Raw genomic sequence first — 52,791 nt, 5'->3', positions numbered from 1 at the left:
GGTCGGCCGCAGGTCAACCTGTCTCAGAGGTTCTTAGGTACTCACTTGGTCGCACCCAAGAAACCGGACGTCCGCTCTGCGGCCGACTGCTGGCCGATCATTTTTTGTTTGCTGTCCTTCGGAGTTTACGAGCCGGGGCCCGCTCCATTTCATTGCGTCAGCAAACAAAAAATCTGGGGGAGATAACCACGCCGGGATGGCACCACGACCCCAGGAGCGAGGACAGAACCATGGACAAGATCACCGCCACCAGCATCGCCGACAGCGTCGCCGTGGCCATCCACTCACTCGGCTTCACCCCCCCACCGCCTCGATGGTGCTAGTGCTGATGGAGGACCACACATTGGCCGCCTCCCTGCGCATCGACGCACGCCCCGAAACCCCGGCCGGGTTCTGGGTAACGGAAATCACGAACTACGTCCACCGCCTCTCGGAAAGCAGCGTTGGTGACTAGTCTCCCTTGATCTAGTGGCAATTTTGTTCTTGCAATATGTCGATTTTGTTGCGTTCGGGTTTTTCGTCATTGTTTCCGGCTATTGCCTATCGACAAGGATTTCACGGCGTGTCGGCCCTTGGTACCAAGCGCCCACAGTCGATGTGTTTCCAACACTCGGAATAAATTACTGACACGAGCATTGGTCCTCGACCTTACTGGGAGGCACCCGCTGACACATTCCATCCAGCAACTCGCTATGCGGCAGTTTCCGTTCGCTAAAATGAACTAAGAATTACCCCCCGTCTGGCCGGTGAATGGCTGTGGGCCGAGCCCTCCGTCGCAGAGCGGCACGGATGCCCCGTAGAATGGGAATCATGCTTAGATCCGGTCCCGAGTCCATGATCCTGCTAGGCATCGGGCTTCCGATTGCACTAATTTTCGCCTATCTCATCGGTCAAATCACCCGCTGGCTGGTCCGTCGTCGTGTGTCTGTGAGCACCTCCAGCACCGTCGTCCTTGCCGTTATTGGTCTTTCCCTGGGGCTGGTGCTCAGCAGCCTCATCTTTCGCAATTCCGAACCGTGGAGCCTTGAAGTCTTGCTGCTCTCAATCGTGTGCACTGCCGTTTTGCTTACGCTGTTCGCACTCGTGGCACGGCGCTTCCAACCACCCCAGCCACGAATTTCGATTATGGATGTCGCGCGTCGAGGTGAGTCGCAACTCGTCGAGTTCAAGTCTTCAGCCCGTTGGAACATACACACCCAGCAACGCGACGAGCGAATGGAACTCGTCATTGCCAAATCGGTCGCGGCCTTTCTCAACGCCGACGGAGGGACTCTCCTGATAGGCGTTGCCGACGACGGGCGAATCATTGGGTTGGAACCGGACTTCAGCCTCGTCAAACGACCCGACCCCGATCGCTACGAGTTGTGGCTGCGAGACCTGCTATCTTCCACACTTGGGCAGAACGCGGCAGCCTTGCCAATCATTGACTTTGCCCCCGTCGAGGTTAACGGCACCCCATCATTCGTCTGCAGGCTTTCGTGCCCAAATTCTCCCCGCCCGGTCTTCCTTGAGCCGGGGCGAAACGAACGCTCCGAGTTCTGGGTGCGCAGCGGCAACTCCACGCGTCAACTGACTCTCGAGAACGCCACTGACTACATCATGGTCCAGTGGCCGCTTGGTGTTGGCCGAACCATGGCGGCACAACTTCGCTCATCCGTCCGGGGATCTCACGCGGGCTAAACGGCCACAATCGGCTGAAACGCCCGCACGTCAAAACGCCCGCTGCGACGTTTACAGGCATTGTGAATGCTTCAGGGTTTTCACTTTTCCACAAGTCACCACACCTATGAGGAAAAGGATGCCGACGGTAAAAATGCTCACATCGTAGAGCACATCGCCCAAGAAATCGTGCTGGAATGCACTGGCGCGGTTTCCTGGCTGCCATTCCGCTGCTGTTAGGGCGCGCCGTCGACGATTTACCCACGCTGGCCGTTTATGAAGGTCAGCTTTACCTTGACGCGTACACGGCAAGCATTGCAAAATTTTCTGCGTGGTTCCGCGCTTCCGGCTGTCATTTTCTCTAATGATACTGGCCGGCCCGGGGCTGGCTGGCAGACTGGTGCCACGCGGCCCGGGCGTGACTCGCTCGTTTTCTGACCTGCCACGACAGTGTCCTGCTTCTGACATATCCGCCCGGTTGGGGCTGCACCTTTCTGGACCACTCCGATGGCTTGGCCCTTTTATGTTCTGCGTCAAGCCACCAGCTGTTGAAGTTTCCGGAAAATGGAACGCGCCAGGTAGCGTTTCAACGAGCGTTTGATCTCCTTGTAGTTGCGGCCTTCAGCGGTGCGGCGTTCCAGATAGTCCTTGGATTCGGTGTGGCAACGGAGCCGTGTTTTGACGATGATGTCCAGCGCCATGTTCAGCTGGCGGTCTCCATGGCGGTTGAGCCGGTGACGTGTGGTGTTACCGGACGAGGCCTGCAGCGGCGCCGCGCCTGCGAGGGCTGCGAAGGAGGCCTCGGAGCGGATTCGTCCACGATGGGAGTACGCGGCCAAAATGATGCCCACCGTCACGGGACCGAAGCCGGGCAGGTCCTGCATGCCCGGAGCCAGTTCCTCTCCCAGTGGAGTCAGCTCGTCGCGGATGGCCTTTAGCCGCCGCTGGCCAGCAAGGACCGCGGTGGCCAGTTCGACGGCCTCGTCCCGCGCGTAACGCTGTTCAACCGTATCGCTTGGCCGTTTGTGCCAACTGCTGATCTCGGTGACTTGCCTGTCGGTCAATGCCTTCCGGGTATCCAGGCCCAGGTCGATCTGACGCACCAGGGCGTTGAGCGCATTCCGGTTGGCGGTGCTTTGCTGCTCGACCCGGCGGCGGGCACTGAGCAGGACGTTGATGGCCGCACGGATCCCGTCGCTCCGGGGTTCGATCAAGGCCTCGGCGCCATGTCCCAGAACACTCATCGCAGCCGCCGTTGCGTCGATTTCATCGGTCTTCCCGACTCCTGCACGGGCCTGCTTGCGTGGGGGTTTGACTTCAACGACCCGGGTGCCGGCCGGCCCCAGGGCTCGGCGAATCGAGGAACCATAGGAGCTGGTTCCCTCCACTGCAGCCAGTACCCGGCCATCGGTGTTGCGGTTGATCCAAGCAATGGCCCGGCGCATCCCCGGCTGCGTGACAGGGAAGGCCTCGCAGCCTATGCGAGCTCCCGTTCTGGTGTTGATGATCGCATAGGTGTGGGTGCACGCACCATGCCGCACACCCTGCGCACCATTGAGGTCCCGGAGGCACAGGTGGCGGAGCTGGCCATGCTCTGCGGTTTCGACGACGACCTGGCCAAGACGGCCACCGCAACGTCCAACCGGATCCGCGGGCTACTCACCCAGGTCCACCCGGCCCTGGAACAGGTCATCGGCAAGCACCTGGACCACGTGGCCATGGCCGAGCTGATGGCCAAATACCCCACGCCGGCCGCCCTGCGCCGGGCCGGGGAAGCCCGGATCGGCGCCCTGCTGCGCAGGCACGCACCCCGGGCGTGGAAGGGCTGGGCCAGGGACATCACCGCGGCGCTGGCAGCCCAAAGCGTTGTCGTTTCAGGCACCGACGCGGCAGGAATCGTCCTTCCCGAACTCGCCCGCATGCTCGCCCAAACCCGGGCGGCCCGCGCCGCGGTCCTGGGTCGGGTGGAGGAAATCGTCCGGGCCCACCCGCTGCACGTGATGCTGGATTCCATGCCCGGGGTCGGGATCCGCACCCAAGCCAGGATCCCCACCGAGGTCGTCGGCAAGGACTTCGCCACCGCAGGGCACCTGGCCTCCTACGCCGGACTGGCGCCGGTGACCTGGAGATCCGGGACCTCCATCCGAGGGGACCATTCCTCCCGCAAGGGCAACAAGACCCTCAAGCGCGCGTTGTTCCTCTCCGCGTTCGCCTCCCTGAAATGCAAGGACCACGTCTCCCGGGCCTACTACGACAGGAAGCGTGCCTAGGGAAAGAAGCACAACCAGGCCGTGATTGCCCTGGCCCGCCGCCGGTGCAACGTCCTGTTCGCGATGCTGCGTGACGGCACCGTCTATGAGGTGCCGGAGGCCACCGTCGTCTAAGCACCAAACCCCGCAACAGGGAACGCGGTCCGATTCACGCCGGCTGAACCGGACCGCGAAGCCTGCCCGAAAGCCTCGCCCAAGGATTTTCGGCAAAGCTCCTGGAAGGGGCTTGCGAAAAAGATAGGGCCCCCCGATTCCTCGTCTCGCTAAGCGCTCCACGTGGTGTTCTATGCCACCGTGATACCGCTCAAAACTAATCCTTGGACCCGGGAATGCTCGCGAGGCCAATATCAAGGAGCAACTCGTCCACGGGTCATTTGTCGAGGTCTAAACTTCGACGTGTCTTAAAATAGTTGATTAGAGCTATTTGGCTGATAAACCCTAGAAACAACTGATTAGGGGCGATGCAAGACAAGTGAACAATTCACGACATGCAGGTTAAAAAATTATTATGTTCATCAATCGCATGAATTATTGTGTAGGATTCCTGAGAGGCCGCTACACGCGAACCTCATGGGCGCTGGGTCGTCGTCGTCGTCGAGAAAATTGCACGATCAATTTGGCCTAATTTAGGCCTAGTCTAAGGAGACTGAAATGAATTCAATCAACAAGAACGCTCTGCTCGCCCTCGAAGAACTCACCGACAATGAGCTTGACCAGGTTCTTGGCGCCGCGGGAGGTGGCGTTGTTCCGACCGTAAGCCGAGATTGCCACATGAACTCATGGCAGTGGCTTTTCACCTGCTGCCTTACTCTCTAGTAGTCAGCGCTGAAGTCAGCGCCAAAAAGCCGTAAGTAACGACGACGACGACTCATCTCTGCGAGGAGTCACGCAAATATTGTGTGCGTCTCAGAACACCAAGGATCACGAATGACTATCGAACCAGCCAACTTGCTACAAGACCACAGCGCGGGATCAGAGCCGGTTCCCGGACCCCCATTTGTGGGGATCACTACCTGGATACGCGACAGCTGGGCGCCTATTGGATCACCCGGCCGACTAGTTTCCTCGGAGGCGTACACCGAAATCGTACTGCGCTCGATAGGGCATTGCCTGATCTATCTCATAAACGAAAAGAGAATCGAAGGTCAACTCTTAGGTAGTTCACCAGAAGAAAGATATAGCAACTTCGATACGATCGATCCCGGCCTTGTTGTCACTGAGCTGAAACAAAGATTTCCAATCCTGTGGGATCGGCTGAACCGCACGCTGACGTCCTTAAACTCTCTTTGCCACAGAATTGTTCAAGATCTTGGATTGGACCGGATAAAGCTTTCCGATGAAGGACTTCTCCCTACTGATGGAGGACCAGTCGTGATGATTACCCCAAAGGGTGATCTCCACTCCGGCGAAGCGGTCTGCCTTGTTCAGACAGAGCAGTCATCCCTCTATTACAAGCCGCGAGGCGTTGCCAACGAAGTGGTTCTCCAGGAATGCATTTCGGCCATCACGGAACTTGCCGGCCAGGATGTTTTATATGGAAACGACAGCCATACTAGCCTCCATATTGGGCCGCATGGTTGGAGCGCGTCAGTCGATGGTACGCCCCTAGAAAATCGAAGCGATGCCGATCTTTACTATGAAAAAATGGGGCGATTGCTCTTCGTCGCCTATCTACTTAACACAACCGATCTCCACTTCGAGAACATAGTTGCATCGGCAGAGGGCCCTCGGATTGTCGATGCTGAAACAATATTTTCAACACCTCTGCGTACCGCTATCTTTCCGGACGAAGCCACCCAACAGGCCAACGACGCGATTTTCCGCTCTGTAGCCGCTACCGGACTGCTACCGATGGGCACAGGATTCTCCGTCTATGGCGGCGACATCAGCGGCATCGCCGGAGGCGAATTTCGATCCGAACGCCGTGTTCTCACTAACCCTCTCAGGGACGACCTTCGCTACGTAAAAGCCACAATTTCCACAGTTGAGGATCAGCACCTTCCGTTCGTTCTTGAGGACGGGGAACGAATTACAATCCCTCCACACTCTTTTGTCGAGCAAATCACCAAGGGATTCACCGCGAGCTACCTCGCGGCGTGCGACAACATACCGGAATTGGGAGCGTTTATCGCTCAAAAGTCACCAGAAGTACGCTCCCGTCTGCTTGCGCGCAAAACGAATGACTATGGCACCCTGCTCAGTGCCATAAATTCAATATCAAACCTAGACCGACGTACTGATTTGCTTAGTAGACTACGAATTTTTTCTGCGGGGATTCCCGAATCGCTCGTCGAGTCCGAAATTCGTCAAGTTAGCGACGGAGACATACCGCTCTTCTCGTGTGAGGCACATAAGGTGATTGTCGAGGATCCCGCTGGCCAGCATGTAGCAACACTTCCTGCAAGTCCCTTGGAAGAGGTCACTAAGACACTGGACAAGTTGAGTGAAGCGGACCTTGACCTACAGCAACGAATAATTCGGTTTGCACTGCGTGGTCAAGAGCTTCTCCGTGCCAACAGTGATACTCGCCTAGTCTACAAGCGCACTTCCGAGGAATCCGAGGTTCCGGTGCTTGAGGTGGCAATGCGAAAAATATATGAGGAAATTGAAAAAGATCAGTATGTCTCGCGGGAAGACTCCTCCGTAAATTGGTTGAGTCTCGGAGTCGACGGTTCCGATCAACTTCAGCTCAACCCCATGGATGAGTACTTGTACACGGGTATTCCTGGTGTTGGTATGGCTCTCATAAGCTATATTGAGGCGACAAATTCGGAGCAACCAAGAGAGCTTCTCGCAACGATCGAACAGACGGTTCTTAGGTCATACGAACGTTCACAAGCGGAATCGCACGGAGCGCTTTCGTACTATAACGGTGGTCTTGGTCAGCTCGCGTTCCTAACACGCCTTTCCTCCAGTGGGTTGGCAAAATTCCCGGTTAATGCTCAACTGGAAATCGATATCTTTGCGCGCCGTGCCTCGGAGTTGGCGAGCTCAGATACCAGTTTCGACGTCGTCGATGGTGCCGCCGGTAGCATCCTAGCGCTGTGGCGGACTTCTCCGAGCCAAGAACGTACGGCAGCGATTCAAGCATTGGCGCAGCACCTGATTTCGAATGCAAGGGAAGACTCTGACGTTATCTATTGGGACATCGATGGCCGCGGTGGTGAGCAAAATGCGAGTTTTGGCCATGGAAACAGCGGGATTGCTACTGCACTACTTGTTGCGGCCACCGAGTTTCCTGATGGTCCTTACCGAGAAGCATGGAAGCGAAGCTGGAAGTTTGACGAAAAGCTCAAAATTGCACAGGGTTGGAGAGACACACGTCGTCCAGATGGCGGGATGAGCGCAAACTGGTGCCACGGTACAACCGGAATCTTGATAAGCCGGATGCTGTGGAAAGAGTTGGATAAAGTTCACGGAATCTTGACCTCCCGTGAACGGGATGAAGTGTCGCAAGAACTGGAAACCGCGATGAATGCAACCTTGCAAATCGGTCTGGACATAAACAATTTCTGTCTTTGCCACGGTGTTACCGGGAACCTACTGGCCCTGGACGCCGTTTCAAACCATCCACTTAGCACTCAAGTCAGAAACGAATACTTGAGTGTCGCCCGCTTTGGGATTGATCATGCATGGTTGTGTGGGCTTGGTAGCCAATTCAATTCATATGGACTGATGACGGGGATGAGCGGCATACTTCACGCATTGGCTACGCATAAATCCGGGATCAAGAATGTCGACCTGCTGGTGCCCAGGCTCTGGGGGAAGTGATGGGAAAGTTGAAGGTAAGGCTTCAACAAGCACAGCAAGACTGTCTGTTGGCCTGCTACTCCATGCTGTTATCTTCGTACGGGACAGATGTCGCGGTCCACGAACTCTACGATGAGCAGATGCTTCCCGCCGACGGACTCAGCGCGTCATACCTGAGAACTCTCGACGCACGATTTCAAACGAATACGCACGTTTATCGAACGCCGGGGTTCTCGGCAAAACAAATCTTGTCGGCGGCTGGGCGCCCTGTGATTCTTCACTGGCGCGGCAACCACTTTGTGGTGCTCACCCATGCGAGTCGAAAGTGGGTCACTATCATTGACCCTGCCTATGGCTTGACGAAGATTACTCACGAGGTTTTCGCACAGCTCTATTCCGAAGTCTTCATGATGATGGAATCCGAACCTGTTGATATTTCGGAAAAGCATGAGAGGCCTTCCAGCCGAACCCGCCTGGCCAAGATTTTCTTGTCTCGCCACCTCGGCTTCCTTGTTCTGGCTCTGGTGCTGGGGCAAGGGGTATCGCTCCTGCTTGCCTCGGGGATAAGGCAGATCTTGGCTGGGGAGAATCTGATTCCGGTTAGCCTAGCTGTCCTTGTAAGTGTCGCCGTCGGCCAGGTATTAGTGCACCTCATTCGTTTTCGTGCCCAGGTTCGCATCAACGGCCATTTCGAGGACACATATTCTGAGAATGTATTTCGGGGGCTGCTCGCTCAACCGTTCCTGTATTTCAAGGGCCATACTCCAGGATCACTTTTGGAAAGGTTGAACTTACGTTCGGTTTTGCGGGATACGGTTCTCACCGGTGCCATACCCTCTCTTATCAATTTCCTTTCTGTGTTAGTGCTCGTGATGTACCTCGGATGGATCTCGCTTCCTCTCACGACGGTTGCGGTTGTGCTTTCTGCCATCTTCGGACTTGCTGGTGCTCTGAACACTCGTAGTCAGAGCATTGCGAACATGAATTACGTCCAAGAACAGGTGGCTTTTTCATCTTCTACGCAGGAAGACATTTCGACCATTGATGAAACCAAGGCTCTCCGTACTGAAGCCGAAGTTGCTGATCGATGGATTGTTGGCAATCACCGATTGCGAAGTGGATTTAATCGGTTGCTTCGCGTAAATGCCTTGACATCACTTATTCAGCAATCGTACTCGGCAATATCGTTGGTAACCGTTGCTGCCGTGGGAATCTGGCTCTATTCTCGGGGCAGCATTGGTCTTCCTGATGTTGTTGTCTTCCAAGCGGGTGTCGGCATGCTCGTTGCAGCGACCAGCGACTTACAGAATTTCGTGATCAGTCTTGCGAAGGCCCGTGTTTACGAGGAACGTCAGCGTGACCTCGTTCGGGAGCGTCCTCATTCGACCACCGATCAAGTCGTATCGGACGGCCACAACATGATTCAAGCAACAAATCTGAGCTACACCTACCCAGGCGGTCGACAGGTCTTTTCTGATCTGAGCTTTGATATTGGGCGAGGAGAAAAGGTGGCGATCATGGGCGATTCGGGCACAGGAAAGTCCACTTTGATGCACGTCCTTCTTGGACTCATTGAGTCGAAGGGTAACGTTTCTTACGGGTCGGCTCAATTCCGCGAACGGCTCGGTGTGGTTCTCCCTGGCATGTCTCTGCACAATGGAACGGCCATTGATAATTTAGTCGGCCCCAACACTAGCCCAGAACGAATACAGAAAATCTGGACGATCTTGTCTGACCTGAACCTGGATGAACCCATCCGCAGCCTGCCAAAGGGTCTCGACTCGGCGCTCCTACAAGGCGGGAAAAACCTCTCAACGGGCCAGGCGCAACGTATGCTGCTGGCACGATCCTTGATTCGAGGAAGTGAACTTGTTTTCTGGGATGAGGCCTTTAGTAGTCTCGATGTTCGCAACCGCGACCAAATCTATAATCAAGTGTTCCACGGGGAAAACTACGCAGACGTTACGTTTGTTCTCATTAGCCACCAGCTGGATGTCCTGGAGCACGTCAACAAAGTAGTTTTTCTGGCAAGCGACAATTCCGGTGCTCACATCGGCTCGCATAATGAACTGCTTACTTCATGTCCGGAATATCGTGAGTTTCTATCCACGAGCGAACTTCTGATTTCAGATGAAAGTATAGTTCGCCGATAAACCACGGTATGTGCACGAATACTGCGGCGAAACCTTTACGGGCAATCTAGCCGTTTTGAACCGTCTGAAAGTGTTGTGGCGACTGTCCCGGGGCTAGCCACCACCAACACTTTCAGACGGTTCTTTTGTTCACTCGGTGTGCGAGGCAAAGTTCGTCGGGCTGGTTGGGAACCGCTCCATGTATCGCCGTTCCCATGCGGCCAGTTTGAATGCGGACCATACGACGTGGAAATTCAGTGCGGTTATCCTTGCGCAACGACTCCGGCACCGCATGATCATCGAGATTGAACAGTGTCGACGCAGCATCATCTGCGCTATTCCGTGGGCTGCGGGCCCTACTTATTTGATGACGCCACACCTAAAGTCCGAGAGCCGCTTGGTTACTCGCGACACTTCCTGCCGAAGGATTCATAGCAAGACCTTCCTCGCTGGCTTCAAGTCCCCTCCCGCGATAGATGCTTCGTCACGGATTTAGCGGTCGGTAGTGATTCCGCTGTTGTAAGCGAGGATGACGAGTTCGACGCGGTCTCGCGCGTCGAGTTTCGTAAGTAGCCTCCCGACGTAAGTTTTCACCGTGGTCACGGCGAGGGTGTAACGGTCCGCGATCTCGCCGTTGGTGAGGCCTTCTGCGATGGCAGTGAGTATTTCGAGTTCACGCTCAGTGAGGCCCTCGACCCGAGTTTTGTCGGGATGCTCCACGATCGTTGTTTGCACGGTTGCCGGAGGCGCGAGTTCGAGCATCCTGCGGGTAATGCGCGGGGTGACGACGGCGTCGCCGTCGTGCACGGCGTAGATTGCTGATACGAGTTGGGCGGGGGTCACATCTTTGAGCAGAAACCCGCTTGCTCCGGCTTGGAGTCCGTCGAAGGCATACTCGTCGAGGTCGAAGGTGGTCAGGATCAAGACCCGGCTTGTCGGGTGAGCTGCGGTGATCGCTCGGGTAGCTTCGATGCCATCGAGACCGGGCATCCGGATGTCCATGAGAATCACATCGGGATGGTGTTGGGCTGTCATTTCGAGAGCTTCGGCGCCGTTGGCAGCTTCTGCGACGATGCTGATGTCCGGTTGCGGGGTCAGCATCATGGTGAAGCCCATGCGGGTGAGCTCGTGATCATCAACGAGGAGAACGCGAATACTCATGAATGCTCTGCCATCGGAATACGCAGGACTGCGGTGACGTGCCAGCCTCCGCCGGGTGCAGGCCCCGCCGTGGATGTTCCCCCGGAGAGGACAGCCCGTTCGTGGATCCCAGTGAGGCCTTGCCCGTGGGAATGTTCTTCGATGTTCTGTCCGATTGTGTCCTGCGGTTCGCCGTCGTCGTGAATTTGTACGGTGATGCTGTCGACGGCGTAGCTGATGGTCACGTCTATGCGGGTGGCATTCTTACCGTGGCGCATGGTGTTGGTGATCGCTTCTTGCACGATCCGATAGAGGCTTAATTGAGTGCTTCGGTCGCCGATGCTCTGGCCATCGATGACCAGCGTGGTCTGGTATCCGGTCGCTTCTGCCGTATCGAGCAGTTCAGGGATACGTGAGGCGTCCGGTTGGGGTGTTCGGGGTGCCGCGCCATCAATACCCCGAAGAGCGCCCACGACGGTGCGGGTTTCTCCGAGCGCCGTACGGGCGATCTCGTTGATTCGTCGGAGCCCTTCTCGGGCAAGACCCGGATCGGTGTCGAAAGATGTTTCCGCACCGTCGGACAGGTTGATGATCGCGGTGAGCGTGTGCCCAACTACATCGTGCATCTCTCGCGAAAGCGAGGATCTTTCGGTGATCCGACCAAGTTCAGCGCGCTGTTCTCGTTCTCGTCGCGCGTCCTGCACCCGTGCGGCCAATGCGTCCTGGTAGCGGCGGCGCAGCCCGATCATCACGCCGATAAGGCCAGCAAGTACTTGCAACGTGAGACTGATGATCAGCGTCGTGGCCCCGCCTTCGGCGCTTCCCGTGTTTAGGCTTGCGATGCCGAGAACAGTGGTGGTCGCGACCAGTGTCGTTCCCAACGCAATCCACGCCGTTTGTACCGTGGCGTACGCAGCGGTGGCATATAGGGCGAGCGGGATTGCGCCGGCGTCCAACGGGCCTCCCACAGCCGACTTCGCCAGGGCGAGCACTCCAACGACCACCAGCACCAACACCGGGTGCTGTCGACGAAACAGCAGGGCCGCCCCGATCGCTGCCGTCGCGCTGATCGACAGGACAACCTGCCACGTTTCGAGTGCCCCGAGGTATGCAGTGTGTACCAATCCGGGGAGCAATAGGGCTAGGTACCCCAGAGCGACCGCAGCGTCGACGATGCGAGGATGTCGGGCCAGTAAACGGGTGGGAGGGGTGTCCCCGGCGGATGCTGACCGGGGCTTTGATGCACCATCTGCCGCAGGGTCGTGTGTGATTGTCATTTCAGTATTCACGTCGTTTCAAGTATATCCGGCCCGCCAGAAGGAACAGGCCGGTCAGCACTGCGTTCGCCACCAGGAACGGGATGAATTCTTCCGGTGAGGGGCCTGTAAGCGTTCGCACGTGCATGCCGACACCGATCTGGGTGTAGGGATAGAACGCTTGCAATGCGGGGGCTGCGAGGGTCAATGCGAATCCAGCAATGGTGCCAACGAACCCGATGGCAACCGTGCTCGCGAAACTCTTCACAATCAACCCGATGAACAGCTGCAGACAACCGATAGTCATCGCGCCGATCCATCCGCCGAAGACGAGTAGAGCGAATTCGGCAAAAACATGCGCGGAGAGTTCGAAACCGCTGACGAGCCCCGCAGCGAGGAACGCGACGAAGTACAGCAGCTGACAGATGCCGGTGAAGGCCGCCAGGGAGAGGATCTTGTCCCGGTAAGTTACTCGAATCGCCGCACCATACGAGGCCATCCGTTGCCAGTTGCTGTTCTCGTGCTCCATCCGCGTCATGGACGCGACCTTGATGCTGATGACGAGTGGAAGGAACAACAGCGTATAAAGCAGCCCGGATTGCCCCCAGACCGCCATCCAGGTCACACCTTGTTGATGAAATATGGCGGAGTTCTGGAAATAGTTCGCCACCCCGTTCGCCAGATTCAAGCCGCTGAGCAGGACAACGACGAGATACAGCACCCATGCCCGTCGTGTCTTGAGGTGTTCCCCGCCCGGCGCTGCCGAGAATGCCCGCGCCGCCGTGAATGTTTGATTTGTCATGATATTGAGTTCCTAATCTCTACTACGCCGGGAAAAAATGGCCTGGCAGACCAGGACTGAGATGGCACCGACTGCCGCGACGATCAGCAAATGAAGGCCGATTTCAGGGACCATAGGGAACCCGGCGATGCGTCCGTCTATCACGTGCATCCGCACCGGCGTGACCAGGCCGACATACTGCCAGGGCAGAAACATGCTGACCAGCGCAGGCATGAACCCGGCGAACGACCCCAAGAGTCCGCCGATGATTCCCACGCTGAGGGTGACGGCTTGGCGAGTGAAGAGCAGCGCGAGGGTTAGTTGGATACTGATCACAGCCGCATTGGCCAGAACGCAGCCAGCGAAGAAGACACCGATCAAATACCAATCAGCAGTAACACCCTTAGTCGCGCCATAGCCAAGGACCGCAAGAAAACCCACGATGGTGGCGATTGTCGTGGCAGCGAAGATGGCAAAGAATTTTGCGCGGAACAAACCTGTCCGCGATTGATTGGCTGCGAAAAGCACGGGCATCATTCCGCCGTCGTGTTCCATCGCCGCGATCCGGGATGCCAACACTGTGGCCAGGACCGGAGCGAAGATCCCGTGAATCTGCGATACCTGAGCAATCACGAACGCCGAATCGTGGGGCACCGCGCCCTCATGGCTTAGCGACATCGTCAAGGCCACCACCGCCCACACGAGTTCGAAGCCGAGAACGAGAAAAACAGTCAGCCACAGGTGTTTGCGGTGCAGCTTCCGGAATTCCAACGCCACAGGATTCATTCGCCGCTTCCCACCTGGGTGTGCTGCGAGGTCCTGCCGAGGTAATTCTGTTCCAACGGACGCCAACGGACTCACGCTGCCTTCCCTACTTGAGCGTGCTGTGAGGTCATACCCAGGAATACCTGTTCCAACGGACGTCGGCGTACTTCCACTCGGAAAACCTGAATGGCCGAGGAGACGAGGGTGCTCACGAGTCCCGCGATGTGCTCATCCGCGTAGACCGGGAGGGTTAATTCATTCCCCGCGACCTGCTGAATCTGCCACCCTGCCTGACGGAGCAGGCCTGCGGCCCCGGCCGGATCACTGACGGTCACCACCAACCGCCCGGCATCCTCCAGTCCGGACAGCGGCCCCTGGTACAGCAGGCGACCGTGATCGATGATGCCGACGGTGGACGCCATCTGCTCAATCTCCGACAGGAGGTGACTCGACACTAGGACCGTCATCCCGAACCGTTCAGGCAATCCAACGATCAACTCGCGCATCTCGTGAATCCCTGCCGGATCAAGACCGTTCGTCGGCTCGTCCAGAATCAACAGGTCAGGCTCCCCGAGCAGTGCCATCGCCAAGCCGAGGCGCTGCTTCATCCCCAGCGAATAGTTCTTCACCTGTTTCTTCTCCTGACCGCTCAGACCAACAGTGGCCAGCACCGGGGCCACCGTCGAGGCAGACAGCCCCTTGATCCGCCGCACCAGATCCAGATTTTCCGGACCTGTCAAATGTCCGTAGAAGGAAGGGGACTCGATCAACGACCCGATCCGCGGCAAGATGGATCTCTGATTCGAGGCCAGGCTCTGATCGAAGATCTCCACCGTTCCCGATGTCGGTCGCGCCAATCCCAGCAGCATCTTCATCGTCGTACTCTTGCCCGCACCATTCGGCCCCAAAAAGCCGAAGATCTCTCCAGCACCGACCTGCAGGTCCACACCATCCACCACTGGGACGCCCCGATAAGTCTTCGTCAAATCATTCGTCCGGATAATCTGCGGTCTCTGCAATCCAATGCCCTGCATCGTGTTCTGTCCTTCGCTAAATCGAAACTCGAAAATTCGTGTTCCCTTAAGTCAAGAGCATTCGCACGAAAAACACATCCGACCACGGTCGACAGTCCTCGATCGAATCACGTCACCCGTGGCATACAAATTGCCAAGAATTGGCCTCGCTCGTCAGGCCGCCGTCGGATAATTAGCCCGGCTTACGTAGGATCACTTTCGCGCGTCCGATATAGACGTTTCCCACGTCCCGTAAGCCGATCGTCATACAGGCTCATCGGCTATGAGAAAATTTGATCATGGCAATGGGAACCGGCGATTTCGAGTTGACCGTGGACAGGCTGCGAGTCGTGGCACGCTATGTGGCGGAGGCCGCGCAGGAAGTGCTTCCGGTGTTTGAGGCCGCTCATCCAAATGATCCCCGGCCACGCGCGGCCGTCGACGCTGCGTGGGACATTGCCAACGGCGCAAAAGGACCAGCCTACAACGTGTCACAGCCTTAGACGCGCACCGGGCTGCAAAAGATGCAGCCACCGAACCAGCACGACTTGCTGCACGCACTGCGGGCGACGCCGCCGCTGCTGCGTACCTGCACCCGATTGCGAAAGCCACTCAGGTGGGTCATACCCTGCGCGGGCATGCAAGTGCGGCGCGTATCGCTGAGTTGGTTGCAGCCGACAATCCCGAAGTTGGTGACATCTTCATTGAGCGAGCCAAGAACCGCACCACACCAGTCCTGATTGATGTTCTCGGCCGATATCCAATCGCACAAACGGGAAAGAATTGCGTCGCTCACCTCATGAGCGTCTTGGACTCCAAGCTACGCGAATCCCGTTAAGGGTTGGCGTTCCGCTTGTGGGCGCGAAACCGCAGTGCAGAGAAGTCTTGGCATCCAGTGCAGGCGACTTCTGACCCTTCTATGCTTCAAGTCAAGCCATAAGCGTTTGAAGTTTCCTGAAGAGTTGCCGGGCAATGGCGCGCTTGAGGCACCGACGGATCTCCTTGATGCTTTTGCCCTCGGCGGTCCGCCGCACCACGTATTCCCTCGTCGTGGCGTCGAACTGCATCCGCGTCCGGGCAATCGTGTGCAGCGCCTTGTTCAGTTGCCGGTCGCCGTTGCGGTTGAGCCGATGCCGGACGGTGTTGCCCGAGGATGCCGGGATCGGGTTGACACCGGCGATGGCCGCGAAGGCCGCCTCGGAGCGGATCCTTCCGTGGTGGGAATAGGCGACAAGCACGATGGCCGAGGTCACCGGGCCCAGTCCCTGCAAATCCATCAAGCCGGGTGCCATGTCCTGGACAATGTCGGACAGCTGGGTCCTGTTGGCTTCCATTTCGGTGTTGAACGCAATGACGGCACTGGCCAGGCAACGTGCCTCATCGCGCGCGACCCGGTCTGCCCGACTGTCCCGGGACCTTGCCCGCCAGGCAGCGATGTTGCGGATTCGGGCGTCGCTCAGGGCTTCACGGGCATCAACGTCCAGTGCGGTGCTCCGGGTAATCGCGGTCAGCGCCAAGCGGTCGGCTGACCGTTGGCGATCCATCATCCTGCGGGCATCCAACAGGATCCGCAAGGCGTTCCGGTCACCGTCGGCGCGGGGCTCGAGCAGGGACGCGACCTCGATGCCAAGGACGGACTGCGCCGCTGCCACCGCATCAATGGCATCGGACTTTCCCTGGGCCCGCCGGGACGTCCTGCGTGGGGGCCGCACGTCACAAACACTGATCCCGGCCCCGCGCAGCGCCCGTGTCAGGCCGGCACCGTAGGAACTCGCGCCTTCCACGGAGACCAAGACCTGTCCTTCTCCGGACGGCCTGTTCATCCAGTCGGCGGCCCGGGCGATGCCCGGCGGGCTTGCCGGAAACGTTGCGGTGTCCACGACCTGTCCGGTCGCCGAGGCAAGGATGGCGTAGGTGTGGGTTTTGGCATGGGTGTCCACGCCTACGACATGGGCGTATTGGTTGGCCACGATGGTCATTAGGGTTCTCCCTTCGGACGGGCTTTTCCCAGCGCCGATCCGGGAAGAGTCACGCCGAGGCAGTTCTCTAACGAGTCACGGCCCAAACCTATTGGCGGGCCGGACAACCTTCTATCAAGCCATCGGAGTGGGCCAGAAAGGTGCAGCCCCAACCGGGCGGACATGTCAGAAGCAGGACACTGTCGTGGCCGGTCAGAAAATGAGCGAGTCACACCCGGCCGGGGTGGCACCAGTCTGCCAGCCAGCCCCGGGCCGGCCAATATCATTAGAGAAAATGACAGGCGCTAAGGGTGATTCCTGAGTGTTGTAAGTGGGTACGACCGTCTGTATGGGGTTACTGCTCGCCAGAATTCGCCATAACATGACAAAATTGAAGATGAGGCTTGGCGAGCACTTTCATGCGACTACTGCCAAGGCCTTGGGTGTGGGAGATATCAGCACACCTCGTGACCTTGGAATAGTCGGCCCGGCATCAGGTGAATTCGCTAGTCAAGTGGCGGGAAGGAAACCGGGGGGCTGAGGTTTTTCACCCGGATAAGGTAGTCGTTTATGGCGTCACGGCTGGAATTGAGCCGGGCTAGGGTGATGTCGAGTCGATCGCGGTAGGCGATCAGGTCTTCACGTAGCTCGGGGCCGGGCGAGACGTCGTACACGTCGGCGGCATCTCCCACACAGGGCAGGATGGTTTGGATCATTCGTGTGGGCATTCCGGCACCCAATAGGCACCGAATTTTCTGCACCTTTGTCCGTTGCGACTCCTCGTAGGACCGGTAGCCGTTGTGGTCGCGCTGGACGATGATCAGACCTTGCTCTTCGTAGTAGCGAAGAAGTCGAGGTGTGGTCTCCGTGAGTCGGGCGAATTCGCCAATCTGCATCGTGGGTCATCCTTTCACCGTCGTTGTTCGCCGTGCACAAGAACCGTGTGGGAGGGCGCGGTATTCCCGACCCTCGACAGTACAGGCCGCCGAGGGGATCACGCGAACATCAATGGTCGTACACGTATGAGCTTTTTAGCCAATTTGACCTTCCCATCAGTGGTAACCCGTCAAACTGCGTGAATGACAATATCTGCACCTTCTCAGACCGCCCTGACTGTTAATGCACCGGGCCGACGCCCTATACACATCGCAATCCTGCTGGGCATGGTGGGTTTTATCACCCTCCTGACCGAGGTGCTACCCGCAGGAGTTCTTCCCGTTCTAGCCAGTGACCTGAAGGTCAGTGTCGGTCTGGCCGGACAGAGTGTGGCCGTATTTGCCATGGGCTGCATTGTTTCCGCAATTCCTCTCAGCCGCGCCACCTCCGGTTGGAACCGACGTACCCTGTTGCTGACTATTCTCGCGGTATCGGCGTTGGCCAACCTCGGTACAGCTTTGGCTCAGGATCTGCCGAGCCATCTGGCAACCCGTTTTGTTGCCGGCCTTGTAGCCGGACTGGTGTGGGCCATGCTTCCGGGCTATACCCGCGGGTTCGCCGAACCACGTCAATTTGGTGCCATGCTGAGCGTTGCCCTGACCGGTGGGACCCTGGCCATGGCCGTGGGAGTCCCGGTCGGTACCCTGCTGAGCGAACAGATCGGCTGGCGGGCTGTGTTTGTGGGTGTGGCCGCGCTGACAGTGCTTTTGGCTGTGTTTGTATGGATCCTCGCCCCACGAGTTGCTGGAACCCGCGCCAGCGGGGCGGCCCGTCTGCGAACCGCCCTGAGTAGCTCTGCCGTGCTCGTGGTTGTCGCCGCCGTGATTCTGGTGGTGGTGGGACAGAACATGGCCTATACGTACCTCGCCCCCATTCTCATCGCACAGGGCGACCCACTGCCGATGAGCATGGTTCTGGCGATCTTTGGTGTGGCATCCATGGTGGGAACCCTCGGGGGCGGACGACTATCGGATAGACGCCTCGGCCCTACCTTAGTGACAGGGCTCATACTGGGAGTTGTAGGACTCGGGCTTTTTGCCCTCACGTCGATTGCCTGGTTGCTGATCATTGCCGCCACGTGTTGGGGCTTGGCTTTCGGTTCTTATGCGGCGCTCTTCCAAGTTGCTGTCGCTCGTACAGGCGGTACTGCAGCCGATGCCGCGCAGTCGGCCCTCGTGACAGCCTGGAATATCTCTATCGCCGTTGGCGGTGCCGTAGGTGGTGGACTGCTTGGCTTGTGGGGCACCGAGGTTCTTATACCCATAGCTGCCGCACTCACCCTGCTGAGTATTCCGCTAGGCCTCCGCATCGCTCGCAACATTAGTTGCTCGTAAAGCACATCAAGCACACCTACACCTGCTCTAAGAAGCAGCCCACTAGTTCTCTTGAATGGGGCGTGTGCATCCAAATTTGGCGGGGCACGCCACATTCAGGAATACCGGGCACGTACTGTTGGGCAGATCCTTGGTCCCCGGATTGAGTTTGTTCGGCTTTGCGATGTTCCGGGGGCGCATTGTTAACGATCGCTAGCGAGACACTTCAAACCCACTTTTCGGAAATGCGGAACCACGCGGCCCATTTTGTAACGCTTGTGGTTTTCAATGCTAAATGGTTCTGGAACGAATTTCGTGAATGGAGACGGCTCGTCGCTGCGTTCGGTGTTCCCGCGCCAAGACAGATCGCGGGTGAAGAGGTGAAGCAGGTGCGCAGTGTCTACGGGACTAGGCGGACGTAGGACCTGCACAAACGCTGCATTCCAGGGCCCGAACATGGGGCGCTGTCGCGGAGGAATACAGCCGCTGCCGGCGCAGGATCGCGGGCACGGATCCTCGTTTCACGAAATTCGCGCCAGAACCCGCTAAATGTCGCATTTTTGCAGAGCTAAATGTCGCAACCCCAAACGCAATGACTCTTGGTTCACACTGTTTCGCAGGGGATGGTTCACCGCGACACCTGAGGTTCAAAATTCCGACAGTTATATACGGTTAGATTTCAAGGAATCCAGATCCGCGTTTACCCCGCCCATAAAAGTGCCATTTGAAGGCTCCCCGAACGCGAACCTTTCAGTTTCTGGGGAGGCAGGCAGGATCCGCACGTGGTAAGTGCGGTTCCGTTCATTGAGCCATATCACGTGCACCAGGGGGGTGACCGGAGCATGCCCAGAACCCGGCCGACCCCCGAAATACTGAACTAACCAAACATCAGGACTCCTAAACCCCAAAACGCGGATCGGATCAGAGATTGACGTGTGCACGGCAGTAGGGCCAGCCAATGGAACAATTGCTCCATGTCCGATGACCAAAAGAGTTCCAGCGACCCAACCTTGAAGCTAGTCTCACTCGACACCGACGTCATTCCCCTCGGTGAGCGAATTCAGAAAAGCATCCTGGACTATGTGACCGCCGTAGGTGACGCGGCCGAGACAACCTATCTGGAAGCCAAGAGCAGTCTGGACGTCACCAGCAAGGTAGGCGTGGCGAAGGTCGCCAAATTCCTGCTGGGAGCGGCCAACCGTCGTCCTTCTGAAGCGGCACGGCATTTCCACGGGTACTCCGTGCTAATCATAGGTGCGCAGCAGGGCAGTGCTCCTGGGGTTCCCCGTGGAGCCGAGCCCCATGAACTCGAGGACAGGCTCCGCCCGTACCTCGGGCCACAGTTCCCGGCGTTCGAGTTCGGGAGGATCGGCATCGATGACCACAACGAGGTGCTGTTCATCATCGCCCAGCCCCCGCAAGAGGGGCAATCGATCTTTTCCTGCCACAAGACGTACCAGAGCGATGACCGCCGCGACAGCTTGGAAGACGGCGCGATTTACGTGCGAGGCACCAGCAACACGCGTCCTGCGCGTTCCGGCGAGGTCTTAGCCCTCGTCGAGCGTGCCCGCGGCGGTGGAAAGCCATCGATCCAGCTCGAGGTAGTTATCCTCGGGTCGGTTTGTCGAGTCGACCGTGTGCAGGACGTCTTCGAAATCCTGTACGAGCGCGAAGAGGAAGTTTTCAACCGGCAGCCGGAGCCCGTGAAGAATTCCTTCGGCGCAATGTCGCCCCTCTTGGCGCCGGGTATCTTGGGCGCGTCGAAACCACTGTCTGTCGAGGAGCGAGCTCAGCGCTTGAAGGACTGGCACATTGATCGGGCGTCCCACATCGCAAAGGGGCGGGAGCACTTCCTTAGTGTCGGACTGCCTGGTGCGGGCATCCGTGTCCTCAGCCGCGACCGGTTCGTCGCCAAGCCCCATCTCATCGTGACGTTCCACGACTGCGAGGCGATCGATCACCTAGACGCCGGCGATGCCGACTACAAGAAGGTAGTCGAACCCATAGTACGAAGGCAGAACCCGTTCGGCATGGGATTCGATCCCAGCACACTCCGAATCACGCCGCGCGATTACCCTGTGAGCTGGACCAATCGAGGCGACGACGCCGAAATCACACTTTCACCGGAGTCGTTCCGGCCCAACGTACCGTGGACGAGCGACCAAGACGATTACGTGATCATCGCGCGAGACACGCAGGCCCGTTCGGTGACCGTGACGTGGATCCTCACGGAGGACGGCAACGACGCAGTGACCAGTGGAGAGCTCCGGGTCCCCACCGCTGACCTCATCGACGCTGCTGATCTGTTCAAGCGGGTATTCCTGAAATGAGACTGATCATCTCGGGCTTCACTCCAGATAGCACGCTTCCGAGATTCGGTTCGGGGCCCTCTGGGACCTTTGCTCCTTGGAAGGATCGGCATCAGATGGCGGTCCACCAGAAGGCAGCAACCCCAGCCATGTGCCATCAAGTATGGCCAACCAATCAGGAGAGAGGCGTGGCAGCCAGTGCTTAAGGACATGCGGTTCACGTTTGGCAACATCCAAGCCGATGAAGACGGCTACTACTGGTTGCTGAACGGCCACGAGCGCAGAGATAGGAACGACACATTCGACATCCTGGAAGGCGACCTCAAGGACATCAGTGCTACACACCTGCGACAGATGTATCGGAGACTGCATAAGCATCTTGGGGAAGACTGTTCACCCTCAGATATGGTCATCCACACGGGAGAGATACCGTCAGAGTTTGACCTCCGCGATCTTCCGCTCCTTCCGACCTCTGACGTGAAATTCTCATTTGAGGAAGGGGAAATACTGCTGGTGGTCGAGTGCTATCTATCGATGCCTGGCTCTGACGACGAGAGCCCTCAAACCGACTTAACTAAACTCAACGCTCCTCCCCCTGGACTCGACGTAGCTGCGTTGATCGCTCCGCTTCTCAGTAGGAAGCGCCTAACGCTCGTGGACGTTGATGCGTACAACTACTCCGACGACGAATGGGAGATTTCAGTGGAGATCGGATTTAACCCACGTTCTCGCATGTTATCCGATCTTTACCTTGATGCCCTTGAGGTCAAAGCCTTGATCGAGGCTTCGGCCGGCGGCGTGACACGCGAGACGGTCGCCGAACTGATACGAGGCGGACACGTCAAGGCTTTGCTGGGCCAACCCGAGGGCGACTGGCTTGAGGCGAAACGTCAGCACGCTGACTTTGATTCCGAAGTCGGAAAGATCCGCTTGGCCCAGTGGGTGGCACAGTTTGCAAACTCGCCCGAGGGTGGAGTCGTGGTTCTAGGGCTGGCCACGAAAAACCAGGGCAACGGCGACGTGATTACCAAGATCACGCCATTGCCCCGTGAGTCGGGGGTCCGTAAAAAGTACGTGCAGGTGCTTGATACCAAAGTGATCCCGCCGATAGAAAACCTTCGTGTTGATCTCATAGCCCACGGCGAGAGCGATCTGGTTCTTATAGAAGTGCCTCCGCAAAACGAAGAAAACAAACCCTTCCTCGTTCATGGTGCTGTCGTTGAGGGCAAAGCCCAGGGAAACTTCTTCTCAATCGTGCGCCGTCGGAACGACGAAATGGCTTCCACCCACCCGGCTAACGTTCACGCCAATTTGACCGTCGGACGGGCCTTCCTGCGACGAGGTGAGCTCCCAAAAAAATTAAGCATGGAATAGGGTCCGTTCGTTGACGCAGAGCCGCAGGTTAGGTTCCGTGGACTCGGTCACCGTTCCAAATATTAACTACGGCGAAGCACTGACGTGGATGCCATCTCACCCAGGCAGGTCACAATTCGCTGGACGGGCACACGAATCGTCACTGCAGTTATTTGGACCGATTTGGGTCATCCTGTCGAACGACGAAGCCGTCCGAATGAAGGCCTTAGTACTCGCTGGCGAGTCGTGCGTGTGGGAGGAGTTCGCCACCCAGATGCAAGGCGGTTCAAACGCATGAATACGTTGAAACAGGGTCGCTCGCACAGGAGCTGGCAGTCTAAGCTTCTTCCGTCGCTTCGAGCTGCTTCCGAAGTCTCCTGACCTCGGTTTCCGCGGCGGCAAGCTGGACCGCAACCTTTTCCCGGTCGGTATTCAACACCTGTGCCGTTGCCGGCTTCGCTTTGGGTACCAGCCAGCCGATCCGCTGGTATCCGGTAATCCGCCGCACGTTCGTGCACGTGTAACAGTCCAACTCGGTTTCGGGACGCGGCCAGCGGAGGTCAAGCATCTTCCGGATGTGCTCTCGCTCGGGGTCCTCGTGGTGCCGGCCGTTCCCCTCTTCCGCGGCCCAGAGCTCCTCGAAGTCTCGGCGCATCTGTGTGATGCGCTCTTCGGACACCTTTTTGGGCCCGTCCTCGGGCTTCCAATCCATGTCAGTGCAGACTTGCCCGTAGTGCCCGCAGGCGAGCTTGACCTGCCAGAACATCGATGAGTGCGGTTCAGGCTTCCGGATTTTGGCCCAGGTCTCGGCGTCCATCCAGTCGTACTCCGATTCCTCAGAGTCCGCAGGGAACTCCAGGATCTTCCGATCGCCCCACTCGACGATGTCGCGGTACGGCTTCTGGGTAGAGCCGTGGTCGGTCGGGCACCAGTATTCACCGACGGGAAGCCTGCGCCCTGTCATGGGATCGCGATAGCTCCTACCGTCGGGGTACTCGTCCTCTTCCCGGGTGAGGAGCTCGTGCGTGCAACCGCACTCCAGTTGGACTCGCCAGCGGAAGATGTCTCCGGCATTCGGGATGAGTAGTGGCCAGAGCGCCCGCTCGTATCGTTGGCGCATTTCCTCGACGTCTTTCTCGAACTCCTCCCGCACCTTCTTTTGCGCGCGTGCCCTCCCCGGCACGCGCTTCAGCAGGCTCCCTGTCGCAGGTGCCTTGGCAGTTGGATCATGGTTCTCGGTGGCGTGCATTCCTCGATCTTTGTCCAAAGCACCGGATGAGTCGAGATGACGCGCGGTTATCCCTATGTCTGATGGATCCGGTCGCCACCGAGCCGGTGGGCCTGAGCAGGAACGAAGGCCTGACGTCAGGCTGTCGCCGCCGACGAAGAACGTCAAGAGGGAACGGCTGAGGCACCCCGTTTGGTGAGCACTTTCAATGAGTATCGTCGCTTTCGATACGGATCGATTCGACCGAACGTCGAAGATATTGATACACCGTTTCCCTGCTCAGCCCGTAGTCCCGGGCGAGTTGGGCCTTGGGGATCCCTGCGGCCGCCCGGGCCACCAGCTCGCTGACCTTTTCGGGGTCCAGGGCTCGGGTGCGTCCCTTGTAGACCCCGCGGGTTTTCGCCAGGGCGATGCCTTCGCGCTGGCGTTCCTTGATGAGGGATCGTTCGAATTCGGCGAACGCCCCCATGACCGAGAGCATCAGGTTCGCCATCGGGGAATCCTCCCCCGTGAAGACCAAGCCTTCCTTCACGAACTCCACCCGGGCACCCTTGCCGGTCAGGGTCTGCACCACCGATCGCAGGTCGTCCAGGTTCCGGGCCAGACGGTCCATGGAATGCACCATCACGGTGTCCCCCGCGCGGGCGAACCGAATCAGCTCCTCGAGCTTCGGCCGCTGGGTGTCCTTGCCCGAGGCTCGATCGGTGAACACCTGGTCCAGGGTTTGGCCTTCGAGCTGGCGCTGCTCGTTTTGGTCCAGCGCGCTGACCCGCACGTACCCAAGCCGCTGCCCAACCACGAACCCACCCCACATTTTTCGAATACCAACCGCTATTTGTCAGGTTAGAGTCTAAGAGTTTCTGGCCACCATGTCTACAAATAAGAAATTCGACCCTAACCTGACATCTTCCGAATTAGTCGCCTGACGTCAGGCTGGGGTATACCCCAACTAGACGACTCTTTTGTTTCCAAGACGCTCCCAATAGGATATGAGTTCTGCAGAGCCACATGGCGGATGGATACCAGATTAGGAATCTGCCTCCTTCCACGCCTGCCCCTCGACTGCAACACGCGAAATCCCGCCGCTCACCCGAGCTACCGGAGGGGGCTTTCGTTGTTCGGGATGGGAATGACTAGAACTTCCATTCAAGATTCGGGCACCCCCAAAGGATTCGATGAGCTCTTGAAACGGCTAGGGCTCGAAGGATGTTGGCTCGAAAGCAGTTGCCGGGAATGGAATGCTGGTCAAAGTGCTACACGCTCAACGCGGCAAGTTCCAACAGCCGTGAGCGGACACTCTAACTGGGAAAGAAGAAAGACGGGATGAATCGCCTATTGGGTCGCCATCCGTTGCTGACTGGATATCAGCGGCCTCAGATTCGATGGCTCAGATGCAGCACTCAAACCGTAACTTCGACCTTCCAGAATTCTTGGCAGTTTTAGCCCTCGGTCCGTTCTTCGGGAGCATATGCACAGGTTTTGGTGAACTTTTGCAAGTACTCGCGAGTCGACAGTTCAAACAAAGTTCCCCAGCAGCTCGGGTCGAGCCCCTGGGGAACTTGTTGTTTAAAGACCAGCCCAGAACGGTTACCGACGATCGGCAGGCCACGCCTCCCTGCTCGAAGATGGGACCGTCACCTGCAATGCGTCGATCTTGACCAGAGCCCGGTATGTCGCCCCAATGAGCAAGATTACGCCGACGATGCTAAATAGACCCCCAATGGCCGCCACGACCAGGAACGGGAGGTCCAAGCCAATCGAGCCGTTGTTAAAAGCCATCCGAGTGCCGAAAGTTATTGCGATGAAAACGATTAGCGATCCGGCAAGTATTGAGCAGATACCACCCACGAAAAGCCCCGCCGCGTCTTTGTACTTCATGTTTTCCCCCTTGAGTGAAGCTGATTATTTGAGATTACCTGGAATGGCAAGGGTTCCAATCCTGAAAAGGCTTGCGGCCGTCCAATCCTGCCTTTAACGGCAACGCCAAGGCCCCCGGTAGATCAAATGAGCCGCTCGGGTCTTTTGACCTATCCCTGAAATCATGCCGTTCTTTTGCGGGATACAGGTATCGCCCGAACGTTTTCGGTTGAACGCCGGTGATTGCGATCCTGACGCAGCCGTTCCTTACTCCATATGCCCACTCCCACTCCCAACCTGCGGCGGGGCCCTCCGCGTCGTGGCATCCTTGGGGCTGCGTCGTGTTGGACTGAGTGGGCTTGTCCCGCGTCTACAAGGTGCGACCAGACTCAATGGTCGTCAGTGGGGACGGCCTTGTGGTCGGGGCACTGGGTGGTGAGGGTGCGGTGGATCGCGTCGTGTTCGGCCCGGGTCATCCAGAGCTCGTGCTTGGCCTTGACTGCGGTTTGCCGGGCGACGTAGTCGCACCTGAACCCCTTGTTGGGCGGCAGCCACGTCGCAGCGTCGCCGTCGCCCTTCGAGGCGTTGGTTGGCCCGTCGACGGCCAGGAGGTTGAGCGGGTCGTTGGCGAAGGCCAGGCGTTCCTCGGCGCTTCGTTGTTGGGCGCCCTTCTGCCAGGCATCCGAGAGCGCGACCACGTGGTCGATCTGGACCCGGGTGCTGGTCCCCTGCCCGCGGACAAAGTCGATCGTCTTTCCGGTGAACGGATCCCTGAGGGTTCCGGAAGTGATAACGCAGCCGTGCGTCCCGGGTTTCGCGGTCGTCTCCAGCAGGTCCCGTCCGAGGATGTCGTTGCGTGCGTCGCATCCGTTGCGGTCCGGGTCCTTCCACCCGGCCCCGAAGAGGTCCCGGTCGTAGCCGGTCCGCGGGCCCCGGCCCTTGACCGGGATGGTCGCCAGTTGCGCCAGGGCACTCCCGTTTTCGGGTGCGGCCCTCGGCGGCGCGGACGTCGCGGGCGCCGGTGCGCGCCGGGGTGTGGGTGAGGGTCGGGCAGCCGGTGTGGTGGTGGCCGCGGGTGTCGGTTCTTCGGTCCAGGTGGTGATCGGTGCGTGGGTGGCTCCCTCCGAATGGATGGCCAGCGGCTCGGCCGCCGGGGCCGCGGCGCCTTGGGCACCGCAGCCCGACAGCAACCAGGCCAGAACCGTTCCGAGGGCCAGCCACCTCGCTCCCCGCAGAGGGGCGGTCATTCGCAGGCGACGCCGTCCCCGTCGCGGTCCAGCTTGCGGCTGTACCCGGGATCATCCGAGTAGATCGGCGCGGCGCCGGCCGCGCGGACCGCAGTGCAGTTCGCGTAATAGGCCGAAGGCCGGGGGGTGCTCTTGACCGCGGTCTTCTTCTCGGCCTGCCGCTGGGCTTCCTTCTTTGCCTCGGCTGCCGCTGCCGCCCGCTCTGCTTTGGCCGCGGCGGCCTTGCGTTCGGCTGCCTTTTTCGCCTTGGCCTTGGCTTCCGCAGCGGACTTTTCCTCGGCCACCTTCTTCGCCGCGGCCTGCTCTTCGGCCTTCTTAGCCTTGGCCTTGGCTTCCGTGGCGGCCTTGTCCTGGGCGGCCTTCTTTTCGGCCTGTTCCTGTGCCTGCGCGATGGCCCGATCGTGGTTCGCCTGGTCCACCCAGATAAGGGCCCCGGAGGTGTCCTTATCGCAATAGTTGCTGTCACTGCCCTGGGTCATCACCAGGTGGTCGGCCTCACAGGTCTGCCCCACGAAACCGGCCAGGTCTGGTTCCTGTGCAGCGGCGGGGGCCGCGATTCCCGCGACCGGCGGGGGCTCGGCGGTGTCCGCGGGCAGGCCTTGGCCGAAGACCGCGGCCGAAGCGACAAACAGGACGAGGGACCCGCCGGCGACGCCGCCGGCGAACCGGCGGTTGGGAATGCGTGCCCAACGCAGGCGCCCGATGGCCACGGCAAGCAGGGCCACGACCAGGGCCACGATGCTCAGGAAGAACACCAGAAGCGGGGCCGCCACCAGCAGAAGGATCAGCAGGGCCGCCGCCGCGGCGGCAATCAGCCAGAACTTCGGCGGGCGTGGATTTTTTTGCGCAGACAGATGACCTGAGACGTTGTTCATGAGACGTTCCCCCAACGAAACTAAACCGATTTGAAAAGCCCAGCCTAGACCGTTTAGCTCACCGGCAGAAGCCACATGTCGCCCCGTCTCACCTAGCGTCGCTTTGCCGAGCGACGAACTTCCCGTTCACGGGACAGTGACCCTCCGCCAGCATGCCCCGGGACCAGCGGAGAAGGTCCGTGAAGGCGGCAAGCATGGCCAAAACACCGATCGTGGCACTCCTGTCAAACATCGCACCAACGTGAAGGTGAACCCTGGACCAGTAATTCGTCGTGGACGGCGTTAGGGGTCCACGACGAGAACGTCGGAGGTGGGGATGCTGTCGATCGTGTAGCCCGGCATCGTCTCGATCACCGAACGCATCGTGACCCTTGCGTTGGTACTGCCGATCTCGTGCTCCCCGGCAGGGCCAAAGACGTAGAGGCAGGTGGGGTTCGTCCCCGCACCGAAGCGGGAACGAGACTGGATCCCCTCGAAGCCGGCCGCTTCCATGGCCGCGGCCCAGGCGCGGGTCATCACGTAGTCATCGTCCATGGGGGCAGTGATGTCACCGGGAACGATCCCGAACGCCGACGCCGCACCGGCCGTGAAATCCGCGGCCTTGATTCCCGGGATCTCCAGGTGGGAGATCCAACGGTCGGCAATCATCGATGCCGGAATGGCAGGATCGCCCACGAAGGCCACACCGAGGAACTCGCGCACGGCGACTTCCTCCGTGGAGGCAGAATTCAGCGTGCCCTTGGGTGCCTCCAGGTTGAAGCGGCCCACACTGCTGGAAAAGTACCACGGGCTGTGCAGACCGTGTGCGCGGTAGCGGCACACGCGCGCACGGTGGTGGTAGGCGGGAAATCCCGCGTAGTCCTTGGCTTGGTCCGGGGACCGCAGCGTGCTGGAAGCCCGGCTCATGCAGCGGCGTGCCAGCCGGCGGCGTCATCGGCCGCAAGCTTCTCCAGCTCGGCGATCCGGTCGGTGTCCCCCGAGGTCAGGACATCCAGCGCCGTCGTCTCACCCAGCTGGGCGAGGCGGGCGGTCAGCCAGTAGGCGACGGTCCAGCCATCCACGCCGGCGCCTAGCAGGACCTTCAGCAGTTTCTGGAGCCCCGGGACCACCGCACCGTGGGCGAATTGGAACGCCGGGAAGAGGACGACACCATCTGCGGTGGTGACCCGCAAGAGGCGGTCGTTCTTGACCCGTTCGCTCACGGCCTGGCGCGAGATTCCGCCCAGGACCTTGCGCACACGGTCCGTCGTGTAAAAGGCACCGAGGCGGTCGTTGATCCGGTTGGCCGCCAGAACGGCATCGGCCATCGCGTTGACGGTTGCGCGCTCGGCCTCGCCGGAGAAATCGGTGACCTCCTTCGAGGCAAGCATCTGGTCAAGCCGGCGCCCCACGCCATCCAGCACCCGCTCGCGCCAGTTCTCGGCGGTCGACGTATCGCCCTGCAGGCGATCGATGACATCACTCATGGTGGTTACCTCTTTCTCGTCCTCTCACTTTTTCACTTCCACCACAAGCTTGTCAAGGTACGTCAAGGCATATTGGAAAATCTGGGAATTCTGTAACATCCCGCCCTCGGCAACTATCCGTGGGTTCATGCGTAGCCAGCTATTGACGTTGGAATGAAGCGGGATTCGCCTCATAGATATTGCGAAGTAGAGGCTGCGAACACGAACCCGCCCAAACCGTCGGAGAGGTCCACTATGCTCAGAGCAACCGCGAAGTCACAACCAAGATCGGATGGCCCAATGGCTCACCTCAGGCAGCAGTTCAAGGACGCATTGAGCTCGATCGAGCCCGGTGACGACAAGATCAACGCGCCGGAGGCCCACCAGCTCGTGCGCGATGCGCTCGAAGCCGACTCAAAGCTCATGGAATACGGGGCCAACCCCGTGCTGATCGGCTCGTACAAACGCAACGTGTCGATCAAGCGAATCAAGGACGTCGACGTATTCGTCCGACTCCCCGATGTGCCGGACGAGGTGACCTCCCAGGAGATACTCGATCGATTCTTCAGGGTCCTCCACGCTGAATTCGGCACAGATTCCGAAGGCCACCGACGAACCAAGCGCCAAGACCGCAGTCTCCAGGTCGAGTTCCCAGAGTACGACCTCTACGTCGATGCGGTCCCCGCCCGCCCACACTGGGACGGTGGGACCTGGGAGATCCCGCAGAAGGGCGATGAGAATCAGTGGGTGCGCACCAATCCCGAGAAACTCACCTCTCTGTCTAGCACCATGAACACCGACCATGACGGTTACTACGTACCGACCGTCAAACTGCTCCGGCAGACCCGGCGCGCCCTGCTCGGCACAAAAAAGCCCGGCGGGTTCTTTATCGAGATGGCGACCTACCAGGCCTTCGCTTCCGGGGCGGTCTCGGGCAACGACCACGCGGAATACTTCGTCTCCGCCCTCCAAGAGGTCAGCAAGATCATCGGCGACTTCGTGACCTACAGCATCGGGGTAAACGACGCCACACTGCCGGGAAACACCATCCGCATTCGCGCGACCGATGAAGAACTGGACGCGGCTCGGACTCGGTTCGCCGACGCCGCGGTCGCTGCAAGCGCTGCACTCGAAGAGGAAGACGAGGGCAAGGCCGCTCTGGCGTTCCAGAAGCTGCTGGGCAAGAACGGTGATAACGAGACCGTCTTCCCGATGCCCCCGGGCTTCAACGAGAACGGAACCAAGCGTGCATCCGCGGTCTCGGCCGGCGCACGTGTCGTGCCTGCGGGAACCAGGACCTTTGGGTGAGTCTGGCAAAGTACAACGACTATGCGGCCCACCTTAGGCAGCATTTCGAGGAAGGCCTCATCCGTGCCGGGTTTGTTGAATCGGACTCCGGGTGGAGTGGTCGAATCCCGCATTCCGACCGTTCGACCGACGTTCTGATCACCTTGGGCGCAGGTTTCCCATTCAAACCTCCAAGGGTCGTACCCGTGGATCCCGCCTCAGTGCCTTGGTCTTGGCACCGGGAGTTGGACGGAGCGCTGTGCCTGGTCGCTCAAGATGACCACGAAGGACTCTGGTGGACAGAAACTCCTGCATTCCTCGAACACCTTGCGGCGTGGTTGGAGCAGTCCATCGCCGGTTGGCCCGATGACCGCCCAGACCTCGACCTGGAGCGGTACTTCCGCCCCTCAGCAGACGCACGTCTCTTCCTCTACGACGACCTCACTCAGTACCATAACAACTTTGTTCGTTTCCGCCCGTCCGGCAACAACACCATGCGGATCGGGAGGGGCACCCGGCCCGTAAAGCCGTCAAAGCACAGTCAAGACCGCTTCGGATATGTCGCTGACCTCGGTGAAGTCGACGTGCCACCGCGGACCTGGCAGGATATCTCCGCCCGAATCAACCCGGAGGTGGACCTTGAACGCAAGATCCGGCAATACAGGGTTGCCATAGTGGTGCTGATCTACAAACGAGACGCCCACGACGGCGCGGTCGCGCTGGAGGTATGGCCCAGCAAGGATGGCGGGATCGAGGTCAGGCGCCTGCGCTCCGGCGCAGACACCAAAGCGGCCAGGTCGGCTCGCGCGGGTCTCCAGTCCGCCGAACTCCACGCGTACCGTGTTGCAGTCATCGGCGCCGGCGCCCTCGGATCATTCATCTCCGACATGCTCGTACGGTGCGGTATTCGGCACCTGACCCTCATCGATCACGATGTGATCATGCCCGGCAACCTTGTCCGTCACCTCGTGGGCCCCGAGATGGTCGGCATGTCGAAGGTCGAAGCGGTAAAGCAGCACCTCGTCAGACGCAACGAGGTTCCGGGCAGCAATATCACCACGATCGACCAGGCACTCGTCTCGGGTAACGAAGCCGTTGACCTCCTCAACCATCACGACCTCGTCGTGAACGCCACCGCGGACTTTGCCACCAGCGCGCTCCTTCACGTCGCCGCCGAGTCGCTGGGAATGCAGGTCCTCTCAGCGGCCCTTCAAAACGGTGGCACCACCTACCGCATCGACGTCCTGCCGCCCCTCGAAGGGGCCACCATGTTAGCGCCGTCCACGATCGACAACGGCAAAATGGGAGAGGGGCTGTTCGAGGCGGGCTGCGGAAGCCCCATCTCCCTAGCGCCACCGCATGCAGTGGCCGAGGCAGCAGCAGCAACAGTCCGCCACGCAATCGGACTTCTTGTACACCAACCCCTTCATCCTGCAGGGGAAGTGCAAACCCTCCAGATTGCCTCGGAAGAGAGCCACCAATGACCCGGTCTCCAGCAAAGATCAAACTAAGCCAGGATGCCTACGAGGCCATCGCCACCGAGACCGCGAAGCATTTGCCCGTAGAGACAGGTGGCATCCTTCTTGGCTATCGGGAAGGCACCAACCTCGTTGTCACCCATGCCCTGATGGTCGACGGGCAAGGGGCGTCCGGCGTCAGGTACGTTCGCGACGATGTGAGGGCGAACTCGATCCTTGACGCGTTTTTGGCCGAACGAGATCGCGATGATCCAGTTGGTTACATCGGTGAGTGGCACAGCCATCCTGCTCCCCATGGCCCCAGCCCAATCGACGTCGCCGCCATACGCGAGACCGCGAAGACCAGCGAAGGGCCCCTAGCCTTGCTTGTTCACGCCCCCGGCGGAGATGAACCGTTCTTTGGGCTGATCGCTGGACGTCAATTATTCAGACGCACCACCATCAGGAAAGCAACGGTCGCTCTCCCGCCATCCCGATTCGCACCGCTGGGTCCTTTGCCGCACGGCGCTGTTCGAAGCGACGGTCCCGTGTTCATTTCTTATCGGCAATCGGATGGAACCCCACAGGCCGAGTCGCTTGAACACTTGCTAAGGGCAGCGGGTCTCGTTGTCTGGAGGGACCACACCGATCTGCGCGCCGGCACGACGACTGACCGCCTAGAACAAGCCCTGACCCAAGGGCTTTCGGCAGCAGTGCTCGTCGTAACGCCTCAGATCGTCGAAAGCGAAATCGTACGAGAACGTGAGTTGCCACGACTGCTACAACTAGACGACGATCCCGCCTTCAGCCTGAGCATCGCGAACAAGGTTGCCAGAGGGGGAAGTGACTCGAAGTGTGACTACGACGCCCCGGACCGGCTGCTAAGACTTGCACACACGCGGACTCTCGCCGACAAAAAACAAAGTAACATGCTCGATCCAACCGGCGAATTCGACATCGTCCGCGACCTGCTCATGCACCGTATCGAACAACGCCAGCCTGCCGTCCGCGAAGAAGGTCGCCCTTTCACAATTCGAATCCAGACCCGGCCCGCTCCCTTTGCGATCGATGCCAGCGACGACGATCTGCATATCCGCATCAAATCCGCCGACGACGGACGTCTCCCATCCCAAGCCGGGCTCAAACTACTTCAGGACACTCTCCCCCTCACCAGCGACGCCGTATACGCCGTTGGTGCCACGACAGTGCGTCTTACCGGGGGAGCTCATCTGTCTGTCGCATTCGCCTTGGGCGCCGCGCTGCCCGAGACCAGGATCGGCACTGTTGAGGTCCTCGATGTGCGCGACCAGCTCTGGAGCAGCGGTGCCGGAGACGATCCAATGATTACCCAGCTTCGCATCGAACCAGTCGATCTAGGCAAGAAGTCAACACTTGGTGCCCCAAACCGGGTTGCGATCTTCTTGAGCCTGGCTCCGGACTCTGATCGCACGGCGTTCGATCGGCTCCTCGACGAGTCTGCAGGAGGATTTGCTGCGGCTGCAGTGGTTTCGCTTGCAAGTGCGGGGCGGCTCGACCCACGAGAGTCCGCGCGTTTGAGCGAGGCTGTTGCTCACGAGATTAGGGCACTTGCTGCACGCAAGGGTCGCGCCGAGATACATCTGGCGTTTCACGGACCATATGGGATGGCCATACTCATCGGACGGCACCTGAACACCTTCTGCACAAAAGTCTACGAGTGGGGCACAAACGCGGACGGGGAAACGATGTACGTGCCCGCGCTGATGATCGAACCCGGTGTGACCGGTGGACCGATCACCGAAGTTCTTTTGCATTAGAAGAGGTACCTTCGGTGATCGGATCCGCTGGGGGTGAAGCTTGCGCAACGCACATCCGAAAAGCCAGATGCTTTTGCCGAATCGCCGATAACTGCACATATCCAATTGAAATCATCCGATTGACCGTGCTGTTGCATTAGTGAAGAAGACCGGCACATGGCGATTTTTTGGTCACCGTTGCATGGTTCATGAAACATGTCTGGTTTACCGGAGGTGGCATTTCTCGATAACGATCGATTTCGAGAGCGGTACGAATTGAGGATCCCCGAGGTTTGACGTTCGCCGCGGAAATTCGGCTCAACTGTCATTTTCTCTAGTGGTTATTGGCCGGCCCGGGGATGGCCAACAACCACTAGAGAAAATGTCACCGAGGTCAACGCCCAACCGACCGGATGCCACCGGGCACGCCCCGAACCAACACGGAAATGAGAACCACGACAGTACGCATGGCTTTCGGTGCGCGAAGGCTCAGATCGTGAGGATCACGGGGCCGTCCTCGGTGATGGCGATGGTGTGCTCGCTGTGCGCGGTGCGGGCACCGGTGGCGCTTCGCAGGGTCCACCCGTCGGGGTCGGTGATGAGCTCGGCGGTATCCAGCATGACCCATGGTTCGATGGCCAGCAGCAAGCCGGGGCGGAGCTTGTATCCCCGCCCGGGGCGGCCCGTGTTGGAGATGTGCGGGTCTTGGTGCATTGTCGATCCGACGCCGTGCCCTCCGAAATCGGTGTTAATTTGATAGCCGGCGGCAGCAAGCACGGATCCGACCGCGTGGGAGATATCCCCGATGCGGGCCCCGGGGATCGCTGCCGCGATGCCTGCGTCAAGTGCCCGCCGGGTCGTCTCAATCATCCTGGAATCCGACGGGTCGGACGATGTTCCGACGATGAAGCTGACTGCGGCATCGGCCACGATGCCCTGAATGGACGCGGCCAGGTCAAGGGTGAGCAGATCGCCGTCCTGGAGGGCGTAGTCGTAAGGCATTCCATGCAGCACGGCGTCGTTGACCGATGTGCAGATGAAGTGGCCGAAGGGTCCATCGCCGAACGAGGGGTCGTAGTCGACATAGCAGGACCGGGCACCCGCTTCGGCAATCATCTCGCTTGTCCACCGGTCGATCTCCAGGAGGTTTGTGCCGACCTTGGCGCGCTCCTGCAAGCTCTGCAGCACCGTAGCGATAAACCGTCCGCTGGCCTTTGCCCTTTGCAGTTCGGTCGGACTGTAGATTTCGATCACGCGGTGCACCCCTCATGGATTCCAATAACTATACCGGTAATACTATACCGGTACTATAGTTGGATGCATGGTCAGACTCCCACTCACTGCCGCTGAGCTCGAACGCGGACAACACTTGGGCGCACTGCTGCGCCAGGCCAGGACGGATCGCTCCATGTTCGAGGTGGCGGTGGCAGCCAGCATCTCCCCGGAAACGCTTCGGAAGATCGAAACGGGCCGTGTGGCGACTCCCGCGTTCTCCACGATCGCGGCGATTGCGACCGTGCTAGGGCTTTCTCTCGACGATGTCTGGTCCTCAATCAACCCGCCGTCCCAAGCATCCGGGTTAGCGCCGGCCCACGAACGGCGGACCGACCGGCTGGCGTCCTGAGTTCGACGGGGGCATGGCGCACCGCCGGCGGTGAGGTTCCAGCCTGCCACTTGGCTATTTCCGTGTCTCCATGGGTACCCGCTGGCTACTGTGAACCGTCCCACCCGGGGAACGGCAAATAGGTCAGCGCTCGGACGATCGGACATACACGCATGCAGCTGGGAACCCTTTCGCATAGGGCCCGTGCCGTGTGGCGGCCACAAAGGTCTACACCAGGGACATGGCCGTGCGGGGAAGGGCTTGGGTCGCGGTGCCGGTCGGGATGGTTCTGCGCGCGATGAGTTTCTCCAGCTGCTGCGGGGCCACGAGTTCTCCGGGCTTCAGCAGCTTGCCCAGGGGCACACCGTCGATCTTGTCGTAGATCGACACCCGGATCAGGCCGATCCCCTCGGTAGGCAGGGCAACTGCATCCCGCACGGCGTCGTAGAGTGCGCGTTGCTTCCATCTGGGTCCGCCATTGCCGGTGAAATTGCGTCTCGCTGCGGCGGGGCCGAATTGCCTTTCCGCGGCGCCGCCGGTCCAGAACCCTCCAAACACCCTCGTCTTGGACTCGAAATCAGCGCAATACCTCTGGTAATCCGCCGTCCAGGGGAGTTGCGCCGACTAGGGAAGCTTCAGCGTTAGGCCCCGGTAGCGATGGAAATGCGCGTCCTCATCGAATTCGAGATACATGCCTTTGTCATCCGCCAGGTCCCAGTCGCCGGCGGTAAAAACCCCATTGGCTTCCTCCAACCCGCCAAGGTCTCTGAACAGCTGGGAGAAGGCCTGCTGGCGGGCTTCGTCCAACCCGGCCGACGTGGCCCTGCTGAAGCCCCGCTTCGAGGTGTCGCGGAGCGGAATGCCCGCGTTGAGCAGGGATGCCTCAAGCAGCTTCGCCTTGGAGATTCTTCCCATAAGAGCATCCTAGGACGACCGGACACTACCCGCCTGAGATGGTTAAGGAAGTGGAAGCGGGAACCTATCGGTTTTGCTGGATCGCCGGACGGCGTGATCGGGAATCCTGCTGCACTTCGTTGGAGCACGGGCGCACTGAATTGGCTTGGGGTTACATCGCGGGGCCGTGGACTGCACCGGATGTGCCCTGGATGCGAATCCAACGGCAAGCTTCGTGGTCACAAGGCGAGTATTGGCGTCGGGGACATTCAACATGCTTGGTTGTGGAAATCCTGGGGGTGTCATGGTGTGGGCGGGAAGGGAGTATTGGGTTGCTCCAGTGCCGTCGGATTGATGGGAGGTTTTCAAGGCATTCTGCTTGCTGGAAACGCAGCCAACCAGCTTGCGTGAAGTTTCCAGGAAGCAATGCCTGGAAAAGCCGTTGTTTTTCGAGGCACGGTTTTGGAAGGAGTTCTACAAACGTTGAACGGTCCCTGAAATCATGCCGCCGTCGTGTGAAAGACCAGTTTTCCGGGGGGCTTCCGGTTGATCCCCGATAAAGGCACGTATGTCCGATCCTTCCGTTCTTGAATGCAGGGAGTCACCTGCCAGCAATTCCGGCGACTGGGTCCTCGGCAAACTTGGGGCAGATAGATAGACCGGGGTGGCGGATTTTCAGGTCCCGGTCGGCCGGGCATTTGCTGGTCCCGGACGGTGCATGTCGGGGCCCGACATCACTTATCGCCCCGTCCCGCCGTTACCTTCACCCACCTGGTGCGACGACCGCCTGAGTACGCCGAGCCTTTGTCGAGACGTTGAGGGCGAAACACCTCAACGGTTGCCGGTTGCCGACCCCGGCTGCACAAAGCCAAAAACGAACTGGCCCGCATTCCGGGAACGGCGTCCGGCCCGCAGCAATATCTCGACTGCGAGGATAGCCAGCTAATCTAGAGTGGCGTCGGTGCCGGTACCGTCTAATTCCAGGGCCCGCCCCGACACACCTACGCTCAAGCGAGCGCACACAAACGGTAGGACAATGTGGAAACAATCGATCAGTTCATGTGGGGACACCAGCTCCACTTCCAATTCGATCTTAAGTCGGCCGCTGCCGAAGCACTGAGCTCGATTGGCGTGAGCGTTGCTCCCACGGCATTGCTTATCGGATTTGAGGAAGATCCGGGTGGTCCCCCGATCTGCGTGGAACCAGAGGGTTTGGGGATCTCCCCGGGGATCTTTGCCGACAGCGCGTCCAAGGGCGACGCAGTGTATGAAGCGCACGAGAACCGTGGGATGTTCATGAGCAATCGGGGACTTCACGAGCGATTCCATGCTGATCTGCTTGACAAGTGTCGCGCCGACGCGATCGCCGAGACGATGAACTCGCATGCCGATCACGACTCGCGGCGCTGGTTTGTTGGGTGCTCAATGCGGGTGGGGCGCTACCGGGTCTATCCGGTGGTCGGGGTTCGGCGCAGCAAATGGGATGCCCTCCCGGCGCTCACACTTCGGGATCGTGATCACCGGGACGAGATGTATTTGTCCCTCCAAGAGGCGGTTGTTTGGGAGCTTCTTCAAAGCGCCACTTTCGCGCTCTCGATCTCGGACCAGCCGGAGGGACTGCGGTACAATGACCGGGACGAAGTCATCCGCCGAGCATCCACCGCGTTCGTTCGCAGGCTGGTCCAATTCAAAGGCAACTTCATGGGCGTTGACCTCAACTCCGCGATGAACTTGGTTGCGGCGCAACCCTACGAGGGGCGCACCGGCGTCGGCACCATGCTGATGGGCGCCGATAACGACTACGTGCTTGAACTGACCTTCGAGAACCCGATCAGCCTCAACCAAACCCGTGGGCTACGCAAGGCACTGGAGATGACCGATCCCCAGCTTCACCTTGTGACGAATGGCAAAATCGCTCTCGGGCTCGGCAGGCTCGCCGACGGCTACTCTTCCGAGTTTGAGTCGGCATTCTTCCTGCGCGTCATTGGTCGAGGCTCGTGGGAACTGATGCACGATGACGTGGCACTCTTGGTTGTTACCGATGGGCATGCCTCGGTCCCTCAGGACCGCTTGGCTCGGGCCACGTTCGACGACGCAGTGGGGCGACTTTTTGGTGCCGACGGGGATGCCGAACGCCTCTGGGACCTGGCGCTTGCTGCATCTCTTCAGGCGCATGGAACGATGCTGGTAGTTCACACCGATGCAGGGGCAGAGGCGATGCGTCTGTCACCTCCGGCGATGCGTGTGACTCCTGGCCCACTAACCGACTCGACTCTCCTTGCCGTCTCGGCCATCGACGGTGCAATCATTGTCGACCCCGGAGGTCAGTGCCACGCTGTCGGTGCGATTCTTGATGGCCGCGCGGTACGGGAACTGGGCGACGCTAGCCGTGGGGCGCGTTTCAACTCAGCCCACCGCTACCTGGCGGAGGCCAAAGGGGAATGCCTCATCATCATCGTCAGCGAGGACGGGATGCTCAATATCATCCCTGACCTACCTCGCCGGGTGAAGAAATCGTACGTTGAGGGTGTCTTGGCCGCTGTCGAGTCGCTATCCCACGACAAGCCCATAGATTTTGAGGCGTTCCGCAAGCGCGAGGAGCACTTGTGGTCACTTGAATTCTATCTAACCTCTGATCAGTGCGCACGCGGAAACGAATCGCGCGAGCGGGTCGAACAGTTCCGAGAATCGTCGGCCACATTGCACGATGGACTTGGTGGTAGCGCCCGGATTGGTTACGACCTTCTCGAGCCAAACCCCAACCTTAACAAATCGTTTTTCCTTCCGGAAAGCGATTTGTAGGTGGATGCGCCCGTTGCACGTGTCCAATGCGCCTACAACTTTCCCTCGCGGTTTAACGAAAAGGTGCCGTTATGCGGAGCTGTCGGGCCCTAGGCGTGGGCACAATGAAAGTGGTTCGACGAGAATGACCTGTCCCCAAAATCCTGCCGCCCCCTTGTTAGGGACCAGTTTTCCGGGTGCTTCCGGTTGAAAGCCGATAAGGGCACATACGTCGCGCCTTCGCGCCCATGACCCATCCCTGTCGCTTCACCTTGAACCGTGCAGGACTGCACAACGGAGAGGTCTCGGACTGCGGCGGTGTTCCTCCCTCCGGGCGGGATCCAGACACGCACAGAAAAGTCGGTTTTTTGTCGATTTTTAGTTCCTATACGGATATTTTAGTGTCTATGCAGGGTAGTGTGGAAGTATGGCCGCAACAATGCAGGCCATCCGGACACACGGAATAGAGGTCGAACCCATGAGCATTGCCACGATCACCGGCGCGGCACATGCCCGCACGGCCCGGTTAGGGATCCGCGAGGTCGTCCGACGGCTGAATGCCGCCCTGGGAGCCACGCTCGTGGCCGCCCTGGCCGGAAGCAAAGACCGCAAGATCAGCTACGGCTGGGCCCAGCAGGACGGACCGACCCCGAAGCCGGCCGCGGTCAAGCGCCTCCAGTTCGCCTACACCCAGTGGAGCCTCGTGGCCGAGGCCGAAGGCGAGCACGTGGCCCGCATGTGGTTCATCGGCTCCAACCCCTGGCTCGACCACGACTCCCCCCTCGACGCGATCCGCGAGGATCGCTTCAAGGAGGTCGCCGCGGCCGCCACGGCCATGGTCGAGGACGGGTTCTCCGGTTGAACCGCATCTGCCAGAAAACAGGTTTGGCCCTGGTCAAAGGACCGCTCACGGCCTACAGGGTGGCCAAGGAATCCTACGGTCCCCTAAACCCACAGGAGCGCGGGTCCCTGGGCGAGGACCGTTCCGGCTGGTACCGCTTCGACACCCCGGGCCGGACCCTCTATGCCTCAGCTGATCCCGAGAGCGCCATCATCGAGGCACTCTCCTGGGCCCGCATGACCCACGGCCACCGCACGTACCTGGCCAAGACAGCCAGGTTCATGGGACTGCCCGTGGGCCAGATGCGACGGATCGTGGAGGAGGAATGGTCGGCCAACTCCAGTATGGTCCCGGGCCGGATCCCGGCAAACTGGCGCGAGGGACGGTTGCTCTACACCCTTCAGTTCGGGGCCGGCCGGTGGATCGACATCGCCCATGCCGCAACCCTCACCGTGCTGAACGACTCCATCGGACGCGAGCTGCACGATGACGGCGTCCTACCCGAGTCCTTGACCCTGTCCGAGGTCACCGGCGGGGATCGCAGGAGCACGACCCTGCTTGCCGCCTACCTGCGTGAGCAAGTGCTCGAAGACGGGACCTATCCACTGGGCATCCGTTTCCCCTCCAAGCACGGCAGCGCCGGTGCGGGCCAGGGGCATTGCTATGCCTTCTGGATGCGTCGCCGGGACGTCGGCTTGGACGACGACATGGTGAGCGTGTCCCACGCCGGGGGCATAGCGGTGAACCATCCGGCCGACCAAACCGCGTTGACGCTGCACGGCATCCAATCCTGATGACGGAACCAACCTGGAACCAAAACCCACGGCAGAGTTGGCGCCAACGCCGGAGGCCTTCCGTGCCCGTCGATGCCCTACTTCTTGGTGTCCGGTTTTCTGTGTGTTGGTCGCATTGTTCCAGTCCAGCGCGGCTTGCTCCTGCAGGACGGCCAGGGCCCCATGTGCCTCGACCAGCGCCTCGCGGGATTCCCGGGTCCGGGACTGCTCGGCTTCCGGGGATTCGGCGGCGGCGCGGCGCTCCTCCTGGCTGAGGCTTGTCTGCTCGGTGAGTTGTTCCCGCAATCTGGCCACTTCTCCCTCCGCGTGCGGTTTCGGCCTCGGCGCGGGCGGCCTCGGTGTCCACCAGCGTCCCGGCCTCCTACGCCTCGGCGGTGAAGGCCGGCAACCAGTTCCCTCGCTGCGGCCCGGTCCCCTTGGTGGCGGGCGTCGGCGGTGCGCTGGGCCGGTGACTGGTGCTGATTCATGTGAAAACCATCAATCCCGCTCTGGTCCCTGATTCCCGGTAGTGGATTTCCAAGTGCGAGTCATCCGATTGCAGGCGCGGTGAAGACAGGAGCGTGAACTGCACCGCTTCGCCCGGCTCAATCCCGGCAAAGCCCTTACTCCACCGTGACTCGCCGCCCACGGCTCCCCCCCTACCCCCGAAGCTAGATGTACACACCGCCCCGGGGGTAGGGGCTGAGCTTGCGCAGCTAGAAAGGTCACCTCGAATCTGTCGGATGACCCATGAATCGTTCCCGTCCCGGTACTCCATGCCAACAATCTGGCCAGCGGTGCAAGACCCCCGCAACCCTGCCACCGCCGCTGGTGGCAGAGGCTATGGACCCCCGCCCAGGAGACGGACCATGGTCCGTCGGGCCGCACGCCCCTCCGGGATGGGCAGCAACGGGTACACGTGGACCATGCCCGGGGCCTGGTGGAATTCGGTGTGCACCCCGGCTGCCCTGGCCTTGGAAACCAGGAGTTCGCAATCCGGGTCGGTGATGTCGCGGGTACCGACAAAAACGGTGAGCGGACCGAGGCCAGCCATCTGCCCGAACAGTGGGCTCACGATCGGGTCATCCAGCCGGAGCCCATCGCGCCATAAGTCCGCAGCGGCACGCAGGCCCGGCCGGACCAGCCACTTTTCGTTGGATTCGAGCGCGTCGATGGCCGGATTGAGAAGGCTCAGGTCAAGGGCCGGGGAAATGAGCACCGTCTGGGCGAGGGCTACCCCAAGGTCGCGCAGCAACAGCGCGGCGGATAACGCGATCTGGCCGCCGGCAGAATCCCCGAGAACCGAAACCTTGCCAGCACCATGGGCGCTGGCAAGGCGCCGAAGCAAATCGGCAACCTGTGGAACCACGCTCACCGCCGTGCCTTGCGGGACCAGAGGATAGATGGGAACCAGAATCCTGGACCCGGTCTCGGCCGCGAGCTTGAGGACCAATTGCCAATGTAGCGGGGATATTTGGTTGATCCATGCACCCCCGTGGAGATAGACGATGCGGCGTTCCGTGGACCCCGAGATTCTTCCCACCTCGTAGAGGGGCCACCCGCCATCCTGTTCCACCATGATCTCCACGCCGCGGGGCAGCAGGCGAGGTGGCCCATAAGCTCGGGGGCGCAATCGACGCGCTGCCACGAGATCCGCGGTGGCCTCCGCACTGGCAAACCGGTTCCGGTATCCGAACGCCGTGAAAAGCGGCGGCATCATCCGGCTGGCAAGACTTCGCAAGGGACACTCCTGGAAAGAGACGACGGCGATGTCCATGACGCCGGACAGCTAGCCTGCTGGTGGCACCGGGAAAACGCCTGCGGATTCCTGCTTCACGCTCTATTGCCTTCGATCTTTACTGCTTATGTTCCTACTGGAGTGCCGGATCTGCTTCGTCCCCAGGGCCAGGATTTTCGCCGGGGTCCAGTTCCTGCTCCATATCGCCCGCCCGGCGGTCCTCCAGCAGCACGAACCGCTCACTGTCCTGCCCTGTTTCGGGTTCGGGTTCGGGTTCGGGAACATCCGTCACCCTGGCATCGTCCGGACTGATCGCCTCTTCGGCAAGGGCTTGGGCATCCACGGGGTCCAGTGGTTCGAAAACTTCACCCATGCTCGTCTGCCTTCGTGGTCGGATTCCAACGCTTGGTGGAATACCAACATAGAACCCGGATGGCACCGCTTCAATGGCCCTTGAGGCATCCCCCATGATGGCGGGAGAGTTCCCGCCGCAAGGATTCGTTTTCCGACTCCAAATCCAGGACCAGCCCGATGCCCGCAACATTCAGCCCCGAAGCAAGAAGTTCGGAGATCCGCCGCGGCCTCGCCACATCGTCATCGCTATACAACCGGGTACTGCCCTCGGTGTGCCCCGGTTCCAACAGCCCCTTGAGCTCATACGTTCGGAGGCTTTGTTGATTCATCCCCACCATGTCCGCGGCCACCGAAATCGTATAAACACCCCGGGGCTTATTCCCGGCATCCATCACATTCCCCACCCAAATATCTTGCGAAATTCTGCTTGCACCATCTATTGGTCAATGATATAAAAATTCTATCTTCGGCGATACAGATATCGAGGAGTAGGCAGCAACCAGAGATGGCTCAAAAAGACACTGAGAAGGAGTGCCATGGCCATGTTGATGCGTACAGACCCGTTCCGCGACCTCGACCAGCCCGCCGAGCAGGTTTTGGGGACCCCGGCCCGTCCGGCGGCCATGGATGCGTGGCGCGACGGGGACACGTTCGAGGTGGAATTCGATTTGCCCAGCGTCGACCCGGAGTCGATCGACCTGGATGTCGAACGCAACGTGGTGACCACCAGGGCCGAACGTCCGGCCCCGGACAAGGACTTGGAAATGCTGGCCTCCGAGCGGCCCCGCGGCGTGTTCGGCCGCCAGCTGGTCCTGGGCGAGAACTTCGACACCGAGCACATCGAGGACGGCTACTACGCCGGGGTGCTTCGCCTGCACATCCCGGTGGTCGAGAAGGCCAAGCCGCGCAAGATCGAGATCACGTCCACAAACTCCGATCGCCAGGCGGTTGACGCCTAAGCGACCGGGAGCGGAACATGCCTTTGGCATATCCCGCATCGCCGGAAGCGTCAGGCGGCCGCCAATCTGTTGGGAAACGGGCGTGAGCCGTTACGGCCCGCCATTGCGCCCAAGGCGCGATCAAGGGCGGCCCCCACGGATACGTTTTCGGCCCCGCTGGTCCCGGGCCGTGGCGCCCGGGACCAGCTGCTGTCACCAGTGGCCACTAAGAGTAGGGCCCGGCGCTGCCGGAGCCCGGAGCCCGGAGCCCGGAGCCCCTGAAGGCTAGGCGGAGACGGAAGTGCGACGGACGGGTCGCGGTTTTCCTGATTTCTAAAGAATGCGCGGGCCCCGCCACCGTTTTATCCCACGTGCACCCAGGGCCGGCGCGAGATCCTCGGCTCGGCCTCGCGCAGCACCTCGCGGGTCAGCAAGGCGATCTCCCCTTGGCCCAGGAAGACGAAGCGCAACAGGTTGAGTATCGGGTCCTCTTCGGTCCAACGGAAGTAGATGTGCGGCAAGATTCCTGTTTCGTCGCGGATTTTCAGGCTGATCGCGGCAATCGCGGTGGGAACGGCAGGTGCCTCGGCCTGCAGGATCTTGTAGCCGTGCCGGATGATCCCGTGAACGTTGATGTCCTGGGCGAAGTCCGAATAGTCGGAGACCTTGATCTCGATGAAGACCACCGGTGCGTCCGCGGGCAGGTGGCTGGCCATTTTTGCGTGTTCGAGCTTGTGGCGGTAGCGGGCTGCCGAGAACCGGACGGGCTCATGGGCAATGATCCGCATCATTGACCCCCGGCTGGCGGAGGCAATGATCTCCAGGGCCGCCAAATCGAGGACCACCGAAGTGGCGCGCAACTCCGTGGAACGCCGGAAGCGCGACACCAGCGAGACCACGACAATCCCGGCAATGAAGAACCCGGCGATCCGTATGCCTTCGGGCCGTTCCACGACATTGGCGCCCGTGGTGTAGAGGAAGACGCCCGAAACGCTCCAGAACCCCGCGGCCCGCCACCGGCGGCCCCGGCGCCGGGCAGAAATGGCGACCGACACCGAGGCTGAGGCCATGAGCACCAACATGCCGGTGGCGTACGCGGCTCCCTGGGCGTCCACGCTGGCCTCGAAGAGGACGGTGATGACTACCGCAATGCCCATGAGCACCAGCACCAATGGCCGCAGGGCCCTGGCCCATTCCGGGGCCATGCCGTAACGCGGCAGGTAGCGCGGGATGAGGTTGAGCATGCCAGTCAGGGCCGAAGCCCCGGCGAACCACAGGATCAGGATCGTGGACAGGTCATAGGCGCTGCCGAACCCGTCACCGAGCATTCCGTGGGCCAGAAACGAAAGGGCGCGCCCGTTGGCGGCCCCTCCGGGCTGGAACTCCGGGGAAGGAATCAACAGGGTCGTGACCACCGAAGAGAAGACCAAGAACAGGCTCATCGTCAGAGCGGAGGTGACCAGGAGCTTCCTGGTCCCGGTGATCCGTGCGCGCACACTGGCCTCCGACTCCCCCGCGGCGTTTCGGATCTGGGGCATGACGGCCACCCCGGTCTCAAACCCCGACAGCCCCAAGGCCAGCTTGGGGAAGACGACCAGGGCAACGGCAAACATCATCCATGGGTGTGAATGTGTGGCAGTGAGGTTCAACCACCAGTGGTCCACCGGTGCGGGGTTGCTGATCAACGAGGCCACTGCAACGGCAATCACCACGAGGTTCAGTGACAAATACACGACGACGATCCCCACGGCCAAGCCAATGACCTCATGGAAACCACGCAGGAACAGTGCCCCGAGCAACAGGATCAATAGGAGCGTGATGGGGATCCGCTGGCCGTGGAACCACTCCGGGACGAACGGGTTTTCGAGGATGTGCGCCGAGGCGTCGGCGGCCGAAAGGGTAATGGTGATCATGAAGTCGGTGGCCGCGAAACCAAGAAGGACCAGCACAAAGGCCTTGCCCCTCCAATGGGGAAGCAGGTGCTCGAGAATGGCGATGGATCCTTGCCCGTGCGGGGATTCGGCCGCGACCCGGCGATACACCGGCACGGCCGCTCCCAGGGTGAGCGCCACGAGCATGAGCGTGGCCAGCGGGGCCAGTGCCCCGGCAGCCAGCACGGCAATGGCAGGCTGGTATCCGAGGGTCGAAAAGTAGTCCAGGCCCGAGAGGCACATGACCTGCCACCAGCTGTGTCCGGACGGGTGGGCGCCTGCCGGATCCGGATGTTCGCGGCCTGCCTCGGCATCTTGGAGCCATGTGAAAAATCGCATCGGATGGCCCCTGGATGGTGCGGGCCCATGGGGTTTGTGGAAACCCGCTGTCGTTTTCAGCACGGAACACTGCTCCTGGTCCTGGCGGCCTGGACATGATCGGCTACGAGATCCTCGACGGCCCCGTCTTTCGCGCCCCGGCGGGTCTAGGTCCGGGCGTCGTAGATGAAGGCCCGTGCGTGGTCCACGGCCTTCCGGAACGCGTCGTTGCGCAGCCTGACGTCATCTTCCTGCCGCGATTCCACGTAGTCGGTGATCCCCGGGCGCAACAGCCAGATCCCGCCGGCCGGCGGCAGATAGATCACGGCGAAGGACCGTTCCCGGTCATCCTCCGTCCAGACCGGGACCACGGCCAGCGCGGCGCCGGTGTCCGCGTTGACCCATTGGGCCCGCGGCACGGGTAGCTCGTGGAGCTCAGGGTCCAGGAACGGGGCCGTCCCAGTCCCCCACCGCGCCTCGAACCGCTCCAGGAACTCGGGCAGCAGCGGGGCGTCGTAGCGGTGCCAGGCATTCATTCAGATGCGCCTCCTTCCAGGCGGTTCCCACCACAGCGGGCCAACCACCATCCAGGGAGGCTGCGATCCGGCGAACCGGGCACGCGGCCGGGTCTGGGTCAGGTCTGCCGGTGGGTGGTGTTGGTGGTCAAACAATTCCCGTCGGACCGGATCCCCCAGCACGGCATAGGCGTCCATGACCTCCTGGAGCCTGGCCCGCTCGGTTGCCTGCTCCCCGGAGGTTCCGGCGATCGGCCGCGTGTCGGGGTGGTGCAGGCGCACCAAGGAACGAAAAGCACGCGAGATCTCGGCGGAGGTCGCCTCCGGTCCGATGCGCAAGACCACGTAGGGATCGGGAGATTCCACGTTTGTAGCCTTCCTTCTGTCCGGTACCATGGCACGCCTGCGCGGCGCGAGAACACGGGGCGGTCCCGGGTCACGCGGGACCCGGGACAGCCCGGGAAACCGACATGCCTCGATCAGGCGCTGATGGAATGCTGGTCCTCGGCGTTGCTGGTGATGGCGATCTTGCGCGCCTTGGCCTGCTCGGCCACCGGGATCCGCAACCTCAACACGCCCGTGTCGTAGTTCGCCTCAATCCTCTCGGTGTCCAGATTCTCCCCCAGCACCAGCTGGCGGCTGAAGACCCCGCGCGGGCGTTCGGCGGCCAGGATTTCCACTTTGCTATCCAGCGCCGGCCGCTCGGCCTTGACCGTGACGACGTTGTTCTCGACATCCAGGTCGATCGAGTCCGGGCTGACCCCCGGCAGGTCGAATTCGACCTGGAAGGTGTCCCCGTCGCGCCAGGCGTCCATGCTCATGGCCGTCGGCCGGGCCGCGGTTCCCCACACCTGTTGGGCGAGCCTGTCGAGTTCGCGGAACGGGTCTGAACGCATCAACATTGTTCCCTCTCCTTCACAGTTTTTGTGTGTTTGTGTGTGTTGCCGGCCCGCCGTTTTCTATCGCGGCGGGTATAGATTTTTTATAGCACTGCTGCAACACTGGGGCAAGAAGGTGATTCAAGAAATATGGAGGGATGTTCGATGGCCGTGCAGGATCCCCTGGCCCGTGGCGTCTATGCCATCTCCGTGGCCGCCGATCTGGTCGGCATCGGCCAGCAAAACCTGCGCCTCTACGAACGCAGGGGCCTCCTGGAACCCGTGCGCACCAGCGGAGGCACCCGGCAATACAGCGAAAACGACGTGGCCGTCCTGCGCCGGATCACCGAACTGCTGGGCGAGGGCCTGAACCTCAAGGGCATCGCCCTGGTGCTAAGGCTGGAAGCTGAAAACCGGGCCCTGAAACTCGAGATCGGACGCCACACCGCCGAGTCCTGAACCTTCATCAGCCTCAATGACGTGGCTCGGCAGCAGCGGCATCTCGGGTAGGCGAGCCAGCGTATTTGTGGAAGAACGCCGGTGGCAGGTCCTACGGCCTGACCCCCAGCCGAACCGGCAAAACCTGTATCCCCGCACCCTCCCCCTGTATCCCCTGTATCCATGTTTCGCTCGAGGAAAGCCCTGCGGCTCTCCCGACAGAGAGGACTTGGGACACGGGAAAGCCCGGCCCGTGGCCGCGGCACGTTCATTCCGGCCGCGGCCACGGGTCCGCCACATCGAACAGCCGGGAACACCGACGAGGGCCTCGGCCTGCGGGGACCGGGACCTTCGCACGCACCGCACCCATTGGGGGTGCGACAAACGGCCCGAAATGCGCGGGCATGGGAACCCGGAAACCGGGCCGTTCGGCCCTACCCGTGGGCCCCGGTTGCGGCCGTGGAACGATGTGTTCCCCGCCCAACCCTCGGAAAACCTGGCTGCCGCGCCGTCCCTGCCCAGTCTCGTTGGACCTCCCCGGGGCATCGTGCCGACGCCCGGCACACTCCACGACCGGCTGAGATTCGTCGGGGCATCACGGCCCCATCGCCACCGACCCTTCTGTCGCACCTTGGCCGGGTCTTCGAAAAGCCGTGGACGAACGGGCCGCTTCCCGGGCGCGTACCGGGATTTTCCCTGCCGCCGGTGGGATAATTCATGCACTGCGGACATCGCAGACCGGACAGCATGGAAAGCCGTGGCGAAGATGGAAATCAAGTTCACCAAGGACACCTTGAAGAAGCTGGAAGCCGAGCTCGGGAAGAAGTTCGAGGACCTCGTGGCCAAGCACCCGTTCAAGAAGGGCGACTCCCTGCAGCACATCGAGGAGACGTTGGTGTCGCTGCTCAAGAAGGTCGGCGGGGCTCTCGGTCCTGCCGCCGTGAAGGAGAAGGCCAAGGAAATCTTCGACAAACTGAACAAACACTGATTCTTCGGCCGCTGGGCGTCGACGCGGCCGCGCCGACGGCGCCTGGGTGAGTTGTGCGCTGCCGAGACCCAAAATACACGCGGCAGGTCCGCCCGTTGCTCGTTGCCACCAAACTCCCAAGTGGTTGAATGAGATTCATGGAGAACCATCCCGGAGACGACTCATGGGTCATCACGAGGGTCAGAGGCGACCTCTTTGAGCTGCGAAACACCAGCCCCCACGCCCGGGTCGATGTCCGCGTTCAGCTTCGTGGAGGTGGGGCGGTCGGCGGCGAGTCGCATTGGCGGAAGGGCTACTCCTTGATCGGCCCGGCGGAGGCGGTGCAGTTCATCTTCCTGCATTCATCCCGGCTGCAAACCGACCCCTCCTACCTCGAGGTCCGGTACCGGGAGATCAGGGACGAGGGCGGTGTCGAGGGCATCGCGAGGGTGGACTTCCCGTAGGCACGCCTGCATCCCCTGAACACTCCTGCACCCGGCACCTCACCGGCCGTTCAGCTTCCGCCGCAGGCTAAGCGCCGCAGAGACAAAGATCCCCACATAGATCCACCAGATGACCGCGAAGGCGACGGAATGCCCCGGACCCACCAGATAGGTGAGGGGGATCAGGACGACCCCGACGATCGACATGCCGATCCACAGCCGAAGGTAGAGTATCTGCTTCATCATGCCGAGGTCTTGCTGCCGTCGAGGCCAGCGGTTGGGAAGTTCGAAAGGCTTGCGCCGTGCCTCCCGGATCGCGCCGCGGGTCTGCTCCCAGCAAAAGTATCCCTCCCCGGAGCCGGGAGCATTCCCGTCCGGGGTTCGGTCAGCTTTTGGCCCGGGTGCCAGGTCAACCTCTCACCGCCTTTCACTGACAATTCCGTGATACGGCATCGGAACCATACAGGCAAGGACCCCCGCAGCGAATCTTCAATACCCGGCCCGGAACACCGGACCGGCTCAGGACAGCGACGAGCGTCCCCCTGACTTTCAAGGCCCGGGCTCCGGCGCCCGCGGGTTTTCGGCCCTGCCGGTTCACCGGGCCCCGGAAAAACTTGGTATGGTTGCGGCTGCGCAGGTGTCCCCCAAGTTCCTGCGCAGCCGTTCCCCGGCGGACTCTTCCCCCAAGAAGACTCCGGGAACGCGAAGGCCCCCGCCCCCGTTTTTCGGAGGTGGGGGCCTTCGCCGTCTGTCAGGCCGCGGCCAGCACGTGCGGAGTGTCTCCCGGTTCAGTGAAATCGGGCAGGGACGGACCGCTGGCCTCGGCGACCTGGGCCTTGGTCGCCCCGTGTTCCAGGGCGGTCGCCACGATGGCCTCCAGCGCTTCCATCCGTTCGCGGAGCAGCACCCGTGCCGAGGCCACATCCTCGGCTGCCGCTCGGACCAGATCCAGTTGGCTCACTGTTCTTTCCTTTCAGGGGCCTAGAAGATTGCACCAAAAATTCTAGTAAGCAGCTCCCCCACGATCAAGACCACCATGTGGCCGCCGCGAGCGGAACCCCGGTCCGGCCGGTCTCCCGCCACCGAGGGCTGCCCCACCCGGGCACGGAAGCCCGCCCAAGTGCCCACATGCCTGGACACTGGCAGGTGCGGCAAGGGATTTCTTGCCCACGCGCAATCTGCATTGTTCGATGCATTCCCCGGTGGTGTGATGGACAGATACCCGGTGCCGATTCACGGGTACTTCGGAGGAACCGGCACAGGGGTTTTCTTGAAAGGTCACCACCATGCCGCGCCATGAAGAGCTCAGGAACCTCAGCGGCGAGGGCAAAGACCGCCCCGGCCGATACCACTCCCGGGAAGGGACGGGAACGCCGGGCCCTGCCGCAGGTCCGGACCCCCGGCAGGCCAACGAGGAACCCGGGCGGCCTGCGGCAACACGTACCTCGGGTTCCGGGGATCATACGGTCCGCGTGGTTCGAACGGGCCGCGTGATCCGTGTTGCCGGGGTGGTCCACGACGAATTTGCACCCGGACGCCCCCGCCTGCAAAAGCATGTGCCCCGCGATCCCGAAGCGTCACCGGACGCCGAAGCCACGGGCTGATCCGGCGAGGATCACGTCCTGCGCAGCCGGATATGCCAGCGGCAGACTCCACTATTCCCCGGGCCGGCAGGCGCACCCGACTGGCCGCTGGCGGCTGCCGGAACACGGAGCATGCCATACGGAATCGCCCCCGGGCCCCTTGGCCCTCACCGCGCCGACACGTGTTTTGGTGGTCCAAGAAAGCCCATATTGCGGGCCTTGAACACCTGCGGCGCCATGCGGCATCATGGATATGCGCACCTGCGGTGCGACCCGAAAACGTCGTTCATAGCGAAGGAATTATCCGGGACCAAGCCCATGAAAGCCCCACATCTCAGCCGCCACGACCCGTATTCCGGCCTGCGGCCCTCGCCCCCAGTTGACCGCTCACACGTCCTTGTCCAGCAGCCGGGAACGTATCCCGTCTGCGACCTCTGCCAGACGGACGATTACCTGGTTTACGAACACGTCCGCGTGATCACGGGCCCCGATCCGACGGCACCGCCGGTGTGGGAGGTCGATTGTTGGTGCGGGCAGTGCGAAACGTTCTACGGATACCGGCCAACCCATCCGCCCAAGGATCCCTACGTTGTGCGATCGGCCCTCAAGGTCAGGGGGCGTTCCCCTGCTGCCGGGTCGTTCGGGCACTACTAGAGCCCCCCACCTCCAACGGATACCGTGAACCCATTCGTTGCGGCCGACCCCCACAGAAAAAGGGCCCCCGGTGAGGAAACCCGTCGTCCATGTTAAACGGCCCATCAGGGGTGGGCCACTCCCGAAAAATCCACACTCGCCACGCGAAAGCAGGTGCGCGCCATGCGTACTTTTGGGGTGGAGGAAGAATTTTTCATCGTGGACCCGTACACCGGCCTGCCGGTCGCACCGCCGGCCGCGGCGCGGGCCCACCTGCTGGCACTCTCCGTGGATGGGACCCGCACCGTCGGGGAATTCCTCGCCTGCCAGGTGGAAAGCAACGGCCCCGTCTGCACCCACGGGGGCGAGGCACTGGCCTCGGCGCGAACCTACCGGGCCACCCTGGCCCGGGCGACCCTGGACATGGGTTTGCAGGCGGTCCCGCTGGGTACTCCCCCGCGCTTCCCCGAGCCGCCGGCCGTGGTGAGCCCCGGCGACAGGTACCGGGCCATCACGTCCCTGTGCGAGGGAATCGCCACCGAGCACTACCTCTGCGGCCTGCACGTGCACGTGGGCATCGAAGACACTTGTTCCGGCGTCATTGCGCTGAATGAAATCCGCCGCTGGCTGCCGGTCCTGACCGCGTGCGGATCCAATTCGCCCTACTGGCGGGGGAGCGACACCGGTTTCGCGTCCTGGCGCAACATCCACTACCGGCGCTGGGCGGTCCAGGGCATCCCGCCCCACTTCACCGATGAGCTGGACTACGAGCGGCGGGTGCGGTTCATGTTAGATTCCGACGTGGTGCTGGATGCGGGACACATCAGCTGGGGCGCACGTCTCTCCGCCCACCACCCCACCCTCGAGGTGCGGGTGGCCGACGCCCAGCTGAACGCCGCCAATTCGGTCCTTCTTGCCCTGATTGTCAGGTCGCTGGTGGACACGAGCCTCAACGGCGTTCCCCGCACCGCACCGCTCCTGGCCGAGGCCCTGGACCTGGCCCAATGGCAGGCGGCCAAGTTCGGACTGCACGGCAACCACCTCGACCCCCTCGACGGGACCAAGACCTCGGCTACCCGGATGCTGCGCAGCCTGCTGGACTACATCCAGCACGCGCTGAAGCAGAACGGGGATTTTGAGTATGTTTCCGCGGGCCTTGAGCGATTGATGGAGCACGGAACCGGCGCCGACATCCAGCGGGCCCGCTTCCACCGGGGAGGGTTCAACGCCGTGCTGGACGAAGCTGCGGCGGCCATCGCGGCCTAGGGCGTGTCTCCTAATCGACTCTCGGTGATTGCCGTGCTCCAGATCAGGACGGCGTGCAAAACGATGGCAGACCTGTAGGTCAGCGCGAGCA

Annotated in this window: 52 protein-coding genes; 24 read left to right on the top strand and 28 right to left on the bottom strand. The window is 60.7% G+C overall.

Going from position 1 to position 52,791, the window contains the following annotated elements:
- The 4 genes from ACFY5D_RS21700 to ACFY5D_RS21685 form a co-directional block, all read left to right on the top strand.
- The coding region (locus ACFY5D_RS21700; RefSeq protein ID WP_387534614.1) for a hypothetical protein at positions 1–323 on the top strand (323 nt) is incomplete at its 5' end.
- A gap of 5 nt (positions 324–328) precedes the next feature.
- The gene (locus ACFY5D_RS21695; RefSeq protein WP_387534612.1) at positions 329–454 is read left to right on the top strand and encodes a hypothetical protein; all 126 of its coding nucleotides are present in this window, start codon (positions 329–331) and stop codon (positions 452–454) included.
- Positions 455–810: 356 nt separating this feature from the next.
- On the top strand, positions 811–1,680 hold the full coding sequence (locus tag ACFY5D_RS21690) for a helix-turn-helix domain-containing protein (protein ID WP_387534610.1): 870 nt from the start codon (positions 811–813) through the stop codon (positions 1,678–1,680).
- Positions 1,681–1,856: 176 nt separating this feature from the next.
- A complete protein-coding gene (locus ACFY5D_RS21685) occupies positions 1,857–2,024 on the top strand; it encodes a hypothetical protein (RefSeq protein ID WP_387534608.1) in 168 nt (55 codons plus the stop codon).
- Between the two features lie 168 nt (positions 2,025–2,192).
- On the opposite strand, the gene ACFY5D_RS21680 is transcribed toward ACFY5D_RS21685, so the two are convergent.
- Complete coding sequence (locus tag ACFY5D_RS21680) at positions 2,193–3,233, bottom strand: transposase (protein WP_387534616.1); 1,041 nt, start codon at positions 3,231–3,233, stop codon at positions 2,193–2,195.
- On the opposite strand from ACFY5D_RS21680, the gene ACFY5D_RS21675 reads away from it, so the two are divergent.
- The 4 genes from ACFY5D_RS21675 to ACFY5D_RS21660 all read left to right on the top strand — a co-directional run bounded on the left by ACFY5D_RS21675 (position 3,177) and on the right by ACFY5D_RS21660 (position 9,832).
- The gene (locus ACFY5D_RS21675) at positions 3,177–3,929 is read left to right on the top strand and encodes a transposase (protein ID WP_387534606.1); all 753 of its coding nucleotides are present in this window, start codon (positions 3,177–3,179) and stop codon (positions 3,927–3,929) included. The two genes, ACFY5D_RS21680 and ACFY5D_RS21675, sit on opposite strands and share 57 nt — an antisense overlap.
- Positions 3,930–4,580: 651 nt before the next feature.
- Positions 4,581–4,745 (top strand): lacticin 481 family lantibiotic, encoded by a 165-nt coding sequence (locus ACFY5D_RS21670; protein WP_387534604.1) that lies wholly within the window; start codon positions 4,581–4,583, stop codon positions 4,743–4,745.
- A 111-nt stretch (positions 4,746–4,856) separates the two neighbouring features.
- On the top strand, positions 4,857–7,700 hold the full coding sequence (locus ACFY5D_RS21665) for a type 2 lanthipeptide synthetase LanM family protein (RefSeq protein ID WP_387534602.1): 2,844 nt from the start codon (positions 4,857–4,859) through the stop codon (positions 7,698–7,700).
- On the top strand, positions 7,700–9,832 hold the full coding sequence (locus ACFY5D_RS21660) for a cysteine peptidase family C39 domain-containing protein (protein WP_387534600.1): 2,133 nt from the start codon (positions 7,700–7,702) through the stop codon (positions 9,830–9,832). The genes ACFY5D_RS21665 and ACFY5D_RS21660 overlap by 1 nt, the downstream gene beginning before the upstream one ends.
- Before the next feature lie 471 nt (positions 9,833–10,303).
- Here the strand turns inward: ACFY5D_RS21660 and ACFY5D_RS21655 are convergent, their stop codons facing one another.
- The 5 genes from ACFY5D_RS21655 to ACFY5D_RS21635 all read right to left on the bottom strand — a co-directional run bounded on the left by ACFY5D_RS21655 (position 10,304) and on the right by ACFY5D_RS21635 (position 14,787).
- The gene (locus ACFY5D_RS21655) at positions 10,304–10,972 is read right to left on the bottom strand and encodes a response regulator (protein ID WP_387534598.1); all 669 of its coding nucleotides are present in this window, start codon (positions 10,970–10,972) and stop codon (positions 10,304–10,306) included.
- A complete protein-coding gene (locus ACFY5D_RS21650) occupies positions 10,969–12,075 on the bottom strand; it encodes a sensor histidine kinase (protein ID WP_387534596.1) in 1,107 nt (368 codons plus the stop codon). Before ACFY5D_RS21650 ends, ACFY5D_RS21655 begins: the two co-directional genes overlap by 4 nt.
- 154 nt (positions 12,076–12,229) lie before the next feature.
- Positions 12,230–13,009, bottom strand: a complete 780-nt coding sequence (locus ACFY5D_RS21645) for an ABC transporter permease (protein WP_387534594.1) — start codon at positions 13,007–13,009, stop codon at positions 12,230–12,232.
- 12 nt (positions 13,010–13,021) lie between these two features.
- The gene (locus ACFY5D_RS21640) at positions 13,022–13,774 is read right to left on the bottom strand and encodes an ABC transporter permease (RefSeq protein WP_387534592.1); all 753 of its coding nucleotides are present in this window, start codon (positions 13,772–13,774) and stop codon (positions 13,022–13,024) included.
- Between the two features lie 71 nt (positions 13,775–13,845).
- Complete coding sequence (locus ACFY5D_RS21635; RefSeq protein WP_387534590.1) at positions 13,846–14,787, bottom strand: ABC transporter ATP-binding protein; 942 nt, start codon at positions 14,785–14,787, stop codon at positions 13,846–13,848.
- Between the two features lie 278 nt (positions 14,788–15,065).
- On the opposite strand from ACFY5D_RS21635, the gene ACFY5D_RS21630 reads away from it, so the two are divergent.
- On the top strand, positions 15,066–15,269 hold the full coding sequence (locus ACFY5D_RS21630; RefSeq protein WP_387534588.1) for a putative immunity protein: 204 nt from the start codon (positions 15,066–15,068) through the stop codon (positions 15,267–15,269).
- Here ACFY5D_RS21630 and ACFY5D_RS21625 read toward each other — a convergent pair.
- The 3 genes from ACFY5D_RS21625 to ACFY5D_RS21615 form a co-directional block, all read right to left on the bottom strand.
- A complete protein-coding gene (locus tag ACFY5D_RS21625) occupies positions 15,266–15,562 on the bottom strand; it encodes a hypothetical protein (RefSeq protein WP_387534586.1) in 297 nt (98 codons plus the stop codon). The two genes, ACFY5D_RS21630 and ACFY5D_RS21625, sit on opposite strands and share 4 nt — an antisense overlap.
- Positions 15,563–15,695: 133 nt before the next feature.
- Entirely contained in the window at positions 15,696–16,745 is a 1,050-nt protein-coding gene (locus ACFY5D_RS21620; protein WP_387534584.1) for an IS110 family transposase, read from the bottom strand.
- Positions 16,746–17,230: 485 nt separating this feature from the next.
- Entirely contained in the window at positions 17,231–17,620 is a 390-nt protein-coding gene (locus ACFY5D_RS21615; RefSeq protein ID WP_387534582.1) for a MerR family transcriptional regulator, read from the bottom strand.
- Between the two features lie 267 nt (positions 17,621–17,887).
- On the opposite strand from ACFY5D_RS21615, the gene ACFY5D_RS21610 reads away from it, so the two are divergent.
- The 3 genes from ACFY5D_RS21610 to ACFY5D_RS21600 all read left to right on the top strand — a co-directional run bounded on the left by ACFY5D_RS21610 (position 17,888) and on the right by ACFY5D_RS21600 (position 22,656).
- Entirely contained in the window at positions 17,888–18,994 is a 1,107-nt protein-coding gene (locus ACFY5D_RS21610; RefSeq protein WP_387534580.1) for an MFS transporter, read from the top strand.
- Positions 18,995–19,947: 953 nt separating this feature from the next.
- On the top strand, positions 19,948–21,303 hold the full coding sequence (locus ACFY5D_RS21605) for a hypothetical protein (protein WP_387534578.1): 1,356 nt from the start codon (positions 19,948–19,950) through the stop codon (positions 21,301–21,303).
- A 177-nt stretch (positions 21,304–21,480) separates the two neighbouring features.
- Complete coding sequence (locus ACFY5D_RS21600) at positions 21,481–22,656, top strand: hypothetical protein (RefSeq protein WP_387534576.1); 1,176 nt, start codon at positions 21,481–21,483, stop codon at positions 22,654–22,656.
- Between the two features lie 316 nt (positions 22,657–22,972).
- On the opposite strand, the gene ACFY5D_RS21595 is transcribed toward ACFY5D_RS21600, so the two are convergent.
- The 7 genes from ACFY5D_RS21595 to ACFY5D_RS21565 form a co-directional block, all read right to left on the bottom strand.
- Positions 22,973–23,884, bottom strand: coding sequence for a hypothetical protein (locus tag ACFY5D_RS21595; protein WP_387534574.1), 912 nt, complete (start codon positions 23,882–23,884; stop codon positions 22,973–22,975).
- Between the two features lie 184 nt (positions 23,885–24,068).
- Positions 24,069–24,677: a recombinase family protein gene (locus ACFY5D_RS21590; RefSeq protein ID WP_387534571.1), complete on the bottom strand. Its 609-nt coding sequence runs from the start codon at positions 24,675–24,677 to the stop codon at positions 24,069–24,071.
- A 773-nt stretch (positions 24,678–25,450) separates the two neighbouring features.
- Entirely contained in the window at positions 25,451–25,741 is a 291-nt protein-coding gene (locus ACFY5D_RS21585; protein WP_387534569.1) for a hypothetical protein, read from the bottom strand.
- Positions 25,742–26,109: 368 nt separating this feature from the next.
- A complete protein-coding gene (locus tag ACFY5D_RS21580; protein WP_387534567.1) occupies positions 26,110–26,967 on the bottom strand; it encodes an HNH endonuclease family protein in 858 nt (285 codons plus the stop codon).
- Positions 26,964–27,842, bottom strand: a complete 879-nt coding sequence (locus ACFY5D_RS21575) for an excalibur calcium-binding domain-containing protein (protein WP_387534565.1) — start codon at positions 27,840–27,842, stop codon at positions 26,964–26,966. The genes ACFY5D_RS21580 and ACFY5D_RS21575 overlap by 4 nt, the downstream gene beginning before the upstream one ends.
- A gap of 282 nt (positions 27,843–28,124) precedes the next feature.
- Positions 28,125–28,748 carry an RES domain-containing protein gene (locus ACFY5D_RS21570; RefSeq protein WP_387534563.1) on the bottom strand — a complete coding sequence of 208 codons (624 nt, stop codon included), beginning with the start codon at positions 28,746–28,748 and terminating at the stop codon, positions 28,125–28,127.
- On the bottom strand, positions 28,745–29,308 hold the full coding sequence (locus ACFY5D_RS21565; RefSeq protein WP_387534561.1) for a hypothetical protein: 564 nt from the start codon (positions 29,306–29,308) through the stop codon (positions 28,745–28,747). Before ACFY5D_RS21565 ends, ACFY5D_RS21570 begins: the two co-directional genes overlap by 4 nt.
- A gap of 279 nt (positions 29,309–29,587) precedes the next feature.
- Between ACFY5D_RS21565 and ACFY5D_RS21560 the strand changes: the two genes are divergently transcribed.
- Genes ACFY5D_RS21560 through ACFY5D_RS21550 form a run of 3 tightly spaced genes read left to right on the top strand, consistent with a single transcriptional unit; the run spans position 29,588 to position 33,827 of the window.
- Positions 29,588–30,595 (top strand): nucleotidyltransferase, encoded by a 1,008-nt coding sequence (locus tag ACFY5D_RS21560; RefSeq protein ID WP_387534559.1) that lies wholly within the window; start codon positions 29,588–29,590, stop codon positions 30,593–30,595.
- A complete protein-coding gene (locus ACFY5D_RS21555) occupies positions 30,592–32,058 on the top strand; it encodes a ThiF family adenylyltransferase (protein ID WP_387534557.1) in 1,467 nt (488 codons plus the stop codon). The genes ACFY5D_RS21560 and ACFY5D_RS21555 overlap by 4 nt, the downstream gene beginning before the upstream one ends.
- On the top strand, positions 32,055–33,827 hold the full coding sequence (locus ACFY5D_RS21550; RefSeq protein ID WP_387534555.1) for an SAVED domain-containing protein: 1,773 nt from the start codon (positions 32,055–32,057) through the stop codon (positions 33,825–33,827). The genes ACFY5D_RS21555 and ACFY5D_RS21550 overlap by 4 nt, the downstream gene beginning before the upstream one ends.
- Before the next feature lie 468 nt (positions 33,828–34,295).
- Here the strand turns inward: ACFY5D_RS21550 and map are convergent, their stop codons facing one another.
- Positions 34,296–35,060 (bottom strand): type I methionyl aminopeptidase, encoded by a 765-nt coding sequence (gene map / locus ACFY5D_RS21545; protein ID WP_387534553.1) that lies wholly within the window; start codon positions 35,058–35,060, stop codon positions 34,296–34,298.
- A gap of 67 nt (positions 35,061–35,127) precedes the next feature.
- On the opposite strand from map, the gene ACFY5D_RS21540 reads away from it, so the two are divergent.
- Entirely contained in the window at positions 35,128–35,430 is a 303-nt protein-coding gene (locus ACFY5D_RS21540; RefSeq protein WP_387534551.1) for a helix-turn-helix domain-containing protein, read from the top strand.
- A gap of 207 nt (positions 35,431–35,637) precedes the next feature.
- Here the strand turns inward: ACFY5D_RS21540 and ACFY5D_RS21535 are convergent, their stop codons facing one another.
- Together ACFY5D_RS21535 and ACFY5D_RS21530 are read right to left on the bottom strand one after the other, a co-directional pair.
- Positions 35,638–35,847 carry a hypothetical protein gene (locus ACFY5D_RS21535; protein ID WP_387534549.1) on the bottom strand — a complete coding sequence of 70 codons (210 nt, stop codon included), beginning with the start codon at positions 35,845–35,847 and terminating at the stop codon, positions 35,638–35,640.
- A 186-nt stretch (positions 35,848–36,033) separates the two neighbouring features.
- Entirely contained in the window at positions 36,034–36,324 is a 291-nt protein-coding gene (locus tag ACFY5D_RS21530; protein WP_387534547.1) for a hypothetical protein, read from the bottom strand.
- Positions 36,325–37,341: 1,017 nt separating this feature from the next.
- Here ACFY5D_RS21530 and ACFY5D_RS21525 point away from each other — a divergent pair.
- The 3 genes from ACFY5D_RS21525 to ACFY5D_RS21515 all read left to right on the top strand — a co-directional run bounded on the left by ACFY5D_RS21525 (position 37,342) and on the right by ACFY5D_RS21515 (position 40,719).
- On the top strand, positions 37,342–39,105 hold the full coding sequence (locus ACFY5D_RS21525; RefSeq protein ID WP_387534545.1) for a hypothetical protein: 1,764 nt from the start codon (positions 37,342–37,344) through the stop codon (positions 39,103–39,105).
- Positions 39,106–39,562: 457 nt separating this feature from the next.
- Positions 39,563–39,946, top strand: a complete 384-nt coding sequence (locus ACFY5D_RS21520; RefSeq protein WP_387534543.1) for a hypothetical protein — start codon at positions 39,563–39,565, stop codon at positions 39,944–39,946.
- 23 nt (positions 39,947–39,969) lie between these two features.
- Entirely contained in the window at positions 39,970–40,719 is a 750-nt protein-coding gene (locus tag ACFY5D_RS21515) for a hypothetical protein (protein WP_387534542.1), read from the top strand.
- A gap of 820 nt (positions 40,720–41,539) precedes the next feature.
- Here ACFY5D_RS21515 and ACFY5D_RS21510 read toward each other — a convergent pair.
- The 3 genes from ACFY5D_RS21510 to ACFY5D_RS21500 form a co-directional block, all read right to left on the bottom strand.
- Positions 41,540–42,277, bottom strand: coding sequence for an alpha/beta hydrolase fold domain-containing protein (locus tag ACFY5D_RS21510; protein WP_387534540.1), 738 nt, complete (start codon positions 42,275–42,277; stop codon positions 41,540–41,542).
- 292 nt (positions 42,278–42,569) lie between these two features.
- Positions 42,570–42,809 (bottom strand): hypothetical protein, encoded by a 240-nt coding sequence (locus ACFY5D_RS21505; protein WP_387534538.1) that lies wholly within the window; start codon positions 42,807–42,809, stop codon positions 42,570–42,572.
- A gap of 70 nt (positions 42,810–42,879) precedes the next feature.
- Positions 42,880–43,194 carry a MerR family transcriptional regulator gene (locus ACFY5D_RS21500; RefSeq protein WP_387534536.1) on the bottom strand — a complete coding sequence of 105 codons (315 nt, stop codon included), beginning with the start codon at positions 43,192–43,194 and terminating at the stop codon, positions 42,880–42,882.
- 138 nt (positions 43,195–43,332) lie between these two features.
- Here ACFY5D_RS21500 and ACFY5D_RS21495 point away from each other — a divergent pair, with 138 nt between their 5' ends.
- Positions 43,333–43,749 (top strand): Hsp20/alpha crystallin family protein, encoded by a 417-nt coding sequence (locus ACFY5D_RS21495; RefSeq protein WP_387534534.1) that lies wholly within the window; start codon positions 43,333–43,335, stop codon positions 43,747–43,749.
- Between the two features lie 341 nt (positions 43,750–44,090).
- Here ACFY5D_RS21495 and ACFY5D_RS21490 read toward each other — a convergent pair whose 3' ends face one another.
- The 4 genes from ACFY5D_RS21490 to ACFY5D_RS21475 all read right to left on the bottom strand — a co-directional run bounded on the left by ACFY5D_RS21490 (position 44,091) and on the right by ACFY5D_RS21475 (position 47,394).
- Entirely contained in the window at positions 44,091–45,998 is a 1,908-nt protein-coding gene (locus ACFY5D_RS21490) for an amino acid transporter (protein ID WP_387534532.1), read from the bottom strand.
- A gap of 146 nt (positions 45,999–46,144) precedes the next feature.
- Positions 46,145–46,513: a hypothetical protein gene (locus tag ACFY5D_RS21485; RefSeq protein ID WP_387534530.1), complete on the bottom strand. Its 369-nt coding sequence runs from the start codon at positions 46,511–46,513 to the stop codon at positions 46,145–46,147.
- The gene (locus ACFY5D_RS21480; RefSeq protein ID WP_387534528.1) at positions 46,514–46,858 is read right to left on the bottom strand and encodes a J domain-containing protein; all 345 of its coding nucleotides are present in this window, start codon (positions 46,856–46,858) and stop codon (positions 46,514–46,516) included.
- A gap of 113 nt (positions 46,859–46,971) precedes the next feature.
- Positions 46,972–47,394: an Hsp20/alpha crystallin family protein gene (locus ACFY5D_RS21475; RefSeq protein WP_387534526.1), complete on the bottom strand. Its 423-nt coding sequence runs from the start codon at positions 47,392–47,394 to the stop codon at positions 46,972–46,974.
- A 141-nt stretch (positions 47,395–47,535) separates the two neighbouring features.
- On the opposite strand from ACFY5D_RS21475, the gene ACFY5D_RS21470 reads away from it, so the two are divergent.
- From ACFY5D_RS21470 to ACFY5D_RS21460, 3 genes are all read left to right on the top strand, one after another.
- On the top strand, positions 47,536–47,829 hold the full coding sequence (locus ACFY5D_RS21470; RefSeq protein WP_387534524.1) for a MerR family transcriptional regulator: 294 nt from the start codon (positions 47,536–47,538) through the stop codon (positions 47,827–47,829).
- Positions 47,830–48,565: 736 nt separating this feature from the next.
- On the top strand, positions 48,566–48,796 hold the full coding sequence (locus ACFY5D_RS21465; protein WP_387534523.1) for a hypothetical protein: 231 nt from the start codon (positions 48,566–48,568) through the stop codon (positions 48,794–48,796).
- Positions 48,797–48,933: 137 nt separating this feature from the next.
- Positions 48,934–49,239 carry a hypothetical protein gene (locus ACFY5D_RS21460; RefSeq protein ID WP_387534522.1) on the top strand — a complete coding sequence of 102 codons (306 nt, stop codon included), beginning with the start codon at positions 48,934–48,936 and terminating at the stop codon, positions 49,237–49,239.
- A 39-nt stretch (positions 49,240–49,278) separates the two neighbouring features.
- Here the strand turns inward: ACFY5D_RS21460 and ACFY5D_RS21455 are convergent, their stop codons facing one another.
- Both ACFY5D_RS21455 and ACFY5D_RS21450 read right to left on the bottom strand, forming a co-directional pair.
- Entirely contained in the window at positions 49,279–49,464 is a 186-nt protein-coding gene (locus ACFY5D_RS21455; protein ID WP_387534521.1) for a hypothetical protein, read from the bottom strand.
- A 505-nt stretch (positions 49,465–49,969) separates the two neighbouring features.
- Positions 49,970–50,179 carry a hypothetical protein gene (locus tag ACFY5D_RS21450; protein WP_387534519.1) on the bottom strand — a complete coding sequence of 70 codons (210 nt, stop codon included), beginning with the start codon at positions 50,177–50,179 and terminating at the stop codon, positions 49,970–49,972.
- 1,438 nt (positions 50,180–51,617) lie between these two features.
- On the opposite strand from ACFY5D_RS21450, the gene ACFY5D_RS21445 reads away from it, so the two are divergent.
- Complete coding sequence (locus ACFY5D_RS21445) at positions 51,618–52,700, top strand: YbdK family carboxylate-amine ligase (RefSeq protein WP_387534517.1); 1,083 nt, start codon at positions 51,618–51,620, stop codon at positions 52,698–52,700.
- Positions 52,701–52,791: the final 91 nt, after the last annotated feature.

The sequence above is a fragment of the Paeniglutamicibacter sp. NPDC012692 genome (assembly GCF_042901625.1).
In the GTDB taxonomy this organism is placed as follows: Bacteria; Actinomycetota; Actinomycetes; order Actinomycetales; family Micrococcaceae; genus Paeniglutamicibacter.
Note: the sequence above shows the minus strand (reverse complement) of the source record. Positions and strands in the feature narration are given on the sequence as shown.

Coding starts and splice junctions, on each gene's coding strand:
- ACFY5D_RS21485 (WP_387534530.1), bottom strand. CDS start 46,513: ATGAATGCCTGGCACCGCTACGACGCCCCGCTGCTGCCCGAGTTCCTG.
- ACFY5D_RS21635 (WP_387534590.1), bottom strand. CDS start 14,787: ATGCAGGGCATTGGATTGCAGAGACCGCAGATTATCCGGACGAATGAT.
- ACFY5D_RS21620 (WP_387534584.1), bottom strand. CDS start 16,745: ATGACCATCGTGGCCAACCAATACGCCCATGTCGTAGGCGTGGACACC.
- ACFY5D_RS21585 (WP_387534569.1), bottom strand. CDS start 25,741: ATGAAGTACAAAGACGCGGCGGGGCTTTTCGTGGGTGGTATCTGCTCA.
- ACFY5D_RS21590 (WP_387534571.1), bottom strand. CDS start 24,677: ATGTGGGGTGGGTTCGTGGTTGGGCAGCGGCTTGGGTACGTGCGGGTC.
- ACFY5D_RS21560 (WP_387534559.1), top strand. CDS start 29,588: ATGGCTCACCTCAGGCAGCAGTTCAAGGACGCATTGAGCTCGATCGAG.
- ACFY5D_RS21610 (WP_387534580.1), top strand. CDS start 17,888: ATGGTGGGTTTTATCACCCTCCTGACCGAGGTGCTACCCGCAGGAGTT.
- ACFY5D_RS21645 (WP_387534594.1), bottom strand. CDS start 13,009: ATGACAAATCAAACATTCACGGCGGCGCGGGCATTCTCGGCAGCGCCG.
- ACFY5D_RS21615 (WP_387534582.1), bottom strand. CDS start 17,620: ATGCAGATTGGCGAATTCGCCCGACTCACGGAGACCACACCTCGACTT.
- ACFY5D_RS21630 (WP_387534588.1), top strand. CDS start 15,066: ATGGCAATGGGAACCGGCGATTTCGAGTTGACCGTGGACAGGCTGCGA.
- ACFY5D_RS21455 (WP_387534521.1), bottom strand. CDS start 49,464: ATGATGAAGCAGATACTCTACCTTCGGCTGTGGATCGGCATGTCGATC.
- ACFY5D_RS21475 (WP_387534526.1), bottom strand. CDS start 47,394: ATGTTGATGCGTTCAGACCCGTTCCGCGAACTCGACAGGCTCGCCCAA.
- ACFY5D_RS21490 (WP_387534532.1), bottom strand. CDS start 45,998: ATGCGATTTTTCACATGGCTCCAAGATGCCGAGGCAGGCCGCGAACAT.
- ACFY5D_RS21690 (WP_387534610.1), top strand. CDS start 811: ATGCTTAGATCCGGTCCCGAGTCCATGATCCTGCTAGGCATCGGGCTT.
- ACFY5D_RS21655 (WP_387534598.1), bottom strand. CDS start 10,972: ATGAGTATTCGCGTTCTCCTCGTTGATGATCACGAGCTCACCCGCATG.
- ACFY5D_RS21580 (WP_387534567.1), bottom strand. CDS start 26,967: ATGACCGCCCCTCTGCGGGGAGCGAGGTGGCTGGCCCTCGGAACGGTT.
- ACFY5D_RS21595 (WP_387534574.1), bottom strand. CDS start 23,884: ATGCACGCCACCGAGAACCATGATCCAACTGCCAAGGCACCTGCGACA.
- ACFY5D_RS21445 (WP_387534517.1), top strand. CDS start 51,618: ATGCGTACTTTTGGGGTGGAGGAAGAATTTTTCATCGTGGACCCGTAC.
- ACFY5D_RS21695 (WP_387534612.1), top strand. CDS start 329: ATGGAGGACCACACATTGGCCGCCTCCCTGCGCATCGACGCACGCCCC.
- ACFY5D_RS21640 (WP_387534592.1), bottom strand. CDS start 13,774: ATGAATCCTGTGGCGTTGGAATTCCGGAAGCTGCACCGCAAACACCTG.
- ACFY5D_RS21565 (WP_387534561.1), bottom strand. CDS start 29,308: ATGAGTGATGTCATCGATCGCCTGCAGGGCGATACGTCGACCGCCGAG.
- ACFY5D_RS21660 (WP_387534600.1), top strand. CDS start 7,700: ATGGGAAAGTTGAAGGTAAGGCTTCAACAAGCACAGCAAGACTGTCTG.
- ACFY5D_RS21550 (WP_387534555.1), top strand. CDS start 32,055: ATGACCCGGTCTCCAGCAAAGATCAAACTAAGCCAGGATGCCTACGAG.
- ACFY5D_RS21460 (WP_387534522.1), top strand. CDS start 48,934: ATGGAGAACCATCCCGGAGACGACTCATGGGTCATCACGAGGGTCAGA.
- ACFY5D_RS21665 (WP_387534602.1), top strand. CDS start 4,857: ATGACTATCGAACCAGCCAACTTGCTACAAGACCACAGCGCGGGATCA.
- ACFY5D_RS21520 (WP_387534543.1), top strand. CDS start 39,563: ATGAGCATTGCCACGATCACCGGCGCGGCACATGCCCGCACGGCCCGG.
- ACFY5D_RS21605 (WP_387534578.1), top strand. CDS start 19,948: ATGTCCGATGACCAAAAGAGTTCCAGCGACCCAACCTTGAAGCTAGTC.
- ACFY5D_RS21575 (WP_387534565.1), bottom strand. CDS start 27,842: ATGAACAACGTCTCAGGTCATCTGTCTGCGCAAAAAAATCCACGCCCG.
- ACFY5D_RS21570 (WP_387534563.1), bottom strand. CDS start 28,748: ATGAGCCGGGCTTCCAGCACGCTGCGGTCCCCGGACCAAGCCAAGGAC.
- ACFY5D_RS21685 (WP_387534608.1), top strand. CDS start 1,857: ATGCACTGGCGCGGTTTCCTGGCTGCCATTCCGCTGCTGTTAGGGCGC.
- ACFY5D_RS21510 (WP_387534540.1), bottom strand. CDS start 42,277: ATGGTGGAACAGGATGGCGGGTGGCCCCTCTACGAGGTGGGAAGAATC.
- ACFY5D_RS21470 (WP_387534524.1), top strand. CDS start 47,536: ATGGCCGTGCAGGATCCCCTGGCCCGTGGCGTCTATGCCATCTCCGTG.
- ACFY5D_RS21505 (WP_387534538.1), bottom strand. CDS start 42,809: ATGGGTGAAGTTTTCGAACCACTGGACCCCGTGGATGCCCAAGCCCTT.
- ACFY5D_RS21540 (WP_387534551.1), top strand. CDS start 35,128: ATGGTCAGACTCCCACTCACTGCCGCTGAGCTCGAACGCGGACAACAC.
- ACFY5D_RS21530 (WP_387534547.1), bottom strand. CDS start 36,324: ATGGGAAGAATCTCCAAGGCGAAGCTGCTTGAGGCATCCCTGCTCAAC.
- ACFY5D_RS21495 (WP_387534534.1), top strand. CDS start 43,333: ATGTTGATGCGTACAGACCCGTTCCGCGACCTCGACCAGCCCGCCGAG.
- ACFY5D_RS21670 (WP_387534604.1), top strand. CDS start 4,581: ATGAATTCAATCAACAAGAACGCTCTGCTCGCCCTCGAAGAACTCACC.